Genomic DNA, 57,369 nt, shown 5'->3' with positions numbered 1-57,369 from the left:
ACCGGATAGGTGAAGGTCTCACCGTCGGCGACGATCCGCTGGAAGAAGGGCCAGATGGCGGGCCAGTCCTCGGCGGTGGCTTCTCTGATCAACATGGGCACAGGATGCCCTCGCACACTCCCCCGCCACCAGTGTTTTTCGCCCCTGGCGTGACACCACGACAGACCGTGCCGCGTCGCGGCCCGGTTTCACGGAGGTGCGCGCCCGGCCGGGTACTCTCCGGGAAATCGGGTAGCCGAGGACCGGCGGCATCGCCGCCCACCCGGTCGTACCACCCGGCGGATTTCAGCAGACAAAAGGCGGAAGCTCATGTTCGAGGCCGAAGACATCCGGGAGTGGCGGGGCCATGATGTGGTCGACTCCGAGAAGAAGAAGATCGGCTCGCTGGAGGCGGTGTACGTCGACACGGCGACCGACACTCCGTCGTTCGCGACCGTCACCATCGGTCTGCCCACCCAACGGCGGCTGATCTTCGTCCCGCTGGCCGACGCCACGGTGGGTCCCGGATATCTGAAGGTCGTCTGGGACAAGAAGCTCGCCAAGGAGGCCCCGTCGATCGACCTCGACGGCGAGTTGCTCGCGACGGACGAGCCTGCGGTCTTCGCGCACTACGGACTGCCCTACGCGACGGGCGCCAACGGCGAACGGCGCCTCGGCCGCCGCTGACCCGGAGCAGGTCCTAGAGGCCGAACGGACTGAACGAGCCGAACGCACCGAACGGGCCGAACGCACCGAACGGGCGGGCTCCGGACAGGACCGGCAGCCCGCACACCGTGCGCCGCACACGTTCCGCCGTTCACCGAGAACGCCCCGCGAACCGCGCGCCAACTGCCCTTTTCGTCCCATATCCCGACTTACCATGACGTCCACGGTGCAATCAGGTGGAATCCGGCCCGGCGCTGGATGTCGGCGCGGGAGGTCCGTTTGGGCTCGGTCACTGTCTTCCTCGTGCTCGTGGTCATCACGGCACTGGCTTTCGACTTCACCAACGGATTCCACGACACGGCCAACGCGATGGCGACGTCCATCGCCACGGGCGCGCTGTCACCACGGCTCGCCGTAGCGATCGCCGGTGCGCTGAACCTGGCCGGGGCCTTCCTCTCCGTGCGGGTGGCGGAGACCATTTCCGGCGGCATCGTCGACGACAGCAGGATCACTCTGTCGATGATCTTCGCGGGTCTCATCGGCGCGATCCTGTGGAATGTGGCCACATGGTTCCTGGGGCTGCCGTCGAGTTCCACGCACGCGCTTCTGGGCGGCCTGATCGGGGCGGTCTGGGCGGGCGCCGGGGGCTCCGCCCTCCGGGTCGGCGAGATCATGGGGAAGGTCGTGGTACCCGCGGTCGTCTCCCCCGTCATCGCCTGCGTGGTGGCGCTGTCGGCCGTCCGGGTCGCCTACGCCCTCGCCCGGGGAGCGAGCAGGACCGGCCTCGGGCGGGGGTTCCGCGTGGGGCAGATCGGGTCGGCGTCCCTGGTGGCGCTGGCCCACGGCACCAACGACGCGCAGAAGACCATGGGGGTCATCACTCTGGCGCTCATCTCCGCCGGAATCCTCGGCCACGGGGCCGGGCCGCCCTGGTGGGTGGTCCTCTGCGCGGGCGCCGCGATCTCCCTGGGCACCTACGCCGGCGGCTGGCGGATCATCCGGACCGTGGGCCGCGGGCTGACCGATATCGAAGCCCCTCAGGGCTTCGCCGCCGAGGCCGGTTCCGCGTCGGTGATCCTCGTCTCGTCGCACCTGGGCTTTCCCCTGTCCACCACGCAGGTGTGCACCGGCAGCATCCTCGGCGGGGGGCTCGGACGCGGGCGGGCACGGGTGCGGTGGAACGTCGCAGGACGCATCGCCCTGTCGTGGACCCTGACCCTGCCTGCGGCGGCGGTGCTGGGCGGGATCGCGGCGTGGACCATCGAATGCGGGGACTGGGGAGTGGCCCTGGTGGTGATCGTCACGCTGACGACCACCACGTGCCTCCGGGCGCTGTCGCGCCGCCGTCCCGTCACCCCGGACAACGTCAACGAGCCGTCTCCCCGGATCGACGGCCACGGCGAGGAGAAGATCGCGTGATCAGGAGGAGGGAGCGGTGAGCCGCTCCGTACCTCCCCCGAACGGCGGGAAGGTCGTCCGGGTCGCGAGGCGCCAACGGCTGTCCTCCACGCGGAAAGTGACCTGGTCATGGCCGACATAGGCCGACATAGGCCGGCTACCGGGTCGGCACCGTGCCGACCCGGTAGCCGTGCACCCGGTACGTCGCGAAGTACGTGGTGGCCGAGGCGGTCGTCGGGGGATCCACGGTGCCCAGGATGTTCGTGCACATCCGACGCGACAGTCAGAGAGGTACGACGCCGCGTGGGACGCCGCGTTCCGAGGGGGGCGGTTTCGCCGGTGCCCCGTCCCGTACGACCGCCGACGACAGGAGCCTGTCCGTACGGAACTGACAGGGCCCGCCCGACCCGGTCGACGGACCGCGGCGCCCGCGGCGGCACGCCCATCCGGGGGCCCGTCCCGGGACGCGGGGTCCCCGTGGGGTAGTAGACGAGACATGACCCGAAAGCGTTTCGGTACGCCGGGGAGCGGGCGCCGGTCGCGGAGCCTGTTCCACGAGGCCGTGGTCGCGCCCGCCGTACTCACCTGGAACCGCGGGCGCGACATGGAGCTGATGCACCGGGCCATGAGCTTCGCCGCGCTCGGCTTTCTGACGCTGGTGCCCCTGCTGATCCTGGTCGCGGCGGCGGACCCGGCGAGCGGCCACGGCTTCGCCCGCTGGCTGGGGCAGGGGCTGGGGGTCTCGGCGGCGTCGCAGGGCGAGATCCAGCAGCTGTTCGGCAGACCGGGGCAGGCGCTGCAGCGCACCACGGCGCTCGGGCTCGCCGCGCTCGCCGCGTTCGGTCTGACGTTCGGGGGCGCGGTGCAGACGGGGTACGAGCGGGTCTGGGAGCTGCCGACGGCCCGCTGGCACACCATGTGGCGCCATGTGCTGTGGCTCGCGGTCCTCGTCGTCTTCCTGCTCGTCTTCGTGAACACGCCAGTCACCTCCGACTCGGCGTTCACGCTGGTGCTCGCCACGATCGGCGACCTGGTCGGCACGTTCCTCTTCTTCTGGTGGTCCCAGCACGTCCTGCTCGCGGGCCGGGTCCGCTGGCGGGCCCTGCTGCCGGGCGCCGTGGCGATCGCGCTGGGCCTGCTCGGGCTGCGGTTCTTCTCCCGGGTCGTCTTCTCCCCGCTGATCGCCTCGAACGCCGTCACGTACGGGCCGTTCGGGACGGTGCTGGTGCTCCAGTCCTGGCTCGTCGGGGTGGGCTTCGTCGTGTACGGCGGCGCGCTCGTCGGGCGCCTCTACCACGATCACCGCACCCGGCTGCGGCTCGGGCGGCGGCCCCCGGAGGAGGCGGGGCCCGGTCCGGCCGGTGGCGCCGGGGGCCGCTGAGCGACGGCCCTTGAGGCACGTGGCTTCCCGCGCGGGACGTACGCGGGTACGGTGATCGCTTCCGCGCGAGCCGCCGCCGTCTCCGCAGCCCCGTGGCCCCTCGCACCCGATGGAGACCGTCCCCGATGTCGTCGCTCGCCGCCTCCTCCGTGTCCCTGCCCGTGCCGCGCCGGGCCTGGTCGACCGATCTGCCGGTCCTGCTGGTCGCGGTGGTCTGGGGCGCCAGCTATCTGACCGCGAAGGGCATCACCACGGGGCATACGGTGCTCGCCGTGCTGGTGCTGCGCTTCGCGGTGGTGCTGCCGGTACTGGTGGTGGCCGGGTGGCGTGGGCTGCGGACGCTGAGCGCGGCGCAGTGGCGCGGTGCCGGGGCGCTCGGGCTGGTGCTGAGCGGGATCTTCCTGCTGGAGACGTACGGCGTCGTGCACACGTCGGCGACCAACGCCGGGCTGATCATCAGCCTGACCATGATCTTCACGCCACTCGCGGAGGCCGCCGTCACCCGGACCAGGCCGCCCGCCTCGTTCGTCGCGGCGGCCGGTCTGTCGGTCGCGGGGGTGGTCCTGCTGACACAGAGCGGCGGGTTCACCGCGCCCTCGACGGGTGATCTGCTGATGCTGCTGGCCGCGCTGGCCCGTACCGCGCATGTGCTGGTGATGTCGCGGAGCCGGGCGGTGCGGGGCGCGGACTCGCTGTCGCTGACCACCGTTCAGCTCGGCGGCGCCGTCGCGGTGTTCGCCGTACTGGCCGCGCTGCCCGGCGGCGGCCCGGCGCCGTGGACGGTGGCCGCCGGGTTCGGGGTGCGGGAGTGGGCGGCGCTGCTCTTCCTGACGGTCTTCTGCACGCTGGTCGCGTTCGCCGTCCAGATGTGGGCGGTCCGCCGCACCTCGCCGTCCCGGGTCAGCCTGCTGCTCGGTACGGAACCGCTGTGGGCGGCGGCGGTCGGGATCGCCATCGGCGGCGAGCGGCTGGGCGCGGCCGGGCTGCTCGGCGGCGCCCTCGTCCTGGCGGGCACGTCGTGGGGCCGGCGCGCCGCCGACCGCTGAAAAGGCCGGAGCCGTACAGGTGGGCGCGGACTCGCTCGTCCAGGCACACCGGCACGTCCCCGGCCCGGTGGTCGGCGTCGGATCAGAGGTCGAACTCGGTCGGCGGAATGCCGACCGCGAAGCACGCCTCGCGCACCACCGCGCGCTCGCTCGCGTCGAAGTCGCCGTCCGCGCCTCCGATGACGATGCCGATCTGGATGACCGCGCGCGCCTCGGTGGGCTTCTTCGCGACCTTGCCGATGGTCTGGAGCACGGCGACCTTGCCGAAGTCGAAGTCGGCCGTCAGCTTCTGGCAGTAGTCGTTGAAGCGCGTCTGGAGATCTTCCGCGGGGAAGTTCTGGAGCACATCGTTGGTCATGATCAGTGCGGCGACACGCTGCCGCTCCGACGCGTCGATGGACCCGTCGGCGGCGGCGACCAGTGCGCACATGGCCATGCTCGCGTCCCGGAACGCGCCGCTCTTGAGGTCGTTCTTCTTCGCGTTCAGCTGCGTCTGCATCGACGAGGCCGAATCCTTGATGCGGTCCCACAGGGCCACGTGAAGTCTCCTGAATCTGGTGGGTCACCGGCCGCGACGGGCCGGTGGGTCGGTAACGACCTGTGCGCGACAGGGAGTGGATCAGAGGTGCGGGGTCACCGAGGGCATCAGATCCTGGAACGTACGGCCCTCGGCGGGCACGCCGATGGCCGTCATCTGCCAGCCGCCGCCGTCGCCGCGGAAGACCTTGGCCATGATCTGGGCGGTGTAGGCGCCGCCGCCGGTCAGGGTGTGCCGGGCCAGTTCCTCGCCGGTGGTCTCGTCGACCAGCCGGCAGAAGGCGTTCTCGATGTCCTCGAAGGTCTGGCCGGTGAACGAGTTCACCGTGAAGACGATCTGGTCGACGCGGGCGGGCACCCGGGTGAGGTCCACCACGATCGACTCGTCGTCGGCGCCCTCACCGGCGCCGCCGACCCGGTTGTCCCCGGTGTGCTGGACGGAACCGTCGTCGCTGTTCAGATGCTGGAAGAAGACGACGTCCACGGCCTCTTTGCCCGCGAAGAGCAGCGCCGAGGCGTCGAGGTCGATCTCCGCCGGTGCGGTGAGCCGGGCGAAGAACCCCTTGCGCACGGCCTGCTTCCAGCCCAGTCCCATCCGGACGACGGTGAGTTCACCCCCGCCGGTCTTGGTCAGGCTGATCCGCTGGCCCTTGGCAAGATTGACGCTCATCGTTCGCTCCTGGAGATGGTGACGGATCTCAGACGTTCACACCGTAGTCGGACGCGATCCCGGCGAGTCCGGACGCGTAACCCTGGCCGATGGCGCGGAACTTCCACTCCGCCCCGTTGCGGTACAGCTCGCCGAAGACCATCGCGGTCTCGGTGGAGGCGTCCTCGCTGAGGTCGTAACGGGCCAGCTCGGCGCCGCCCGACTGGTTGACCACCCGGATATAGGCGTTGCGGACCTGGCCGAAGCTCTGGCCGCGCGACTCCGCGTCGTGGATCGACACCGGGAAGACGATCTTGGAGATCTCGGCGGGGACGGCGGACAGGTCGACCTTGACGGTCTCGTCGTCGCCGTCGCCCTCGCCGGTCAGGTTGTCGCCGGTGTGCTCGACCGAACCGTCCGGGCTGCGGAGGTTGTTGTAGAAGACGAAGTGCTGGTCCGAGGCGACCTTGCCGGAGCCGTCGCACAGCAGGGCGCTGGCATCCAGGTCGTGGTCGGCCCCGGTGGTGGTCCGCACGTCCCAGCCGAGAGCCACCAGCACGGCGGTCAGGCCGGGGGCCTCCTTGCTCAGCGAGACGTTGCCGCCCTTGGCGAGGCTCACACCCATGTTGTTTCCTTCCGTCCGTCCCAGAACCGGGCACGCCGGACGCCCCGACGCGCCTCGTGCCGTGATGACACGATCTCAAATCTACAACACTGTAGAAATTGGCCGTCGTGAAGGTGCGCGGGAAAGGCTGGTTACGATGCCCCGGCGCCAGGGCGGCTGGGGCGGCAGCGTGGGAGGAGGCCACTTCGTGGTCGGGAACAGAGACGACAGGGACCGGACGTCCCCTGCCCGCAGACGCGGCCAGGGGCAGCTGGAGGCCCAGGTGCTGGCGGTTCTGGGGTCGGCGACCACACCCGTGGCCGCGACCTGGGTGCAGGAGCGGCTGGACGGGGAACTGGCGTACACCACCGTCATCACCATCCTCACGCGTCTCCTCGGCAAGCAGGCCGTGACCCGCAGCCGCTCGGGCCGCTCCTTCCTGTGGACGCCGGTCGCCGACGAGGCCGGGCTGACCGCGCTGCGGATGCGTCGGCTGCTCGACGAGCGGGACGACCGGGACGCGGTGCTCTCCAGCTTCGTGTCGGCGCTCTCCCCCCACGACGAGCAGGTGCTGCGCTCCCTGCTCCGGGAGGCCGACGCGGGCGCGGGCTCCGGCCGGCACGCGGGCGCGCGCGCCGGGTGTACGGCGGCGAACGAAGCGGAGGGTTGACCCATGGGCGTCTTCGTCTTCCTGCCGCTGGTCCTGCCGCTCACCGCGCTGCCCATCGCCCGGCTCGCCGAGCAGCATCTCCATCCGCGCAGCGCCGCGCTGCTGCTGACCTCCGTCACCGTCGTGCTGGCGGCGTGCAGCACGTTCTGCCTCGGTCTGCTCATGGTCGTCGGCACCGCCCAGCTGCCGGGCAATCCGCTGCCGGACAGCTGGTCCGACCCGGAGGTGCGGGGCGCGGTGCCGTACGACGAGGTGGCCGGGAAGACCGCCATCGTGGCGCTGACCGTCGTGGTCGTGGCGTGCGCGCTCACCGTACGGCGGCACATCCGCTTCCGCTCCCGCGCCCACGGCGCGCTGGCCGGGCTGCCGCCCGACGAGCCGGCGGTCCTGGACGACGAGCTGCCGTACGCGTACGCGCTGCCCGGCTCCCCTGGCCGCGTCGTGGTCTCGACCGGCATGCTGTCCTGCCTGAACGAGGGGGAACGCGAGGCGCTGCTCGCCCACGAGCGGGCCCATCTGACGGGCCGCCATCACCGGCTGCTGCTCGCGGTCCGGCTGGCCGGATGCGCGAATCCGTTTCTGCGCCCGCTGCGGGCGGCGGTGACGTTCTCCACCGAGCGCTGGGCCGACGAGGCGGCGGCGCAGGCCACCGGCGACCGGCGGACCACGGCGCGCGCGGTGGGCAAGGCCGCCCTGTTCTCCGGCCCCGGCGCGCCTCCGGGGCTGGCCTCGTTCGCCGCGGCGGGGCCGGTGCCGCGCCGGGTGGCCGCGCTGCTGGGGCCGGTGCCGCCGCGCAGGAGCTGGCCGCCCGCGCTGACCCGGGCCGGGATCGCCGCGTACTTCGCCGCCGCCGGCACGGCGGCGTCCACGGTGTCCGCGCTGAACGCGGCCTCCGCGCTGTTCCTGGTGCTCGAAGCGGCGGCGGCGCCGCTGTGACCACCCGGGGGAGGGAACCGCGCCGCACATCGCCTTCTACAGGGCTGTAGAGCCAGTAGAGTGCACGCGTCGCACACGGCGATGACCGGCATGTCCGACGCGCGGACCGGCCGGAACGGGGCACGGAGGATCAGCGTGGGCGGGCAATCCAAGGGGCGGGACCGCGGTGCCGGTACGGGGCACGGCGCGCGGCGGGCGGCGCCCCGTACCGGCAGGACCAGGCTGACCCGGCGCGGGCGAATAGCGGCCTGGTCGGGCGGCGCGCTGGCGGTGCTGCTCCTCGGCGCGACCGGCGCCGGCGGCTGGGTGTACCAGAGCCTGGACGGAAACATCCACGCGGCGGACATCGACGACAGGGTCGGCGGCGGCCGTCCCGTCAATCTGAGTCCGGGGTCCAAGAACATCCTCGTCGTCGGCTCCGACTCGCGCGACGGCGACAACGGCGCGTACGGCAAGGGTCTGACCACCATGCAGTCGGACACCCTGATGGTCATGCACCTGGCAGCCGACCGGAAGTGGGCCACGGTGGTCTCGCTCCCCCGCGACTCGTGGGTCACCATCCCGTCCTGCGACCGGGGCGACGGCAGCAGGTCGGATCCGCACCACTTCAAGATCAACGAGGCATTCGCGATCGGCGGCACCGGCGGGGAGGTGGCGGACGCCGCCGCGTGCACCATCCGGACGGTGGAGCGCAACACCGGGCTGCGCGTCGACCACTTCATGTCCGTCGACTTCCAGGGCTTCAAGGGCATGGTCAACGCGCTGGACGGCATCGAGGTCTGCCCCCGGACCCCGATCCACGACCAGAAGGCCCGGCTCGACCTGGCGGCGGGCTGCCAGACCGTCAGGGACGAGAAGGCGCTCGGCTACGTGCGTACCCGCTACAGCATTGGGGACGGCTCGGACCTGGGGCGCATCGGCCGCCAGCAGGAGTTCATGGAGGCGCTGGCCGCCAAGGCGCAGCAGAAGCTGACCAGCCCCCACGCGCTCTACGGCTTCCTCGACTCGGCGACCAAGTCGCTCACCACGGACAAGGAGCTGGCCGGGATCAAGCCGCTGACCGGTCTCGCCAACGAGATCAAGGACATCCCGGGCGACCGGCTGACGTTCCTGACGGTCCCGAACTACGCGCGCCAGGCCGACGTGCCGACGGACCGGGCCAACGTCGTGTGGCAGTACCCGCAGGCCGCGGCGTTGTTCGCGTCGCTCGGCAAGGACCGGGAGGTCGACAAGGAGGAGCTGGAGGCGGACGCCGGGGACCCGGTCTACGCGCACACCGTACGGGTGCGCGTGCTGAACGGGACCGGGGTGCCGGGGCGGGCGGCGGCGGTCGCGCGGGAGCTGCGGTCGGCCGGTTTCACGGTGACGGAGATCGGCAACGCGCCCGGGAGCGCGGAGCGGACCACGGTCGGCTATCCGCGGGACCAGGCGGAACCGGCGCGGGTGCTGGCCACCCGGGTGCCGGACAGCACGGCGCGGCAGGACGGGACCGCCGCGCCCGGTGTGGTCACCCTGACCGTGGGCAGGGACTTCGACGGGGTGCGCTGAGCCGGTCGGGGTGCGCTGAGCCCGTCGGGGTGCGCTGAGCCCGTCGGGGTGCGCTGAGCCCGTCGGGGCCCGGTGTGCGCCGGGCCCCGACACGGTGCGCCGGGGGGACACCCGCCACCACGTTGCACTGTTTTGCTATTCCTTTACTATTGATCCACGGGGTGCCCGCCCCGTCCAGAACGTCTGATCCGAGAAGGAGCTGCGGTCCCGCAATGGGTGAGCCTCCCAGTACGAGCCGTGCCATTCCCGTCCCGTCGAGTCCAGGGCCGGAGGTGGCACGGTGACCGAAGTGCTTCTGTTGCTGCTCGCCCTCGCGCTCACCCTCGCCTGTGCGGTGTTCGTCGCGGCCGAGTTCTCCCTGACCACCGTCGAGCGCGGCGAGCTGGAACGGGCCGCCGAGGCCGGTGAGCGCGGCGCCGCCGGTGCGCTGGAGGCGGCCAAGCGGCTGACCTTCCAGCTCTCCGGCGCCCAGCTGGGCATCACCGTGACCTCGCTGGTCATCGGCATGCTCGCCGAGCCGTCCCTCGCCGTGCTGCTGCGCGGCCCGCTGGAGGCCGTGGGGCTGCCCGGCGGCGTGGTCTCCACGGTGGCCACCCTGCTCGGCGTCGCGCTGTCGACCGTGGTGCTGATGGTGGTCGGCGAGCTGGTCCCCAAGAACTGGGCGATCTCCAGCCCGCTCGCCGTCGCCAAGGTCGTGGCGGGGCCGCAGCGCGGCTTCACCGCCGCCTTCGGCCCGCTGATCCGCCACCTCAACAACACCGCGAACCGTCTCGTACGGCGCATGGGCCTGGAGCCGGCCGAGGAGCTGGCCTCCGCCCGTACCCCCGAGGAGCTGGTCGCCCTGGCGCGCCACTCCGCGCGGGAGGGCGCCATAGAGCCGGACTCCGCCGAGCTGTTCGTCCGGACCCTGCATCTGGCCGAGCTGACCGCGGAGAACGTGATGACGCCCCGGGTCGACGTCCGGGCGCTGGAGGCCCACGCGACGGCGGCCGACGCGGCGCTGCTCTCGCTGGCCACCGGCCTGTCCCGGTTCCCCGTCTACCGGGACAGCCTGGACGAGGTCATCGGCACGGTCCACATCCGCGACGTGCTGGCCCTGGAGGAGTCCGCTCGCACGCACACGCGGGTCACCGAGCTGACCACCAGCCCGCTGCTGGTGCCCGACTCGCTGCCGGTGGACCGGCTGCTGCGCCGACTGCGGGAGTCGCGGACGATGGCCGTGGTGATCGACGAGTACGGCGGCACCGCGGGCGTCGCCACCGTGGAGGACATCGTCGAGGAGGTCGTCGGCGAGGTGCGCGACGAGCACGACCCGGACGAGATCCCGGGGCTGGCCGTCGGCGCCCCCTCCCCCGAGGGCCAGGGCGTCTGGGAGGCGGACGGTTCCCTCCGTCTCGACCAGCTGCGGGAGATCGGCTTCGACGCGCCGGAGGGCCCGTACGAGACGCTCGCGGGGCTGCTCGCGACCCGGCTGGAGCGGCTGCCCGTGCCGGACGACACCCTGGAGGTCGACGGCTGGCACTTTGCCGTGCTGCGCGTCGACCACCATCGCGCCGACCGGGTCGCCGTCACCGCGCCCGCCGAGGCCACGCAGCTTCCGGAGGATGCCCGATGACCGCCCTTCAGCTCGCCATCGGCGTGCTCACCCTGTTCACCAACGCGTTCTTCGTCGGTGCCGAGTTCGCCCTGATCTCGGTACGGCGCAGCCAGATCGAGCCGCTGGCGCTCAAGGGCAGCCGGCGGGCGGCCAGCACCCTGTGGGGGCTGCGGCACCTCTCGGCGGCCATGGCCACCGCGCAGCTCGGCATCACCATCTCCTCGCTGGTGCTGGGCGCCGTCGCCGAGCCGGCCATCGCCCATCTGCTGGAGCCGCCCTTCGAGGCGGTCGGGGTGCCCTCGCCGCTGATCCATCCGATCGCGTTCGTGATCGCGCTGACCCTGGCGACCTATCTGCACATGCTGATCGGTGAGATGGTCCCGAAGAACATCGCGCTGGCCGCGCCCGCCCCCACGGCGCTGGCGCTCGGTCCCGCGCTGGTGGCGCTGACCCGGACCCTGCGTCCGGTGATCTTCGGGATCAACGCGTTCGCCAACTCGATCCTGCGGCTGCTGAAGGTCGAGCCGAAGGACGAGGTCGCCTCGGTGTTCACCGACGACGAGCTGGTCCGGCTGGTCGCGGACTCCAGCGAGGCGGGGCTGCTGGACCCGGCGGACGGGGAGCGGCTGCGCGACGCCCTGGAGCTGGGCACCCGCCCGGCGGGCGAGGTGATGGTCCCGCTGGGCCGGACGATCACCGTCGACCACCGGACCACCCCGCAGCAGCTGGAGCGCGCCGCCGCCTCCTCCGGGTTCTCCCGGCTGCCGGTCACCGGGCCTGACGACACGATCCTCGGCTATCTGCACATCAAGGACGCCCTCGGCGTCACGGAGCGGACGCGGCCCTTCCCGCGCTCCGCGCTGCACACGGTGATCAGGGTCGAGATCGACACCCCGCTCGACGACACGATGACGGCCATGCGTGCCGCCGGTACGCACCTGGCCGCCGTCACCGGTGACAAGGGGACGGTCATCGGCTTCGTGACCATGGAGGACGTGCTGGAGGAGCTGGTCGGTCCCGCGACCGGATCACCCGCCACCGCCTGACGGGCGGCGCGCGCGTCCACCGGAGGGCGACCGGTGCCCCGTCCCCGGCACCGGTCGCTCCCGCCGCCCGGCACCTCCGTATCTTGGTGCGCACACGTTCCGCGTGCGCCCGCACGTCCGCAAGAAACAGGTTCAGCCCATGTCCAACGGGACGAGTCGATTACGGCCCCTCGTGCTCGCCGCTCGCAGCCGCCGTGTCGTGGAATCCGACGGCTTCCAGATCGTGGTGTTCTGTCTGATCGTCGGCAACGCCGCTCTGCTGGGCGTCGAGACGTACACCGGCGCCGTCCATCAGTGGCGCGACGAGCTGAAGACCGCAGAACACCTGTTCCTCGCCGCCTTCGCCGGGGAGATCCTGCTGCGCGCCGCCGCCTGCGCGGACCGCCCCAGGGACTTCTTCCGCGATCCGTGGAACGTGTTCGACCTGGTGGTCGTCCTGCTGGCGCTCGCGCCGTTCGCCCGCGACAACGCCACCGCGCTGCGGCTGCTGCGGCTGGCCCGGGTGCTGCGCGCGGCCCGGTTCCTGCCGCAGCTGCGCATCGTGATCGTGGCGGTCGGCAAGAGCCTTCCCGGCACGGTGAGTTTCGTCCTGGTCGGCGCGCTGCTGCTGTACGTGTACGCCATGGTCGGCTGGGTCTTCTTCGCCCGCTCGGATCCCGAGCACTACGGCTCCCTGGGGCGCGCCGCGCTCACGCTCTTCCTGCTGATCACCCTGGACGGTCTGGGCGACGCGGTGCGCGGGGGCCTTGAGGTGTCCCGGTGGACGATCCTCTACTTCGCCTCGTTCGTCCTGCTGGGCTCGTTCATTCTCGTCAATCTGCTGATCGGGGTGGTGATCAACTCCCTCGACGAGGCACGGGAGCTGGAACACGAGCGGGCCGCGGACGTGCCGGTCGCACCGGCCGGTCCGGGCGAGCCCGCTCCGCTCCTCCTGGCCCGGATAGCCGCCGCGCGGCGCGCGCTGGACGAGATCGAGGCGGGGCTGCGCACCCGTCGGGACGGCGGGGTGCTGGACGACGTGGTCCGCGTCCCCGACCGGGACGACGTGGTGGCGCGCCCCTGACACCGGGGCCGGTCGGGGTCAGGGCTTGCGGGCCACGCCCGCGTAGCAGGCCGCCTCCTTGTCGGTGACGCGCTCGCTCGACTCCTCGGGATCGGGCAGCCATTGGTGCGACGGTGTGATGCCGGGGCCGAGGAGCCGCCACCCGGCGAAGAAGCGGGCGATCTCCGCACGGGTGCGTGCCTGGCCGGGGGTGCCGGCGGCCCGGTACGCGGTGGTGAGGCGCGCCATGCCCGCCGGGTCGAACTCGGTGGTGGCATGGGCTATCGCGAGGGTGGAGCCGGAGGGCAGCGCGGCCTTGAGGCGTTCGACCACGGCGTACGCGTCGTGCTCGTCGGTGACGAAGTGCAGCAGCGCGTTGAGGCTCAGGGCGACCGGCCGGGTGAAGTCGAGCGTCTCGCGCAACCCCGGTGCCGCCAGCAGGACTTCGGGCTCGGTGACGTCCCCGTGGACGTAGGCGGTGCGTCCTTCGGGGGCGCTGCGCAGCAGCGCGCGGGCGTGGGCGAGCACGATGGGGTCGTTGTCGGTGTAGACGACGCGGGCTTCTGGGGCCTCGCGCTGGGCGACCTCGTGCAGGTTGGGCGAGGTGGGGATGCCCGTCCCGATGTCGAGGAACTGCCGCATGCCCTCCCGGGCCAGGAAGCGCACGGAGCGGTGCATGAAGCGCCGGTTGACCCGCGCGGTGGCCAGGATGGAGGGGAAGGCCGCCATGGCGCGCGTCGCTGCCTCGCGGTCGGCCGGGAAGTTGGTCGTGCCGCCGAGGTAGTAGTCGTACATGCGGGCCGAATGCGCCCGGTCCAGCTCCAGGTCCACCATGCCGCCGTCGCCCACGCCTGCCCCCGTCCCGTCCCCGGATCCGTGTCCGTGTCCGTATCCGTCCGCGCCCGTGTGCGCGTATGGCCCGCACGCGGCCTCGGGGTAACTGCCCAGCCGCGTATACGGACAACCGTACGAGGTACACCAACCCTCTTTACAGAAGCGGCCGATGGGGAGTGAGGTGGAGAGGGAAGCGGAACATACCTTCCTGACCCTAGGGTAATCGCATGATCACTATCGGCGAAACATTCCGGGCGCGCCGAGCGCATCGGCGGCGCGCATCCGGTTGGCTGACCGGGGGGAGACACCCTCCCGCACCGACGCCCTCCGCCGTGGAGCGGTGTGGTGCCCAGTGAACGGGGCCTCTGTGCACGTCGATCCGACCATCGTGGCCGGAAGCGGCTCGTGAGGGCGCGCGCCGACCGGGGCGTCCCGGGCACGGACACGCTCGGTGTCCCGCTCTCTCCCGGCGAACCACCCGAGCGGCGGCTGGCGTTGACCTTCGACGCGTTCGACGCCCACCACCACCGGCTGTGGCTGCGCTACGCCCACACCCAGGTCGGCGGCCGGGCCGCCGCCGAGTCCGTGGTGGACTCGGCCTGTGCCCGGCTGCTGGCACACTGGCCCCATGTCCTGCTCCAGGAATCGGTGGCGCGGTACGCGTGGGCCGTCCTCAAGGAGGAGGTGGCCCACTGGCTGGAGGCGCGCGGCCTGCGGCCCGCGCTGGTCGACACCGCCGCCTTCCACGCCGCGATCCGCAAGCTCCTGCGGTACGAGAGCCCTGACCGGTTCGCCGTGCTCCAGGACGAGATCGCGCTCTACTCGGCCATCTCCCGGCTCCCCGAGCGGCAGTACGACGTGATCGTGCTGCGCCATGTCCTGCGGATCCCGGACGAGGTCGTCGCCGAGTACCTGGGGGTGGAACTGGCCACCGTCCACTCCCACGTACGGCACGCGCGGCGCCGACTGGCCAAGGATCTCGGCTTACCGGCGCCCGTGACGGAGACGGAGACGGAAGCGGCAGACGACACGGAAGCGGGAGGGTAGCCACCGTGCACCCCGCGAACGACACCGGCCCCGGCGCCCCGAGGACACCCGGCGCCGCCGTCGACCTGCTGCTGGAGGACGCGGAAGTCCTCGAAGACGCCTACGCCGACTACGGCGTGTACGACGCGGCGGCCACCCGCGCACGGCTGACTGCACGGCGCACGGACGACACGTCCGGCACGCGGCCCGCGGGTCCGGCGGCGCCTCCCGCGCGTTTTCCCTCCGCCCATGAGCAGGCCGCGCACGATCTGGGGCTCGCCGTCTCCCTCGTCCTCAACGCGCCCGAGGCTGCCGCCGCGCTGACCCGGCTGGTGGAGCACGACCGTATCGACCCGCAGGGCGCCGTCGTCTTCGCCGCGCTCCTGCATCTGACCGGGCACCGGGACGCGGCGCAGTTCTGGTGGCAGTTCGCGGCCGGGGGCGGCAACCGGACGGCCGCCTTCTGTCTGTTCCTCGCGCACCGGCAGCGAGCCGAGTTCCGGGACGCCGCCCACTGGCGCGACCAGTCCCGGCGGCTGCCGGGATCCGGCCGCACCGTCTCACCGGCCGTGCTCTGCGCGCTGCTGCCGGAGACGGTCGGGCACGACCTGCTGAGCCAGTGTCACGAGGGCCGCAGGCCCACCCTGCCCGCCTCGCTGGAGGCGGTGATCAACCGGCTGCGGGTGGACGGCGCCGACGAGGACTTCGGCGAGGTTCCCCGGCCGGACCCCGCGCTGCCGCGCGAGCTGTCCGCCGGACCCGCGGCCGGACCCGCGGGGCGGCGCGCGGGCGACTCCTAGACGCTCGGGGCCGTGCCGCAGGCGGCTCGGGGGCCGTCCCTCTTACGCCCGTGCCGGATGGTGCGCGGGAGCGATGTGCGGGTTGATGGAGGCAGGCGTGCGCCCTCGGGGCGCGCGCCGACCCGATCGGCGCGGGGCCCGCCCGACCCGCGTGCAGCTCTGCCGAGGGGACGTGTTCCCGATGCACCGCCAGATGGACCACGGCCACGGCCACCGGCGCCCGGGATATCCGATGGCCGCGGCGGTCTTCGCCGTCGGCATGGCCGGTACGACCCTGCCCACCCCGCTCTACGGGCTCTACCGCGCGCAACTCGGCTTCTCCGAGCTGATGGTGACGATCGTGTTCGCCGTCTACGCCCTGGGCGTGATCGCGACGCTGCTGCTGGTGGGCAACGTCTCCGACGAGGTGGGCCGACGGCCGGTGCTGCTGTGCGCGCTCGGTCTTTCGGCGGCCAGCGCGCTGTGCTTCGTGTTCGAGGGCGGGCTCCCTGCGCTGTTCGCGGGCCGGCTGCTGTCGGGCTTCGCCGCCGGGCTGCTGAGCGGCGCCGCGACCGTCACCGTCATGGAGCTGGCACCGCCGGGCCGCGAGGCGCGCGCGGGGCTCGCGGCCACCGCGGCGAACATGGGCGGTCTGGGGTGCGGCCCGCTGCTGGCCGGGGTACTGGCGCAGTACGCGCCCTGGCCGCTGCGGCTGCCGTTCCTGGTGCATCTGGCGCTGGTGGCGGCGGCAGGCGTAGTGACCTGGTTCCTGCCGGAGACCGTCGCGGTGACGAAGCGGGCCCGGCCTGGGTGGGGTACGCCGCGCCCGCGGGGGCTGACGGTGCCGCCGCGGGTGCGCGGGGTGTTCGTGCCGTCGGCCCTCGCCGCGTTCGCCGGGTTCGCGCTGCTGGGGCTGTTCACGGCGGTGGCGCCGTCCTTCATGGCCCAGACGCTGGGGGTGCGCGATCTCGCGGTCTCGGGCGCGGTCGTCTTCTCCGTCTTCCTGGCCTCCACGGTCGGCCAGTCGCTCCTGGGCCGCGTGGGCGTACGCGCGGCGCTGCCGGGCGGCTGTTTCGTCCTGGTCGCCGGGCTGGCGCTGGTGGGCGCCTCGCTGGCCGTACGGTCGCTGCCGCTGCTCGTGGCGGGCGCGCTGTGCGGCGGACTCGGCCAGGGGCTCGCCTTCCGCGCCGGTATGACGGCCGTCAGCGGCGCGGCGCCGCCCGAGCACCGGGGCGGCACGGTCTCCGCGTTCTTCGTCGTCGCCTATCTGGGCATCTCGCTGCCGGTCGTCGGCGTCGGGGCGCTGACCCTGTGGCTGGGGCTGCGGGGCGCGGGGATGGTCTTCACCGTCGTGGTGCTGGTGCTGGCGGCGGGGGTGGGGCTGTATCTGCTGCGTCGGCCCCCGGCGCCGCGCTGACCGCGGCGCCCGGCCGGGAGGCGGGCGCCGCCCGCGCCGTTCAGGGCCGTCCGGCGGGCGGGATCCGCTCGTCCGGCTCCACCGGGCCGGGCGGGGTGCCGTCCCCGAACGGCCGGCCGCCCAGCCGCTCGCGGTGGTGCGCGGTGAGCCATCCGGCCGGATCGGGGCCCAGCGGTACGACGCCGGTCGGGTTGATGCCGGTGTGGACCTGGTAGTAGTGGCGCTTGATGTGGTCGAAGTCCACCGTGTCGCCGAAGCCGGGTGTCTGGTAGAGGTCCCTGGCGTACGCCCAGAGCACCGGGTTCTCCGTCAGCTTGTCGCGGTTGCACTTGAAGTGTCCGTGGTAGACGGCGTCGAAGCGCACCAGCGTGGTGAACAGCCTGATGTCCGCCTCCGTGAGGGTGTCGCCCACCAGGTAACGGCGGTCCGCCAGCCGCTCGGAGAGCAGGTCGAACCGGTGGAACACGGCCCGGTAGGCGTCCTCGTAGTCGCTCTGTCCCGTGGCGAATCCGGCCCGGTACACGCCGTTGTTGAGATCGCGGAAGACGCCCTCCATGACCTCGTCGATCTCCGCGCGCAGCGGCTCGGGGTAGAGGTCGGGGGCGCCCGGCCGGTGCAGCGCCGTCCACTCGGTGGCGAGGTCGAGGGTGATGCGCTGGTAGTCGTTGGTGACGAGTTTCCCGCTGGGGACGTCCACGATCGCGGGCACGCTGACCCCGCCGGGGTAGCCGGTCTCGCGCGCGTCGTACGCCTCGGCGAGGAAGCGGATGCCGAGGACGGGGTCACGGCCGTCCGGGGCGAGGGTGAAGCGCCAGCTGCGGTCGTCCTGGATCGGGTCCACGACGGCGAGCGGGAGGGCGCTCTCCAGCCCGAGGAGGCGCCGGGCGACGAGGGCGCGGCTCGCCCAGGGGCAGGCGCGGCTGACCACCAGCCGGTAGCGGCCGGCCTCGACGGGCCAGCCGTCCCGGCCGTCGGCCGTGATCCGGTCCGCGAAGTGGCTCGTCGAACGCTTGAAGGGCTTCTTCCCGTACGCCTGGTTGCCTTCGGCGGGCGCGCTCATCGCCGGTCTCCTTCGCGGGTGGGGCGGGGACGCTTCGGACATCGCACCCTACTTCCCCGGCCCGGCCCCGGCGGGCCGCACACGCGCACGGGCCCGCGCGTGGTGAACGCGCGGGCCCGTGCCCAGCAGGGGTCCGCCGACGCCGGCCGGCGGACCCGCCGGATCAGCTGACGTTGATCGCGGTCCAGGTGGCGGCGACCGCCTTGTACTCGGTGCTGGTCGTGCCGTACAGGGCGCCCGCCGCGCTCAGCGTCGCGGTGCGCGCGCCGGCGTACTTGGTGGTGGACGTCATGTACGTGGTGAGGGCCTTGTACCAGATCTGGATGGCCTTGTCCCGGCCGATACCGGCGAGCGTCGAGCCGTCGTACGTGGGGCTGTTGTAGCTCACGCCGTTGACGGTCTTCGCGCCGCTGCCCTCGGACAGCAGGTAGAAGAAGTGGTTGGCGGGGCCGGAGGAGTAGTGGACGTCCACGTTGCCGAGGGTGGAGGACCAGTAGTCCTTGGACGCGCCGTCCTTGCTCGGCTTGTCCATGTAGCGAAGCGGGGTGCCGTTGCCGTTGATGTTGATCTGCTCGCCGACCAGGTAGTTGCCCGGCGCGCTCGGGTTGTTGGCGTAGAACTCGACGGCGGCGGCGAAGATGTCGGAGGTGGCCTCGTTGAGGCCGCCGGACTCACCGCTGTAGTTGAGATTGGCCGTGGCGGCGGTGACGCCGTGGGTCATCTCGTGCGCGGCAACGTCGAGCGAGGTGAGCGGGTTGCTGTTGCCCGAGCCGTCGCCGTACGTCATGCAGAAGCAGCTGTCGCTCCAGAACGCGTTGACGTAGCTGTTGCCGTAGTGGGCGCGGGAGTAGGACGCGACACCGTTGTTCTTGATGCCGTTGCGGCCCACCACGTTCTTGTAGAAGTCCCAGGTGGTGGCGGCGCCGTAGTGGACGTCGACCCCGGCGGTGAGCCGGCCGCCCGCCCACGTGTCGGTGGAGTTGGTGAAGAGGGTGCCGGTGCCGGAGGTGCCCTGGTTGAGGTCGTACGTCTTGTGGTTCCCGCGGCCGCTGTCGGTCAGGTTGTACGTGGTGCCGCTCTTGGTGGTGCCGATGGTCACCGTGCCGTTGTACTTGCCGGTTCCGGTGCCGGTCTCGATGGCCTCGTCCTTGAACAGCTCCTTGCCGGTGGCCGCGTCGGTGACGACGTGCAGCTCGCTCGGCGTGCCGTCGGGCTGGAAGCCCTCGACGACGGTCTCCCAGGCGAGCACGGGGGCGCCGTCGGCCGCCCAGATCACCTTGCGGGGGGCGTTCTCGGCCGCCGCCTTCGCGGTCTTCTCCGCCTTGGCGGTCTTGAGCGCGGTCGACTTCGCGGCCGAGGCGGCGACCTCGGCGGTGGTGGAGTCGACGGCTATCCGGGCCGAGACCGCCTTGGTGACGCTGGTCTTCCCTGCGGCGGGCTCGTGGACGACGAGGTCGCCGCCGAGTACGGGCAGACCGGCGTAGGTCCGCTCGTAACGCGTGTGGACCGTACCGTCGGCGTCCTTGATCACATCCCGTACGACCAGCTTCTCCTGGGCGCCGAGGCCCAGGGACTTCGCCTGGCCGACGGAGTCCGCCTGCGCGTCCTTGATGGCCTCGACGCGCTGGCCGGGCGTGAGCGCGAGGGCCGTGGCGCCGCTCTCGCGGGCGGCGTCGGGCTGGGCGCTCGCGGTGCCCGACTGCACGCCGACGACGACCATGGCCGCGGAGGCGGCGAGGGCGGCGACGCGCAGAGAGGTCTTGCGGGAGGTGGTGGTGCGGGGGGAGGAAGCTACGAGTCTCACTCAGTCTCCAAGAGTGTCGGGCCGCCGGTGAGCGGACCCTCTGTGGGGAAAGCGGGGGCCGTAGGGGTGCGGCCACCGCCCAGGGTGCTGAGCTGTGCATGTCATAAGCCCGCCAAGCGATCTACGCGCGGTGAGCCGTCCAGAGAGTGACATCGAATCGACCCGTTCGGACAGGTCAGATACCAGAATTTGACCTTGCGTTGTCAATTTCGTGTGCCAAAAGCGCATCAAACGGCCGTAATGACTGGGGTGTTCGGGCGCGGAACATGAGGACGGAGGGTCCCGGCGGGCGACAGCCGGGACCCTCCGCGTCAGGGACGGGGAAGCGCGCCCACGCGCTACTCGAAGAGATCCCCGTACGAGCCGAGCGCCAGCGCGATGTCCGCCTGCGCCCAGAACCGGTGGTACGTGAAGGTCGGCGCGGCGCCGCCCTTCAGATACGCCTCGACCTTGGACCAGGCCGGGTCGCTCTTGTAGAAGGAGCGGATCGAGGCGAAGGTGGCGGCCGAGTCGATCGCGTCGCCGTTCGGCATGGTGCCGGTCCAGCCGCTCGGTACGTACACCGGCTCGTCGAAGCGGCTGTAGTCGGCGCGGGTCTCGGGCACCGCGATGCCCAGGGCGTCCCGGTGGTGGTCCCACATGCCGTCGAGCAGCGCCTTGGCCGTGGTCTTCGCCGCCGCGTCGCCCGACTTCGCCGCGTAGTAGGAGAGGGTCTTGGCGTACGCGGCGGCCACACCGACGTCGTTCGTGTAGTCCGCGACGGTGACGTGCAGCCCGGTGTTGGCGCCGGGCGTCGTGGCGTTCCAGGTGTCCGGCTTGCCGGACCACTGGAGCGTCGACGGGATCTGGTACGTACCGTCCGGATGGACGGTGGTCTTGGACAGCGCCCAGCTCACCCACTTGTCCAGCACGGCCTTGGCGGCGCTGTCACCGGTCTGGTGGTAGTACTCGGCGACCCGTTCCATGGACCACGCCTGGAAGCCGAACCACTGGTTGGACGGCGGGTCGTGGTAGACCGGCGCCTCGTCGTAGTACATGCCGTAGAAGGTCGGGGTACCGGTCGGCGGCTGGGCGTAGCGGCCCTGCCAGCTGTTGGTGGCGCCGCCCGCGATGCCGCCCTCGGTGGACTGGAGCCAGCGGTAGAACTCCACCTGGCGCTTGAGGCTGGTGGTCCAGTCCTGCTGGCCGGTGGCCGACTTGGGTTTGAGATCGGCGTACGAGCTGAGCGCCCAGGCCGCCATGGGGTTCTGGTAGCCGCTGTGGCTGAAGCTGGATCCGATGCGCCAGGCCCAGCCGGCCGAGGTGTCGGTGGCGCCGCCCCAGGCGTAGTACCAGGAGAGCAGGTCGTGGGAGCTGTTCTTGCCGCTGCCCGCCGCGCAGGCGGTCTCCCCCACACAGTCACCGATCTTCTTGAAGTACTTGTCGTACATCGCATAGCGGAGGTAGTCGCCCATCTTGGCGGCCTTGGCGACGTTCGCCGCGATCTGACCGCCCTTACCCTGTTCCTTCGCCCACTCCGAGGCCCAGTACGCGGCCTGGACGACGCGGGCGTCGGCGTCGGGGGCGTTGGTGAACTTCCACTGCTTGGCGTAGGAGGCGTCTCCGGTGAACAGGTCCAGATAGCCGTTCCTGCCACCGTACTTGAAGGAGTCACAGGTCGGCTGGGGCACGGTCTCCCAGACCGACTCCTGGGGTCCGCGCTGGAAGGTGTTGATGTACGAGGGGCCCTTGTCGGCGGGTCCCGCCTCGCACTTGCCGGGCGAGTTGCCGAAGCCGTAGACGTTGTCGACGTCCTGGATCCAGTGCATGCCGTAGATGTCGTCGGTGCCGTAGGCGCTCTTCAGCTCGGCCGCGATCGGGTCGTTGCCGACCGGGACGTTGCTGTTCAGCTGGGAGGGGTACTGGGAGGGCTGGTCCCACTCGGGCGCGTAGGTGGCCGGTTTCGACGCGGTGTAGAAGCTGTTGGTCGGCTGGTCGGCGTGGGTGGGGATCATGTACTTCTCCATGATGTCCCAGGCGCCGTTGAACTTCGTCCAGTCGCCGGTGACCTTGCCGTACATGGCCTGGAGCCAGATCAGATAGCTGTACGCCTCGGAGGTCGTCTCGTGGCCCTGGTCGGGCGCCTCGACGATCAGGGTCTCCACCGAGTGGTACGGGATGCCGTCGGGCGAGAAGTATCCGGCGGCCGGGTCGGTGATCTTGCCGTACAGCTCCAGGAACCGGGCGTCGTAGGTGCTCGCCGCGGCCAGCTGGGTGACGGTGACGTCCGCCTTGGCCTGTCCCGGCGCGGTCGCGGTGAAGGTGGCGGCGCCGGTGCCGGTGGCCGCCGCGGTGATGGTCACCTGCTGGGCGGTGTTCCAGTCGGCGGTGGTGAAGGTGAGGGTGGCGCCGCCGGTGACACTGAGGCCGGTGTTGCCCGCGGTACGGGCGACGCTCACGTTCACCGCGGCGGACGGCTGGGCGGAGAGCTTCACCCCGAAGGTGCCCGTCTTCCCCTGCTGGACGGCCAGTTGGGCCGGGGTGGCGACCAGTGAGGGGCCCGCGACGACACGGACGCCGACCGGAGTCGACTCGGCCGAGGCGCCCTGGCCGTCGTACGCCTTGGCGTACAGGGAGTGATCGCCCGCGGGGGCGTTCGGGTAGTCGAAGGTGTACGGCGAGGTGGTGTCGGTGCCCAGCAGCGTGGTGTCGCTGTAGAACTCGACCTTGGTGATGCCCGCGCCGTCCGCGGCGGCGGCCGTGGCCGCCATCGGGATGGTGCCGCCCGCCGTGAAGACCGCGCCGGGGGCCGGAGCGCTCAGTACGGTGATGGGCGGCTGGTGGGCACCTGCGCAGGTGACGCCGTTGACAGCGAAGACGGTGGGTGCGGCGTTGCTGCCGCTGTAGGTGAAGTTGGCGCCGGTGGTCGCCGCGGCGCCGGGCGCGATCGACCCGTTGTGCGCGGCGTTCTTGACCGTGACGGTCCTGCCGGACTGTGTCCAGGTGCCGTTCCAGCCGCTCGTGAGGGTCTGGTTGCCCGCGTAGCCGTAGGTCAGCGTCCAGCCGTCGAGGGGGTCCGTGCCGCGGTTGGTGATCGTGAGGTCGGCGGTGAAGCCGGAGCCCCAGTCGTTCGTCTTGTAGTCGACGCCGCACTGGACCGCCGCGGCCCGCGCGGGGGTGGAACCGATCGCGGTCATGGCCAGCGGGAGGGACAGGGCGGCCACCAGGGCGGTGAGCAGCCGCCGGGTACCCCGCCCGCGATGTCCGCCGAGGGGTGGGGGTGTGCCTGGTGCGGAGCCTCGTAAACCGAGCATGGAGGGGTCCTCCTCGCGGTCCGGTGCGGGTGGGGGTGGGGAGCGAACCAGTGGGAGCGCTCCCAAGCGTTGAGCGGGTACGTGCACCTGTCAAGACTTTGAACAAGACGCACGTCCAGCCGAGTCCGGAGATAAAAGAATTCAACTGGGCTGTTGACTCAGGCCACTTCGGCGCTACCGTCGAACACAACCAGTGGGAGCGCTTCCATCAGTCATACGCCGCGTCAGGTGGCGTATCGGCCCCGAGGAGTCGCTCCATGCGAGCACCACCGCGCCTCTGTGCGCTGCTGGCCGCCGCGGCCCTGGCCGTGGCGGGCACCGCCTTGGTTCCGCAGGCGGCCGCGTCGGGAACCGCGGCGACCTGCACGGTCGAGTACAGCACCACCGGTCAGTGGGACGGCGGCTTCCAGGGCGGAGTCACCCTGACCAACAGCGGATCGCCGGTCGAGAACTGGAGCCTGACCTTCGACTTCACCGGAGGCCAGCAGGTGACCCAGGGCTGGAACGGCAAGTGGTCACAGTCCGGCAGGACGGTGACCGTCGTCAACGAGAGCTGGAACGGCAGAATTCCGACCGGCGGCTCGCTCAGCGCCGGGTTCACCGCCTCGTGGTCGGGGTCGAACCCCGCTCCGACCGCCTTCAAGCTCAACGGCGCGACGTGCGACGGGCAGCCGGACCCCGGCGGCCCGACCGATCCCCCTACCGACCCCCCGACCGACCCGGCCGGCGCTCCACCGAAGCTCCATGTCTCGGGCAACAAGCTGGTCGACCAGAACGGCGCCACCCGCCGCATGCTCGGAGTCAACCGCTCCGGCGGCGAGTTCATGTGCGTCCAGGGCTACGGCTTCTTCGACGGTCCGGTCGACGACGCGTCCGTGAAAGCCATCGCGGACTGGAAGGTGAACACCGTACGGGTACCCCTCAACGAGGAGTGCTGGCTCGGGCTCTCCCATGTCAAACCGGAGTACGCAGGGGCGCGTTACATCAGCGCCGTGAAGGAGTACGTGGCCAGGCTGGAGGCGCACGGCATCACCCCCGTGGTCGAACTGCACTGGACCAACGGGAAGTACACGGGCGGTGACAGCCACTGCCCCGACACCGAGTACGCGACCTGCCAGAAGCCGATGCCCGACGCGAAGTACACCCCGGCGTTCTGGAGTTCGGTCGCCGAGACGTTCAAGAGCGATCCGGCGGTGGTCTTCGACCTGTTCAACGAGCCCTTCCCGGACCGGGCCACCACCGACCTGACCGCGGCCTGGACCTGCTGGCGCGACGGAGGCAGCTGCCCCGGCATCGACTTCCAGGTGGCCGGAATGCAGTCCCTGGTGACCGCGGTACGGGCCACCGGCGCCCAGAACCTGGTGCTGGTGCCCGGTCTGGCGTACGCGAACGACATGCGCCAGTGGCTCCAGTACCGGCCGAGCGATCCGGCGGGCAACCTCGCCGCCGCCTGGCACACGTACAACTTCAACACCTGCTCCAGCGAGAGCTGCTGGAACGAACAACTCGCCCCGGTGCTGGCACAGGTGCCGCTGGTGGCGGGCGAGATCGGCGAGAACACCTGCGCGCACGGCTATATCGACCGGGTCATGGCCTGGCTGGACGGCCGCGGCGCCTCGTACCTCGGGTGGACCTGGAACACGTGGGACTGTTCCTCGGGGCCCTCCCTGATCAGCGACTACAACGGCACGCCGACCAACTTCGGCGTGGGACTCCGTGACCATCTGAAGGGACTCTCATGAGCCGCACCACCTCTCCCCCACGCCGCACCAGAACGGCGGTCCTGGCCGCGTTCGCCCTGGTCGCCGGGGTCGCCGGCACGACGACCGCGCTGGGCGGTCCCGCCAGCGCGGCGGCGGCGGGCTGCACCGTCGACTACAAGATCCAGAGTTCCTGGTCCGGGGGGTTCTCCGCCGATGTCGCGGTGACCAACACCGGTGACGCGGTGAGCAGTTGGAAGCTGGAGTGGAGCTTCGCGGGGAACCAGCAGGTGACCCAGGGCTGGAACTCCACGCTCACCCAGAGCGGTACGGCGGTCTCCGCCACCAACGTCGCCTGGAACGGCACCCTGGCCACCGGCGGGTCGGCGAGCTTCGGCTTCAACGGCAACGTCACCGGCGCCAACGCGATACCCACCACGTTCAAGCTCAACGGGGTGACCTGCAACGTCCCGGGCGGCGGTGGAGGAGACGGCGGCGGGGACGGCGGAAGCGGGCCGAGCGCCAAGGTCGACAACCCGTACGCCGGCGCCAAGGTGTACGTCAACCCGGACTGGTCCGCGAAGGCGGCGGCGGAGCCGGGCGGCAGCAAGATCTCCAACCAGCCGACGGGCGTCTGGCTGGACCGCATCGCGGCCATCCAGGGCACGAGCGGCGCCCGCGGGCTGCGCGCCCACCTCGACACGGCCCTGACCCAGGCGGCCGGCAGCCCGCTGGTCGTCCAGCTCGTCATCTACAACCTGCCGGGCCGTGACTGCTCGGCGCTCGCCTCCAACGGGGAGCTGGGCCCGACGGAGATCGGCCGCTACCAGACCGAGTACATCGACCCGATCGCGGCCATCCTCGCCGACACCAAGTACGCGAGCCTGCGCATCGTGACGACGGTCGAGATCGACTCGCTGCCCAACCTGGTCACCAACGTCTCGCCGCGGCCCACCGCCACCCCCGACTGCGACGTGATGAAGGCCAACGGCAACTACGTCAAGGGCGTCGGCTACGCGCTGCGGAAGCTCGGAGCCATCCCCAACGTCTACAACTACGTGGACGCGGGACACCACGGCTGGCTCGGCTGGGACGACAACTTCAACGCGTCCGCGCAGATCCTCAAGCAGGCCGCGACCACGGAGGGCGGCACGGTCGACAACGTGACCGGCTTCATCGTCAACACCGCCAACTACGGTGCGACGAAGGAGAACAACTTCACCATCAACGACAGCGTGGCAGGCAAGTCGGTCCGTGAGTCGACGTGGGTGGACTGGAACCGGTACGTCGACGAGCAGTCCTTCGCCCAGGCGTTCCGGCAGGAACTCGTCGGCGTCGGCTTCAGGTCGGACATCGGCATGCTGATCGACACCTCCCGCAACGGCTGGGGCGGCACGGCCCGGCCCACCGGACCGGGCGCCCAGACCAGTGTGGACACCTACGTGGACGGTGGACGCTACGACCGCCGGATCCACCTGGGCAACTGGTGCAACCAGTCCGGAGCCGGGCTCGGCGAGCGGCCGACCGCGGCGCCCGCCACCGGAATCGACGCGTACGTCTGGGTGAAGCCCCCGGGCGAGTCCGACGGTGCGAGCAAGGCCATCCCGAACGACCAGGGCAAGGGCTTCGACCGGATGTGCGACCCGACGTACACCGGCAACCCGCGCAACAACAACCACCTGTCCGGGGCGCTGGCCAACGCACCGCTCTCGGGTGACTGGTTCTCCGCGCAGTTCCAGGAGCTGCTGAAGAACGCCTACCCGGCGCTGTAGAACCGCGCGTTCCGCCGCTCCACCGTCCCACCGGCACCAGGACCGGCGGGCCCCTGCCAGGGGTCCGCCGGTCCGTCGTGTCCGGGTTACCTGTGCGTAGTCCACGTACGGGAGGTGACATCGGCGACTGTCTGACGTTTCCGGAGGATGACACGGTTGGCCCTGTCATCAGCCGAAGGAGCGCCTGTGAACAAGGGCTACGCCGTATTCTGCGACGCGGACCGGCACTTCTACGACGCACCCCACCGGACGGCGTCCACCGACGCCACCGGACAGGGCGCGCTGTACGAAGCCGCCGAGCGGCCGGCGCCCGTCGGCTGGCAGCGCCACCGCGCCGGGGACTGGCTGGCCTGGCGTCCGCTGGACGGTCAACTGCCCTCCCAGGGCTGGAAGATCCACGTCTCGGCCTGTCTGGACAACGCCGAGTCGGTGCTCGCCCGGGTCATGGCGTACTGCGTACCGCGCCGGGTGGCCTTCAAGTTCGTACCGAGCCGCTATCTGCTGCACAACCGCAACGCCAAGTACGCGGACCGCGCCGCCAGCGGGAAGTTCATCACCGTCTATCCGGCGGACGACGAGCAGTGCGGTGTGACGGCGGCAGCCCTGGACGCGCTGCTGACCGGCGAGGACGGGCCGTACATCCTGAGCGATCTGCGTTGGGGCGCGGGTCCTGTCCATCTGCGCTACGGCAGCTTCACCGAGCGGAACTGCTACGACGCGGAGGGGCAGTTGCGTCCCGCCGTGGAGAACGCCGAGGGCAGACTCGTCCCCGATCCGCGCGGCCCGGTCTTCCGGATACCCGAGTGGGTCACACCGCCCGCCTTCCTCGGTCCGCATCTCGCGGCGAGGGACGCGATGAGTGTGGCCGGACTGCCGTACCGCGTCGAGCGGGCGCTGCACTTCTCCAACGGCGGCGGGGTGTACGTCGGCCGGCACCTGGAGACCGGCGAGCAGGTGGTGCTCAAGGAGGCGAGACCGCACGCGGGGCTCGCGGCGGACGGCGCCGACGCCGTGACGCGCCTGGGGCGCGAACGGGCCGCGCTGGAGCGGCTGTCGGGACTGGGGTGCACCCCCGAGGTGCGGGACAGCCTCGAAGTCGGCGGCCACCACTTCCTGGTGCTCGAATTCATCGAGGGCAAGCCGCTCAACTCCTTCTTCGCCCGCCGCCATCCGCTGATCGACGCGGAGCCGGGCGCCGAGCGGCTCGCCGAGTACACCGCGTGGGCGCTGCGGATCCACCGGCTGGTGGAGGAGGCCGTGGCCGCCGTGCACGAGCGCGGGGTGGTCTTCAACGATCTGCATCTGTTCAACATCATGGTCTCCGAGGACGAGTCCTCGGTGGTCCTGCTCGACTTCGAGGCGGCGGCGCCCGTCACGGACAACGGGCGTCAGACGGTGGCCAATCCGGGGTTCGTGGCACCGGGCGACCGGCGCGGATTCGATGTCGACCGCTATGCGCTCGCCTGTCTGCGTCTCGCCCTGTTCCTGCCGCTGACCAGCCTGTTGGCCATCGACCGCGCGAAGGCGGCCCATCTGGCCGAGGTGGTGGCCGAGCAGTTCCCGGTGGAGCGCGCGTTCCTCGACGCGGCGGTGGCGGAGATCCTGCGCGAGCCCGGGGCGGAGGTGGGGCGGGCCCCCGGGGCGGCCGGGGCGCCCGGCGGTACGGGTGGCACCGGTCGCACGGGCGGCACCGGTGGCATGGGTCGTACGGGTGGCACGGGTCGTACGGGTGGCGCCGACGGCACCACCGATACGGCGCGCGGGCGGCCCGCGCCCCGGCCCGGCGGGTATCTGCCGGTGGCGCCGGGCGACTGGCCGCGCAGCCGAGACTCCCTGGTGCGGGCCATCCTGTCCACGGCCTCCCCGGACCGGGAGGATCGTTTCTTCCCCGGTGACATCGCCCAGTTCGCCACGCCGGGCGGCGGCCTGTCGTTCGGGTACGGGGCCGCCGGGGTGCTCTACGCGCTGGAGATGAGCGCGGACGTGCGCAGTGAGCAGGCCGAGGAGTGGCTGCTGCCGCGGTCCAAGGAGCCCGCGCCGGGCACCCCATTGGGCTTCTACGACGGCCTGGCGGGCGTCGCCTGGAGCCTGGACCGGCTCGGCCACCGCCAATCGGCCCTGCAACTGGCTGATCTGATGCTCCATCAGTCTTGGCGGGACATGCCGCCCGATCTGCACAGCGGCTCCGCCGGGCTCGGTCTGGCGCTCGACTCGCTCGCCGCGGCCACCGGCGAGACGGCGCTGCGCGAGGGGTCCCTGCGCTGTGCGGAACTGGCCGCCGCGTCACTGCCGTCCGCGCCGTCGACGGGCGGTGGTCTGCCCCGCGCCGGTCTGCTGTACGGCGCGAGCGGCGTCGCGCTGCTGTTCATCCGGCTGTACGAACGGACCGGGGACGGCGCCCTTCTGGACCTGGCTGCCGACGCGCTCCGCCTCGATCTGGCCCGCTGCAAACCGGGCGTCGGCGGCGCGCTCCAGGTCGACGAGGGATGGCGCACCATGCCGTACCTGGGCGCGGGCAGCGTGGGCATCGGCATGGTCCTGGACGACTATCTCGCCCACCGCGCCGACGACGCGTTCGAGCGGGCGCGCGGCGAGATCGTACGGGCGGCGCAGGCGATGTTCTACGCGCAGCCGGGTCTCTTCCGCGGCGCCGCCGGGATGGTGCTGCACCTCAGCCGCACCACGGCGGCGGGGCCGGGCACCGGCCCGGCCGACCTGCGGCGCCAGGTCGACGCGCTCGGCTGGCACGCCATGACGTACCGGGGCCAACTGGCCTTCCCCGGCGAGCAGATGATGCGGCTGTCCATGGATCTGTCGACCGGCACCGCCGGCGCGCTCCTGGCACTGGCCGCGGCCTCCTCGCCCGAACGGCGGGCCTGCCTGCCGTTCCTCCCGCCTCTCCGGCGGGCCCATGAGCCGGCTCGTCCCACGAGCCGTGGCAAGACAACGTCCCCATGAATGAGAGGAACGACCATGAACCTTCTCGACCTGCAGTCGCTGGAGACCCCGAAGGAAGAGGCCATCGGCGACGTGGAGACCGGGAGCCGCGCGAGCCTGCTCCTCTGCGGCAACAGCAGCCTGAGCATCACCACGTGTAACTGACGTACGGCAGGGCCCCGGGCGCGTGAACGCGCCCGGGGCCTTCCCCGCGTCCTGGCTCCGCCGGTTCGGCGCACGAGCCGCTCGCCCTCCGCACACCCCGTCGCGTTCCCGCTCCGGAGGAGGACTTCTCCCCGATGGTGTTTCCACGCCGCGGCGCCCGCGCACCGCGCACCACGGCGCACACCGGTACCGGCCTGCTGCTCGGCGCCGCCCGGCACAGCGCGGGCCGTACGACGGCCGTGTTCGTCTGCTCCGCCGCTTCGGCGGGCGCGTCCCTCGCGCTGCCCGCGGTGCTCGGCCGGACGCTGGACCTCTCGCTCGGCGGGGCCGACGGGGCCGGGTTCTGGCCGGTCCTGTGTATCGGGCTGATCGGCGCCGAGGTGCTTCTCGACGCGTTGGAGGCCCTGTTGAGCGGGGTGGCGAGCGCCAGGGCCACCGCCTGGCTGCGGCTGCGCGCGCTGACCGGGCTGCTGGGCGCCCCGCCGGACCGCGCCGCGCGGCTGACGCCCGGTGACCTCGCGACCCGGCTGTCCGCGAACGCCACGGAGGCAGGTACGGCGCCGGTGAGCGCGGCGGCGCTGGCGGCCTCGCTGCTCGCTCCGGCCGGTGCGGTCGTCGCGCTGTTCCTGATCGACCTGTGGACGGCCGTCGCGTTCCTGGCCGGGGTGCCGCTCCTGGCGCTGGTGGTGCGCGCCTTCGCCCGGGGCACCTCCGACAGCGTCGCGCGCTACCAGGCGGTCCAGTCCGTCATCGCCTCCCGGCTGGTCGAGGTGATGGACGGCGCGCGGACGGTGGCGGCCGCCGGTACGGCGGAGCGCGAACGCGACCGGATCCTCGCCCCGCTGCCCGAACTCGCCGTCCAGGGGCGGCGGATGTGGCAGGTGCACGGCCGGGCCGTCGCTCGCGGCGGAGTCCTCATGCCGCTGCTGACGACCGGTGTGCTCGCGGTCGGCGGGGTGGCGCTCGCGGCGGGCCGGATCAGCGTCGGCGAGCTGCTGGCCGCCTCCCGCTACGCGACGCTGGCCGCCGGGATCGGCGCGGGGGCCGGACTGGTCGGCTCGCTCGTACGGAGCCGTTCCGCCGCCCGCAGGACCGCCGCTCTCGCCGGGCTTGCGCCCATGGCGTACGGCACCGCCCGCCTCCCGGCCGACGGTCCTGGCAGGCTCGAACTGCGGGGCGTACGGGTGGTTCGGGACGGTCGGCCGCTGCTCACCGGGGTGGACCTGACGATACCGGGAGGCGTCTCGGCGGCCGTGGTGGGCCGCTCGGGCGCCGGCAAGTCGACGCTCGCTGCCGTCGCGGGCCGGCTGACCGACCCGGACGCGGGCCGGGTGCTCCTCGACGGCGTACCGCTGGAGTCCGTGGCGTACGGACCGTTACGGCGCGAGGTCGGGTACGCGTTCGAGCGGCCGGTGCTGTTCGGCGACACGATCGGTGAGGCGCTCGCGGCGGGACCCGACCGGGCCTCCCCCGGCCGTATACGGTCGGCGGCCAGGGCGGCGAGCGCGGACGCGTTCGTACGGCTCCTGCCGCGCGGGTACGACACCCCGCCGGGCGAGGCGCCGCTGTCCGGCGGGGAGCTGCAACGGCTGGGGCTGGCACGCGCGTTCGCGCACGCGGGACGGCTGCTGATCCTGGACGACGCGACGTCCAGTCTGGACACCGTCACCGAGCGCCAGGTGGAGCGGGCGCTCGCCCGGGACGTCCGGGCCGGTACCCGGCTGGTCATCGCCCACCGGCTCTCCTCCGCGGTCAGGGCCGATCTGGTGGTCTGGCTGGAGGAGGGGCGGGTACGGGCGGTGGGAACGCACGCGGAACTGTGGCGGCTGCCCGCCTACCGCGCCGTCTTCGCCGCGCGGGAGGCGGAGACACCGGCGTCGGAGACGGCGACGCCCACGGCGGAGGCGGCGGCGCCCACGGCGGCCGGGCTCCCCGGCCGCCTGGCGCACGGGGAGCCCGGCCGGTGACGGGCCGGGCCCGCGCGGGCGTCGCCGAGGAGCCCCGGGACGGCCGGGGGACGCTGCGCCGTCTGCTGCCCGAGGGCCGTCGTTTCCTGCTGCGCAGGAAGGGGGCGCTCGTGCGGCTGGGCGGCTGGTCGCTGCTGGAGTCCGCGCAGACCTTCCTGGGCGGCTACTGCCTGGCGCGGGCGCTGGACCGGGGTTTTCTGGCCGGGGACACCCGCACGGGCCTGCTGTGGCTGGCCGTCGCGGCGGCGGCGATCCTGGCCGGAGGACCGCTGGTGCGCGGGGTCTTCGCCCAACTGGCCGCGCTGGTGGAGCCGTTGCGCGACGCGCTGGTGCGCAGGGCGGTGCACCAGTATCTGCGCGGGGCGCTGGCCGATCCGGCGCGAACCGACAGCGGAGCGGTCTCGCGGCTCACCCATCAGACGGAGATCGTCCGGGACAGCTTCGCCGGGCTGGTGCTCACCGCGCGGTCCTTCGTCTTCACCGCCCTGGGCGCGCTGGCCGGGCTGCTGGCGCTGGCGCCCCAGCTCCTGCTGGTGGTCGTGGGGCCGCTGGTGCTGGGGCTGGCGCTGTTCCTCGCCACGCTGGCCCCGATGGCCGCCGCGCAGCGCGCCTTCCTGGACGCGGACGAGGCCGTCGCCGACCGGGCGGGCGCGCTGGGCGCGGGGCTGCGCTCCATCGCGGCCTGCGGTACGCGGGCGGAGGCGGCCGACCGTACGGAGAGGCTGATCGCGGCCGGTGAACGGACGTCGCGCGTCCTGGCCCGCTGGGCCGCGGTGCGCGCCCTGGCGCTGGGGGTGGCCGGTCAGCTGCCGGTCGTCGCACTGCTGGTCGCGACGCCCTGGCTGCTGCGGCAGGGGGTCACGGCCGGGGCGCTGATAGGGGCGCTCACCTATCTCGTACAGGCCCTGCTGCCCGCGCTGCACACACTGATGACCGCCCTGGGGGCGGCCGGTACGCGGCTGCTGGTGGTGCTGGAGCGGTTCGAGGACGGGGCGGCGGACGCGCCGCTGATGACGCCGGTCACGCCGGTCGCGCCGGACGCAGCGGCCACACGCACACCACCCGTACCGCCGGTGCCGCCCGCACCCGGGCCGGGCGGAACGCGGCCGGGCCCCCTCCCGCGTCGCGCGCCCGTGCCTCCGGCGGCGGAGATCCGCGCGGTCACCCTCGCGTACGGGCCGGGCGCGCCGCCGGTCCTGGCGGGGCTCGACCTCGGCGTCGGGCCGGGCGAGCACCTGGCGGTGGTGGGGCCGAGCGGCATCGGCAAGTCGACCCTCACGGGGGTCCTCGCGGGGCTGCTCGCGCCCGACCGGGGCACTGTCCTCCTGGCGGGAGAGCCGGTGGCCGGCCGGACGCCGTCCGAGCTGGCGGCGCTGCGGGTGCTGATCCCGCAGCAGGCGTACGTGTTCACGGGCACGGTGCGGGAGAACCTGCTCCATCTGGCGCCCGGTACGTCGCCGTCCGCTCTGGTCCGGGCGGTCGAGGCGCTGGGCGTCGACGAGCTGATCGGGCGGCTCGGCGGGCTGGACGCCCTGGTCGAGCCCGCCACGCTCTCCCAGGGAGAGCGTCAGTCACTGGCGCTGTGCCGCGCTCATCTCTCCCCCGCCCCCCTGATGATCCTGGACGAGGCGACCTGTCATCTGGATCCGGTCGCCGAGGCCCGCGCGGAGCTTGCCCTCGCCGAGCGGCCGGGGACGCTGATCGTCGTCGCACACCGGCTGTCGTCGGCGCGCCGGGCGGACCGCGTCCTCGTCCTGGACGGGACCAGGCCCGCGTACGGGACGCACGAGGAGCTGCTCGTCCGGTCGGCTCTCTACCGCGATCTGGTGGGGCACTGGCTGAGCGCCGAGGACGGGAACGGCGCGGACGGGAGCGGCACGGACCGGAGCGGCACGAACCGGAGCGCCGAGGAACGGAACACCGCGGACCGCGGCGCCACGGGCCCGGTCGGCTGAACCGCCGACGGCCGCGTGCGCGGGCCGCGCGTACCCGACGGAGGGCTCAGAGCCAGCCCGCGCCCTGCGAAATACGTATCGCGTCCAAACGGTTCCGGCCGCCCACCTTCCGTATCGCGGCGGCCAGATAGTTGCGTATCGTCCCGTTGGACAGATGCAGTGATCTCGCGATTTCATCGATCGGGGCCCCCTCGGCGGCCAGCGCGAGGACGCTGAGTTCTCTCGGGGTCAGCGGCATCTTCGCGGCCTGCAGAAAATCGAAAGCGAGCGTTTCATCGACGAATCGCTCGCCTCGTGCGACTTTGTGGATGCCCTCCACTAATCTCCCCGGCTCTCCGTCCTTGCTGACGTATCCGAGCGCGCCCGCGTCAAAAGCTTTGCGCAAAGCTCCTGGTTTCCGTGAGCTTGCGAGGACCAGCAGGGCCGGATCGTAGCCCAGGTCATCGCGGGTGAAGCCGGTCTCCTCCCGGTAACCAGGAGAATCGAGACAGTCGATGTCCGCCACATAGACATGCGGAGGAACACCGTACGCTCCACGAAATGCCGTCCGCCCCGACGCCGACGACACATCGAGAGTCGCCTCGGGACGGAGTAACGCCACCAGGGCCGAACGAAACAGACCCAGTTTGTGCACCACAAGAACTCTGATCATGCGGCACCTCCTTATCGCCTTCGTCTACCCACACGACATGGTGGTCATTTACCTACATCGCGCCTACCTCAATGCCCGGCTCATAAGGTGAGGAACACAACAACGGCAGCACGGGAGGCACTTCTCGCCATCGCGCGAGCCCCCGCGTACAGCAATGCGCCACCGTGCGCCCCTGGCCGCGGGCCGGTTCCGGCCCCTACGGGCCGACGCTCGCCGTACGGGCGGGCGGGTGCGGCTGATCTTCCATATCCGCTGTTTACGCCGTTTCGCCGGAAAGAGAGGAAAATGGCAGCAGTGAGAGCTAACAGGAGGCGGAAGATGACGACGAAGAACCGCTACACGCCGGACCGCGGTCTGACCACGCGCATGGTCACCACCATGTTCCTGATCGGCCTGCTCTACGTGGTCCTGGTCGGGGTGCTGCTGGCGGTGCTGAACCACGCGTGGCCGATCATCCTGATCTTCGCGGGAGGTCTGTTCATCGCGCAGTTCTGGTTCAGCGACAAGATCGCGGCCTTCAGCATGGGAGCGCGGGAGGTCACCCCCGAGGAGGCCCCCGAGCTGCACGGCGCCGTGGACCGCATCTGCGCCCTGGCCGACATGCCCAAGCCCCGGGTGGCCATCGCGCAGAGCGACATACCCAACGCGTTCGCCACGGGCAGGAGCGAGCGCAGCTCCCTCGTCTGCGCCACCACAGGACTGCTGCGCCGGCTGGAGCCCGAGGAGCTGGAAGGTGTCCTCGCGCACGAGATGTCCCACGTCGCGCACCGTGACGTCGCGGTGATGACCATCGCCTCGTTCCTGGGCGTGCTGGCGGGGCTGATCACCCGGGTGGCGCTGTACAGCGGACTGGCGCGCAACGCCAGGAACGCCGGACCCGCAGGTATCGCGATCATGCTGATCCCCCTGGTCAGCGCGGTGGTGTACGCGGTCGGCTTCCTGCTGACCCGGCTGCTCTCGCGCTATCGCGAGCTGTCCGCCGACCGGGCCGCCGCCCTGCTGACCGGCCGCCCCTCGGCGCTGGCCTCGGCCCTGACGAAGGTGAGCGGGCAGATGGCCAGGATCCCGACGGAGGACCTGCGCAAGGCGGAGCCGTACAACGCCTTCTTCTTCGTCCCGGCGTTCTCCTCGAAGGAGAGCCTGGGCCGGCTGCTCTCCTCGCACCCGACGCTCGAACAGCGGCTGGACCAGCTGGCCCGGATCTCCGCCGACCTGGCTCGCCCGTAAGCGGCTGCCGGGGACCCGCGATCCGGGACCCGCGCGCCGTACGACACGACATGAGCCCCCCGTCCCCCGCACAGTGAGGAGCCGGCCCTGTGGGCCTTCTCGACACCATCCTCGGCCGGAGCAAGCCCGTCCGTCCCGATCTCGACCAGCTGTTCTCCGTGCCGTCAGCGGCTCTCACCCTCCAGGCAGGCGCCGGGTACCGGCCCACCGGCCTGGGATCCGTCTGTTTCGCGGGCGTCGAGGGCGGCGGATTCGCGCGGATCACCCAGGAGGTACGGGAGCTGCTCGACGCGGACAAGGACCGCTCCGGGCCGCCCGTGGCGTTCAGCCAGGACGCGTACGGCTACACCTGGCTGCTCGCCCAGCGGGCGCCGGACGACACGGCGGCCCTGGTCAACGATCTGCACGCGGTCAACACGCTGCTCCAGGACGGCGGCTTCGGGCCGCATCTGCTCTGCTCCCTGCTCGGCTTCGAGGACGCGGAGCAGCGGCCGTTGGCCCTCGTCTATCTCTACAAGCGCGGCAGCTTCTACCCGTTCGCGCCGGTGCCCGGTGGCGCCGAGAAGCGCGACAGTCCACGGGAGCTGCAGGTCAGGGCGGTGCTCGGGGACGATCTGCGGATCGAGCCCGACCTCTCGCGCTGGTTCCCCGTGTGGGGCGCCCCTGGGCTGTGACGGCCGGGCCGGGGCGGATCGGCGTGCCCCTCCCGAGCGGGCGGTCGCGTCCTGACGGCCTCAGTCCGCCGCTCCGGCGCACAGTCCGTCGACGACGATGGCGAGCATGTGCGCGCCACGCTCCTGCCAGTCGGGCCCGCCGTCGGCCTTCCACAGGAAGGACACGAGCAGCAGGACCTCCTCGGCCTCGACATCGGGCCGCAGCCGCTTCGCGGCCTTGCCCGCGCCGAGCAGCCGGTCCAGTGCGGCGATCACCGGCGGGTAGTACTGGCTGCCGAGGTCGGCGCGGGTGGCGGCCTCGATGGCCAGGGACGCTCCGTGCTTGATCCGGCCGTAGGCGGCGAGCCGGGCGAACCAGAGGCGGAGGGCCTCCAGCGGCTCGTGCTCTTCGAGGAGCCGGGGGGCGGCGTCGATGAGCGCCTCGACGTCGTGCCGGTAGACGGCCAGGAGCAGGGCTTCGCGGTGGGGGAAGTGCCGGTACATGGTCCCCTGGCCGACTCCGGCCGTCTTCGCGATCGACTGAAGGCTCGCACCGGGGCTCTCGGTGAACGTGGTGCGCGCGACGTCGATGATGCGCGCGCGGTTGCCCTCGGCGTCCGAACGCGTCGCGCGTCGACGGGGCTGCTCCATCTGGTGCTCCGATCCGGGCCGGGGCGGGCCCCGCTTGCCCATCCGGACACATGTCCGTTACTGTCGAAAGCGTAACGGACAGGCGTCCGTTTCAACTGTATCCAGAACGGTGGTACCGCATGTCGGGCATCAAGGGCAAGGTCGTGGCGATCACCGGGGCGAGCAGTGGAATCGGCGCCGCGACCGCCCGCTCGCTGGCACAGGACGGAGCGAGGCTCGTCCTGGGGGCGCGCCGCGAGGAGCGGCTCGCCCACCTGGCCGGTGAACTGCGGGCCCAGGGACACGACGTCGAGTTCACCTCGGTCGACGTCCGCCACCGCGAGGATCAGGCCCGCCTGGTGGCGCTCGCCCAGGAGACGTTCGGCCGGCTGGACGTCCTGGTCGGCAACGCCGGAGTCGGGCCGGTCTCGCTCCTCGACGAGCTGCGGGTGGACGACTGGGACTCGATGATCGACGTCAACGTGAAGGGGCTGTTGTACGGCATCGCCGCGGCCCTCCCCGTGTTCCGGGCCCAGGGGTACGGACAGTTCGTGCACACCGTGTCGACCGCCGCCTACAAGACGGTCCCGGGACAGGCGGTCTACTCCGCCTCCAAGGCCGCCGCCCGTGCGCTCACCGAAGGGCTGCGGCAGGAGGTGGGCCCTTCGATCCGGGTCTCCATGGTCTCGCCGGGCTATGTGGCCACCGAATTCGTCGAATCGGTGCCGGATCCGGAGCTGCGCGCGCGGATGACCGCGATGAAGGAGGAGTTCGCCATCCCGCCCGAGGCCATCGCGCGGGCGATCCGGTTCGCGATCGAACAGCCCGACGACGTCGGCGTCAACGAAATGATCATCCGCCCCGCCGCCCAGCCCTGACCCCGAGGCGCCAGAGAAGGCGGGCACACGGACACACGGACACACGGACACACGAGCACACGAGCACACAGGCACACGGGCCCGGCACGATCCAGACGGAAGAACCTAGGCCGTGTCTGACAAATAGCGCCGTCCGCCCGTAGGGCGGGGCTCGCGGCGTCTGGTGCGTGCGATCGCAAGGCGGAGGATCGCCCGTGTACTGGACGTACTCGGGCGACTCCGACAACGCAGCGAGCGTGCGTGCCAGGCGTCTCGAGCCAGGCGGGATTTGTCAGACACGGCCTAGCCCGCGAACATCAGCGGCGCGACCCCGCCGATCCCCGGTTCGACGGTGAAGACCGAACCGGCCGCCGGATCCTCGCCGTCCGGCACGTCCTGGCGGGAGGTCGTGATGAACAGCCGCCGGTAGTCATCGCCGCCGAACGCGCAGGCGCTGACCTGGTGGGCGTCGACCTCGACCACCTCGTCCAGGGTGCCGTCCTCGGCGTACCGGCGTACCGCGGAGCCGCCCCACAGCGCGACCCAGACCCCGCCCTGCGCGTCGAGCGTGATGCCGTCGGGGGCGCCGTCCGCCGGGTCGATGGTGACCCAGGGCTCGGGGGTGGCGAACCGGCCGGTGGCGGGGTCGACGGCGACGCGGGCGACACACTGCGTGGGGGTGTCGACGTAGTACGCGAAGGTGCCGTCCGGGGCCCAGGCGAGACCGTTGGAGATGGTCACGCCGGTGTGGACGACGGACACGTCGCCGCCGGGGGTGAGCCGGTACACCGTGCCGGCTCCGGGGCGGGTGTCGTAGGCCATCGTGCCGCAGTAGAAGTTGCCGGCCGGGTCGCAGCCGCCCTCGTTCATCCGGATCGAGCCGTCGCTCCACAGCTCCGGTCCGGCGTCGACCGTGCCGTCCGCCGCGATCAGCGCGAAGCCCCGCTCGACGGCCACCACGAGACCGCCGGACGCGCGCGGGCGCCAGGCCGCCGCGACATCGCCGAGGTGCTGCCGTACATACGCGCCCTGGTCGTCGAAGGCGAGGAGATCCCCGGCCAGCATGTCGACGATCCTCAGCCGCCCCGTACCGGGATCCCACCCGGGGCCCTCGCCGTGATGGGTGACGATCCCGGTCCAGTTCTCCGCGCGCATGCCCGCCCCTTCCGCAGAACACCTCGACGATCACCGCATGTTAAGCGCAGCCGCGCACTTGACACGAGGGTATCGATCATCGATATTATCGATGATCGATAACAACGACTTTCGATATGAGGCTGCCATGAACGCGTCCCCCTGGTACCGGGTCGAGTGGGATCGCGGCGACCACCTCGCACTGCGCCTGGCCCTCGGTGTGGGCGCCGCCCTGGTGGCCGGATTCGCCGTGCTGATCCCGCTCCTGGAGGTGCTGGGGGTGACGAGCGGCGACGGCGCCGGGCGGACCGTACCGCTGCGCGCGACCGCGACGGTCGCGGACGCGGGCGGCGCGCAGGGCATCGCGCTCAGCGGCACCAGCCAGGGCGAAGTGACCTTCGCCCAGCCGGACTTGACCCAGCGCGCACTGCTCGCACTGCCCGAGGTCTTCAGCGGGGCGCTGCTGCTGGTCGTCGCGTACCTGCTGTACCGGATCGTGCGCACGCTCGCGGTGGGCGACCCGTTCGTGCCGGACAACGCGCGGCGGGCGAGGGGGATCGCGGTGGCCGTCCTGAGCCTCGCCGTCCTGCGTCCGCTGCTCGACATGGTCACCACGGGGCAGTTGGTGCTGGGCACGGCGGTCGAGGACCAGGTGTCGGTCGAGGCGACGTTCAGCTCGGGCCCCGTACTGCTCGGGCTGCTGATCGCCGCGCTCGCCGAGGTCTTCCGGCGGGGCACCCGGCTGCGCGCCGACACCGAGGGGCTGGTCTGATGCCCCCCGAGGACGAGCACCGCGTCGTGGTCCATCTGGACCGGCTGCTCGCCGAGCGCGGCATGACCCTGACCGAGCTGGCCGGGCGGGTCGGCGTCACCGTGGTCAACCTGTCGATCCTGAAGAACGGGCGCGCCAGAGCGATCCGGTTCTCCACACTCACCGCGATCTGCGAGGCACTCCAGTGCGGTCCGGGCGATCTGCTGAGCTGCGAGCGGCCGGACGCCGCGGACCGCCGGGACCATCGGGCCGCTCCATGAAACGATCTTTACGGGCACGTCCGGCCGGTGCACAATCGCACCCATGATCCACGATGCGACGAGCGACTATCTGGCCGGACTGGAGAGCCGGCTGGCGGCCGACGGATGCGCGCCGCGCCAGGACAACTGGGGAGGCGCGCCCGTCCTGGTCGGGCGGCGCTCGGACTTCCGGCTCCGCTGGCTGGCCACGAACCTCCATCTGTTCACCATCGCGGCGGCGGTCCCCTATGTCGCCACGGAGACCATCGCCGTCTTCACCGGTCAGTGCCTCCAGTACGCCAGGGAGAACAAGGGCGGTCTGCCCGTCGGGTTGCAGACGGGGGTGGCGGTCTTCCCGGTACTGGTCAGCGAGCGGGTCGACCCGGCGGCGCTCGCCTGGGCACGGGAGCGGCAGCGCAACGAATTCGCCTGCTTCGCCCGGCCCGTGGTCGTGGACTCGTCGAAGGGGGAGGTCGCGGTCTTCCGGGGCAAGCCGTTGATCGGCAGGGGGTACGCCGGCCACCTGACCAGGAAGGGCGACGCGTACCTGGGGCAGCGGGGCTGAGCCTCCCCCCGTCCCCCCGTCAGCCCCTGAGCCCGTCACCCCGTCAGCCCGTCAGCCCGCCGGGCCCGGTGGCGGCGCCGTGCTCTCGCGGACCACGATCCGGGTGGGTACGAGCGTGGTGCCGGGCTCCTCGGTGTGTTCCCGGATCTGGCGCAGCGCGCCCTCGACGCACCGCCGCCCGACCTCGGCGAAGTCCTGGCGGACCGTGGTCAGCGGCGGCAGGTACGAGCCCGCGTCCGGGATGTCGTCGAAGCCCACCACGCTGACCTGGCCGGGGACCGTACGGCCCGACTCGTGCAGCGCCCGCAGCAGCCCGAGCGCCATCTGGTCGTTGGCCGCGAAGACCGCCGTACACCCCGGTTCGCGGGCCAGCCGCAGCCCGGCGCGGTATCCGGACTCGGCCGACCAGTCGCCGCGCAGCAGCGGCGGCACCTCGCGGCCCGCCTCGCGCAGCGTGGCCCGCCAGGCGTCGGCGCGGTGCTGTGAGGCGTACGACTCCTCGGGCCCGGCCAGGTGCCAGACCGTACGGTGTCCCAGCCCCAGCAGATGCCGCACCGCCTCCCGGGCGCCGCCCGCCTGGTCGGTGTCGACCACGCTGTAGCGGTCGCCCGCGTTGGAGTCGACGACCACGACGCCCACGTCGGGCGGGAGCGAGACCGTGGCGGCGTCCAGCAGATGGACCTCCATGATCACGATGATGGCGTCGACCGCCAGCTCGCCCAACCGCGTGAAGGCGCCGCGTACTTGGTCCTGGGTGGGGATGGCGACGGGCAGCAGTGTGGTGGCGTATCCCTGCTCCGCGGCCGAGGTGGCGATCGCCTCCAGGGTGCGGACGTTGCCGGTGGTCGAGAGGGTGAACAGGATGATGCCGATGGTGCGGAACTCGCCGCGCTTGAGCGCGCGGGCCGCGCTGTTGGGCCGGTAGCCCAACTCCTTCATCGCGGCCAGAACCTGCTCCCGGGTCTTCTCCACCACCCCCTGGTGGCCGTTGGCCACCCGGGAGACCGTCTGCGAGGAGACACCCGCGCGCCGGGCGACGTCCGCCATGGACACTCTGCGACGGCGCGGCGATCCGACTGTCCCGCGGCCCGCCCCGGCTGTCCCGGGGCCCGCCGCTCCGGCCTGCGACGACCATGCGTCCGGCTCCGCGCTGTCCACGATGTCCTCCACCCGTACCCTCACGCTCCGCGGTCGGCGCCGCCTCGGGGCAAAACTGACCCCGCCATGAATCTTGACGCCCTCCGGGCCCCAATGTAAGCATCCCATCAACAGATGTTTACGTAAACATGTCGCCCGCGGCGGTATCGGGGCATGGCCTGTTCACGTACGTTTCCATCCGGCTGCCGGGTGCCGGGTGCGCCAGGACGACCAGCGAGGAACAAAGTCATGACGGCATTGTCACCGCCCTCCACAGCGGGACACCCCGCCCCGCCACGGGGCCCTCGACGCAGGCGGGCCCTGATCGGCTGGGGCTTCATCGGACCGTTCATGGCGGTCTTCGCCCTCGTCTTCCTGGCCCCGATCTGCTACTCGATCTATCTGAGCCTCTTCCGGACCCAACTCGTGGGCGGCACCTCGTTCGTCGGGTTCGACAACTACCAGCGGGCGCTGGAGGACCCGAACTTCTGGTCCGCGCTGGGCCGGGTGACCCTCTTCCTCGCGGTGCAGGTACCGGTGATGCTCGGGATCGCGCTGCTGGTCGCGCTGGCCATCGACAGCGGCCGGCTCTACGGCAGGAACTTCTTCCGGATCGCGATCTTCCTGCCGTACGCCGTCCCCGCCGTGGTGGCCGCCCTGATGTGGGGCTTCATGTACGGCACCCGCTTCGGCCTCGTCGGCAACATCAACGACGCCTTCGGGGTGTCACTGCCCGACCCGCTCTCCTCCGGTCTGGTGCTCGCCTCCATCGGCAATATCGTGACCTGGGAGTTCGTCGGCTACAACATGCTGATCTTCTACGCGGCGCTGCGGGTGATCCCGCACTCGCTCTACGAGGCGGCGGAGATCGACGGCGCCGGGCAGCTGCGCGTCATCACGGCCATCAAACTCCCCGCCATCCGGGGCGCGCTGGTCATCGCCACCATCTTCTCGATCATCGGCAGCTTCCAGCTCTTCAACGAGCCGAGCATCCTGAAGAATCTGGCGCCCAACACGATCACCACGGACTTCACGCCGAACTTCTACACCTACTCGCTGGCCTTCTCCGGCCAGCAGCACAACTACGCGGCCACGGTCGCGATCATCATGGGCATCTTCACCATGATCATCGCCTATGCCGTCCAGCTCCGCGGCATGCGAAAGGAAGCGTGACGATGGGAGCCACCGCCCCGGCCACCGCCACCCCGGGCGAGGACCGCGCACCCCGGCCCGTCACCGGGCTGCGCACCCCCGGCCCCGGACAACGGCACAGTGTCAACCGCCCGCGCCGCAGTGTGCTGCTCACCGTGCTGACCGGTCTGGTGCTGGTCTACGCCCTGGTGCCGCTGGTCTGGCTCGTCATCAACTCGACCAAGACGCAGAGCGGGCTGCTCTCCTCCTCCGGGCTCTGGTTCGACAGCGACTTCGCGTTCTTCCGCAATATCGCGGACACGCTCACCTACAACGACGGTGTGTTCGTCCGCTGGCTGCTCAACACCCTGCTCTACGTGGTGGTGGGAGCCGGCGGCGCGACCTTCCTCGCGGTGCTCGGCGGCTACGCGCTCGCCAAGTTCCAGTTCCCCGGCAAGCGCGGCATCTTCGCGGTGGTGATCGGCGCCGTCGCCGTCCCCGGTACGGCGCTGGCGGTCCCCACCTTCCTCATGTTCAGCAAGATGGGGCTGACCGACACCCCCTGGGCGGTGATCATCCCGTCGCTGATCTCACCGTTCGGCCTCTATCTCATGTGGGTATTCGCCGCCGAGGCGATCCCCGCCGAGCTGCTGGAGGCCGCCAGGATCGACGGCGCGAGCGAGATCCGTACCTTCTTCACGGTGAGCCTGCCGCTGCTGGCCCCCGGCATCGTGACGGTGCTGCTGTTCACCATGGTCGCGACCTGGAACAACTACTTCCTGCCGCTGATCATGCTGAAGAACCCGGACTGGTACCCGCTCACGCTCGGACTCAACTCCTGGAACGCGCAGGCGCAGACCAACGGCGGCGAGGCCATCTTCAACCTGGTGATCACCGGCTCGCTGCTCACCATCGTGCCCCTCATCGCCGCGTTCCTGCTGCTCCAGCGGTACTGGCAGTCCGGGCTCGCCGCGGGCAGCGTCAAGGAGTGAGCCGCTCGCTTCCCGCCCGCTCCTGGTGATCCCTCCCCTTTTCCTCAGCTGTTCGGCAGTTCTCTGACAACGAAGTGAGATGACTCTGATGTACAACACAGCGCGCCGGCGCGGCGTGCGCGGTGCCGGTCTGGCCTCCGTGCTCGCCCTCGCCCTCACCCTGACGGCCTGCGGCGGATCCTCCGACGACAGCGGCGGCTCGGACTCGGGGAGCGCCGACGACGTCAAGGCGGCTCTCGAAAAGGGCGGCGACCTCACGGTCTGGACCTGGGACTCCACCATCCCCAAGGTCGCGAAGGACTTCGAGGCCGCGCACCCCAAGGTGAAGGTCAAGGTGGTCAACGCCGGGACGTCCAAGGACGAGTACACCGCCCTCCAGAACGCCATCTCGGCGGGCAAGGGCGTCCCCGACGTCGCGCAGATCGAGTACTTCGCACTGGGCCAGTTCTCGCTGGCCAAGTCCGTCGCCGACCTCGCCCCGTACGGTGCCGACAAGCTGGCCGACTCCTACTCCCCCGGCCCGTGGAACGCGGTCACCTCCGACGACGCCGTCTACGGGCTGCCGGTCGACTCGGGCCCGATGGCCCTGTACTACAACAAGAAGGTCTTCGACAAGTACAAGATCGCGGTGCCGACCACCTGGGACGCGTACGTGACGGCGGCCGAGAAGCTGCACAAGGCCGACCCGAAGGTCTACATCACCGCCGACACCGGCGAGGCGGGCTTCGCCACCAGCCTGATGTGGCAGGCCGGCGGTCGCCCGTACAAGGTCGACGGCACCGATGTGAGCATCGACTTCGGCGACGCCGGAAGCACCACCTTCGCCAAGACCTGGCAGAAGCTGCTCGACGGCAAGCTGCTCGCGCCCGTCACCTCGTGGACCGACGAGTGGTTCAAGGGTCTGGGTGACGGCACCATCGCCACCCTGGCCACCGGCGCCTGGATGCCCACCAACCTGCAGACGGGCGCGCCCGCCGCGGCCGGTGACTGGCGGGTGGCCCCGCTGCCGCAGTGGAAGGCGGGCGAGAAGTCCAGCGCGGAGAGCGGCGGCAGCTCGCTGGCCGTCCCCGCCGCGGGCAAGAACAAGGCGCTCGCCTACGCGTTCACCGAGTACGTCGCCGCCGGGGCGGGCGTCAAGTCCCGGGTGAAGGACGGCGCGTACCCCGCGACCACCGCCGACATGACGTCCAAGGAGTTCCTGGACACGAAGTTCGACTACTTCGGCGGTCAGGAGATCAACAAGGTCTTCGCCCAGTCCGCGTCCGAGGTCGCGTCCGACTGGTCGTACCTGCCCTTCCAGGTCTACGCGAACTCGATCTTCAACGACACCGTCGGCAAGGCGTACGTCTCCGGCACCACGCTGAGCGAGGGCCTCGCCGCCTGGCAGAAGCAGTCCCGCGCCTACGGCTCGGAGCAGGGCTTCACCGTCAAGTAACTCCGGCCGGGCAGGTGGTGGCGGAGGGCGGCGACTCCGTCAGCCGTCACCACCCGGCGCCCGCGGCCCACCCGCGCCGCGTATCCACCGGCTCGATTCTCATCCGAGGAGCAAGATGACCCGCGTCCCGTCGCCCCGCTGGCTGCGCCGGCCCCACGACGACCGCACACCGCGGTTCGCGTACGGCGCCGACTACAACCCGGAGCAGTGGCCGCGCGAGGTGTGGCCCGAGGACATCCGGCTGATGCGCGAAGCCGGTGTGAACATCGTGTCCCTCGCCATCTTCTCCTGGGCCCGGATCCAGCCCGCCCCCGACACCTGGGAGTTCGGCTGGCTGGACGAGATCATGGATCTGCTGCACGAGGGCGGCATCGCGGTGGATCTGGCGACCGCGACCGCCTCCCCGCCGCCGTGGCTGACCACGCTGCACCCGGAGATCCTGCCGGTCACCGCCGCCGGCGAGACGGTGTGGCCCGGCGCCCGCCAGCACTGGCGGCCCACCTCGCCGGTCTTCCGCAGCTACGCGCTCAAGCTCGCGCGGAAGATGGCCGAGCGGTACGGGGACCACCCCGCGCTCACCGCCTGGCACATCTCCAACGAGCTGGGCTGCCACAACATCTACGACTACTCCGACGACGCCGCGCACGCCTTCCGCGGCTGGCTGACCGACCGCTACGGCTCGATCGAGGCTCTCAACCACGCCTGGGGAACGGCCTTCTGGGCCCAGCGCTACACGGAGTGGGACCAGATCCTGCCGCCCCGGCTGGCCGCCTCGCACCCCAACCCGACCCAGCAGCTCGACTTCAAGCGGTTCTCCTCGGACGCCCTGAAGGACTATCTGCGGGCCGAGCGCGACCTGCTGTACCGGCTGACCCCCGACACCCCGGTGACCACCAACTTCATGGTGATGGGCGAGACGAAGGGGATGCACTACGCCGACTGGGCCCGGGAGGTGGACTTCGTCTCCAACGACCACTACACCCTGCCAGGACCGCAGCGGCTCGACGAGCTGTCGTTCTCCGCGAACCTGACCGGTTCGATCGCCGGCGGACACCCCTGGTTCCTGATGGAGCACTCCACCAGCGCCGTGAACTGGCAGCCCGTCAACGTGGCCAAGCGACCTGACGAGTTGGCGCGGGACTCGCTGCTGCACGTGGCGCACGGCGCGGACGCCGTCTGCTTCTTCCAGTGGCGGCAGTCGGCGGCGGGCGCCGAGAAGTACCACTCGGCGATGGTGCCGCACGCCGGTCCCGACAGCGAGGTGTTCCGCTCGGTGGCCGCGCTCGGCGCTCTGCTGGGCGAGCTGTCCGAGGTCGTGGGCTCCCACGGGCGGCCCGCCCGCGCGGCCGTCCTCTTCGACTGGGAGTCGTGGTGGGCCAGCGAGCAGGACTCCCACCCGACCTCCCTGCTGCGCTACCGCCAGGAGGCGCTGGACTGGTACTCGGCCTTCCTCGACCTGGGGGTACGGGCCGATGTCGTCCACCGGGGCGCGTCGCTGGACGGCTACGACCTGGTGGTGGCGCCGGTACTGCACGTGGTGCCGCGCGATCTCGCCAAGGAGCTGACCGGCTACGTCGAGGGCGGGGGCCATCTGGTCACCACGTACTTCTCCGGTGTGGTGGACGAGAACGACCACGCCTGGCTGGGCGGCTACCCGGGCGCGCTGCGGGAGCTGCTCGGCATCCGGATCGAGGAGTTCGGGCCGCTGCTCGACGGGCAGCACGTCACCCTCGACGACGGCTCCACGGGCACGCTGTGGACCGACCGGATCACCGTGACGGACGACGCCGTCGAGGTACTCGCCTCGTACCGTACGGGCGACCAGTCGGGGCGGCCCGCGATCACCCGCCGCGCGGTGGGCGGCGGCTCCGCCGCGTACGTCTCCACCCGGCTCGGTGCCGAGGGGCTGCGAGGGGTGCTCGCGCCGCTGCTCGCGCGGGCCGGGGTGGCCGGTGAACTGCCCGAGGCCGCGCGCGGCCGGGTGGAGCTGGTGGTCAGGGGCGACGGCGACACCGCGTACTGGTTCCTCGTCAACCGCACCGACGAGCCGGTCGAACTGGCCCGGCTCAGCGGCACGTTGCTCGCCGGGACGGCGGGCAGCACACGACACGGCGCGGAAGGGCCGCTCGTGCTCGGGCCGCGCGGGGTGGCGGTGGTACGCCGCTGAGGTCCGCGCCGGCCCCGGCGCGGGAGGGCACCGGGAGGGGGGTCTTCACCAGGCACGTCTGCGGTTCTGTCCCGATGACGCGACACGGACAAGGGAATTCCTCACGATGAAGAGACCACGTACCTTCCGGTATCCGGCGGCGGCCCTGGCCGTCGCCCTCGCGACCGGCGGTGTGCTGGCCGGCGGTCCACAGGCCGGGGCCGCCGCCCCGGCCGCCACCACCACCGTCACCGTACGGCCCGACCCCTCCTACCAGGGGCAGGAGTTCGAGGGCTGGGGCACCAGCCTCGTCTGGTTCGCCCATGCGACCGGCGGCTATCCGGCGGAGATCCGCGAGAGGCTGGCGAAGCTGGTCTTCGGCGACGACGGGCTCGCCCTCAACATCGCCCGCTACAACATTGGCGGCGGCAACGCGCCCGACGTCAAGGACTATCTGCGGGCGGGCGGCGCGGTCGAGGGCTGGTGGCGGGCGCCCGAGGGGACCACGCGTGACGACCGCGACTGGTGGTCGGCGGGCAACCCCGCCCACTGGAACGCGAACGCCGATGCCACTCAGCGCTGGTGGGTGAACCGGATCAAGAAGGACGTCACGCACTGGGAGGCGTTCTCCAACTCGCCGCCCTGGTTCATGACCGAGAGCGGCTATGTCTCGGGCAACTTCCAGGCCGGGCAGGACCAGTTGCGTCCCGACAAGGTGGCCGACTTCGCCGCCTATCTGACCGGCGCGGTGGAGCGGCTGGAGAAGGCGAGCCGGATCAAGGTCGACACCGTCGACCCGTTCAACGAGCCCAACACGTCCTACTGGGGCACCACGCTCGGCCCGGACGGCGAGCCGGTGGGGGGCAGGCAGGAGGGCGCCCATGTCGGCCCCGAGCGCCAGCAGCAGGTCATCAGGGCGCTGGCCGAGAAGCTCGGCAAGTCGAAGACCGACGCGGTGATCTCCGCGATGGACGAGACGAACCCGACGACGTTCGCCCGCAACTGGGAGTCCTACCCGCGGGACGTACGGGATCTGGTCGCCCAGCTCAACGTCCACACCTACGGCACCGGCGGCCGGACCACCGCGCGCGACATCGCCAAGGGCGCCGACAAGCCGCTGTGGATGAGCGAGGTCGACGGCGACTGGGGCGACGGCCAGGACTTCACCAGCATGAGGCCGGGGCTGGGTCTGGCCCGGCACATCGTGGACGATCTGCGCGAACTGGAGCCCACCGCCTGGCTGTTCTGGCAGCCGGTGGAGGACTACGACAACATGCGGCCGGGCGGCGAGTCCGCGAAGGGCGGCAACTGGGGCTCGATCCAGGTGCCGTTCAGCTGCACGGCGAAGGACACCCTGAAGACCTGCCCGGTGCTGACCAACACCAAGTTCGACACCGCGCGGAACTTCACCCACTTCATCCGCCCCGGCGACCGGCTGGTCCGGGTGGACGACACCGCGAGCGCGGCGGCGGTGTCCGCCTCCGGGCGCGAGGCCACCGTCGTCCACGTCAACGACACCGACAGCGCCCATGAGATCGCTCTCGACCTGTCCGGCTTCGCCGAGGTGGCCAAGGGCGCGAAGGTCACCCCCGTCGTCACGGACGCCTCGGGCGCCCTGGTCAAGAAGCGCGCGGTCGCCGTGTCGAAGGGCCGCGCGAGCGTCACCGTACCGGCCGGTTCGGTGACCACCCTGCGGATCACGGGCGTGTCCGGGGTGGCCAAGGACACCGCGCCGATCCGGCCGGGGCACACCTACGGCCTGACCGGCGTGGGCAGCGGCAAGTCGCTCGGCGTCTCGGACGACGCGACCGGAGCCGTGATCCGCACCACCGACGCGGGCGACGCCGGCCAGCGGTGGCGGATCGAGAAGGTGACGAAGGGCGTCGGCGACCGGGAGCGCTACGTACTGCGCAACCCGGCGGACGGCAGCCGACTCGCGGTCGACGGCGGCACGGCGGTGCTGGAGAGGGACCAGGCGAAGCCGGGCCGCGGCGCCCAGTGGATCCTGTCCACCACGGGCGACGGCAGCTACACCTTCGTCAGCGCCGTGAGCGGCGAACTGCTGGAGGTCGCCGGGCAGTCGTCCGCGGAGGGCGCCCGGGTCTCGGTCTGGAAGCCCAACTCCGGTACGAATCAACGCTGGCAGGTCACCGGCCTGACGTAGCGCGTCCCTGGTGAGCGAGGACCGAGGACCGGCCAGGGAGCGGGCCGGTCCTCGGTGTGCCGGGCGGGGTGATCGGGGCCGGATCAGCCGCGTACCGGGGCCAGTTCGACGCGGTCGATGTTCGGTGCCCAGGCGGACGCGTTGGACAGGGTGAGGGTGTTGGCGCCCTGCTGGAGGGTGACCGGGACGCCGAGGGTCCAGAAGTCCTCCCAGCTCCAGGTGTTCTTGAAGGTCACCTTCCGGGTGTTGGCGCCGACCGTGACGTCGGCGGTGCGCGAGACGATGTCGGTGTTGTACGCGTGGCCGTTGTCGCGCCGGTCGTTCTGGCCGTACGTGAGGACGAGCAGGTACTTTCCGGCGCGCGGCGCGTCGACGGTGAAGGTGGCGGTGGAGGCGGCGCTGTTGCCCAGCCAGCCGATGTAGCTGCCCTCGGTGGCGTGGGCGCTGTCCACCAGCCGGGCACCGCCCGCCAGGCGGGCCTGGGCGCCGTCGTAGGCGAGGGTGCCGGTGGTGGAGCCGGTGCCGGACACGTCGAGCGAGCGCAGGGAGGCGCTGCCGGTGGCGGTGACGCGGTTGTTGCCCGCCACGAGGTACAGCCGCAGGGCCTGGCCGGGGGCGGCGGTCACCGTCTCCTCGTGCAGGGCGAGTTGTACGGCGGCGGAGGCGCGCGAGGTCACCGTGTAGTAGCCGTCGCGGGGTGCGTACACGTCGTAGACGGCCTTGGCGCCCGACCCGAGCACGAGCGCTCCGGTGCCGGTGCCGGAGGCGTCGGTGTAGTCGTAGGACACACTGCCGGAGATGTCGGCGAGGGTGGCCTCGTAGGAGGCGGCCGGGGTGGTGTTCGCGGTCAGGTCGATCCGGTCGAGGGTGACCTCACCGGTGCCCTTGGCCAGGGTGAGGGTGTGGGTGCCCGCGGTGAGGGCGACGGTGAGATCGGCCTTCGCCCGGTAGGTCCAGTTCTCGGTGGAGGGGTAGCGGACGCCGGTCGTGGCGCCGCCGTCCACGGAGAGCAGCTGGGTGGCGGGGGCGCCGGACTGGTTGCCGTACAGCACCGACAGGTCGTAGCCGCCCGTGGTGGGCACGGTGACGGTGAAGTCCACCTTGCTGCCGGAGGTGTTGAGCGAGCCGACGTCCTTGGTGCCCGAGGTGGCGTAGCCGTTGGCGTTGGAGACCGTGCCCTGGGTGTAGACCTGCCCGCCGGTGATGCGGGCGTCCTCGGCCTCGTAGGAGGCGGACCACGGGACGGTGGCGGCGGCGGGGGTGCCGGAGCCGGCCGGGGTGAGCACGATCCGGTAGGCGGACATCTGCTTCATGCCGGTGAGGGGGACGGTCACGGAGCCGTCGGCGGCGACGGTCAGCTTCGTACGGGACAGGACGCGCGGAGCGGCGTGCTGTCCCTCGTAGCCGGACCAGGCGGCCTCGGCCACGGTCGCGGTGACCGAGGTGCCGAAGACGGCCGGGTCGACGTGCTGGACGGCCACGTCAGCGTCACCGGCCGCACCGCCGAGCAGTACCTGCGCCTGCTTGCGGGTGGTGTCGAGGGAGGCCAGGCCCTGGAGTGTGTCGACGGTGTTGAGCGAGGGCGGGGTCACCTTGACGGTCCGGCCGGTCAGCCCGGCGTACCAGCGGAAGAACCACCAGCCGCCGTTGGGGATGTTGGTGCGCACGACGTTGCCGTCGAGGTTGCCTGCGGCGTCCCAGTACGCCTGGTCCGCGTACACCTTGTTGCGTTCGAACATCGAGACCCACTGCACCAGTTGGCCCGGTACGGAGAGGTCGCGGCGGTTGGCGTACTCGTTGATGTTGACCGTTCGGGGCGTGATCCCGACGCTCTTCTCGATGGCCCGGTAGGTGTCGAAGTGGCTCTGGAAGTCGCGCAGGGAGGAGGGGCTCAGCTCGTGCCAGGTGGTGACCTCCGGCAGGACGTTCTCCTTCTTCGCGAAGGTGAGGAAGTCGGTCAGCAGCCTTGTGTGGTACGAGGCTTCGTTGGGGCCGGCGATCCTGGCGTCCGGGTCGATGGCGCGGATGCGCTGGTAGACGGTCTTCCAGTCCTTGAGGAAGCGGTCCCGGTTGGTCTGGTACGTCGCCTGGTCGGAGACGCCCAGGTGGTACCAGATCTGGTCGGGCTCGTTGAACGGGACGTAGACGAAGTGTTCGCTGTTGGGCGCGTTCGCCACATCGCGGGCGATCTTGTCGACCTTGGTGAGGTAGTCGTCGATGCCGAGGTCCTCGTACGGCCACTGGGCGTAGATGTCCTGCATCATCACCAGGACGTCGCCGCCGCCGTTGCGGAAGAACGACTTCGAGACGGTGACGGCGTCGCCGTTGGGATGCTGGGCGCCGCCCTCGGCCTTCTGGGAGACGGTGGTGAGCTTGAGCGGGGCGAGCGCGGCGTCGCTCGGCACCCCGTCGTCGCTCAGTCCGTACAGCGCGCCGTTCGCACCGCGCAGCACCTCGCCCTCGGGCGCGGCGAGGTCGACGGTGACGCGCTGGGCGGCAGCGGCCCGGGTCCCGGCCGCGGCGGACGTCTGGTCGGCGTGTGCGGTGGGCAGGAATCCGGCGGTCAAGGCTGCTCCGAGCAGGGTCGCGCCGAGGATGGTCGACGCCCGGTGTCTGGTCCTTCCGGCGCCACGCGCCGGTCGGAAGGTGCGGGGGGATGTGCTCATTTGGACCTCCAGTTGCTACTTCACGGCTCCACTGGTGATTCCGGACACGATCTTGCGCTGGGCCACCAGGAACACGGCGACCATGGGCAGGCTCATCACCACGACGTACGCGAAGATGAGGTGCCAGTTGTTGAGGTACAGCTGGGCGCCGGCGACCTGGTAGAGATTGATCGGCAGGGTCGCCCCGTCTCCGCCGCCGAGGACGAAGAAGGCGTAGAAGATGTCGCTCCAGGCATAGAGCATCACCATGATCGTCGCGGTGGCGATCACCGGCCGCAGCAGCGGCAGGATGATCCGCAGGAAGATCCGCGTGGGCCCGGCGCCGTCGATGCGGGCCGCTTCCTCCAGCTCGGTGGGGATGGTTCTGATGAAGCCGGTCATGAAGAAGACCGAGGTGGACAGATACATCCCGGTGTAGACGGCGATCATGCCGGGCCGGGTGCCGGCCAGGCCGAGCTGGCGCAGCTCCATGACGATGGTGATCACGGCGGGCGGCAGCAGCAGCCCGCTGATGGTCAGGGCGTACGCGGCCGAGACGAGCTTCGAGGAGCGGCGGGCGAAGACCCAGGCCGCCCCGGCGCCGAGGATCAGGACCAGCGCCACCGAAGGCACCACGACGAGCAGGGAGTTGACGAAGCCGCGGAGCATCTCGCCCTGCCCGACGGCGTCCGCGTAGTTGTCGGCGGGCTGCCAGTGGCGCGGCGGATCGAGGTTGGGCCGTACCGCCTCGCCCTGCGGCTTGGCGGAGGTGACGAGCACCAGCCACAGGGGTACGCCGATGGCGAGCGCGGCGAGCAGGACGACCAGGGCCGGGCGTCCGTACCGCCACAGCCGCGGGCCGGCCGCGCCGGTTCCGCTGATTCCGGCGGTTCCGGGGCGTGGGAGTGTGCCGGGCGTGCTGGTCACAGTGTCTGTTCCCTTCGGCGCAGCCCGACGACGAGCGGGATCGCGATGACCACGACGATCAGGAAGAGGACCAGGCTCATCGCGGACGCCTGCGCGTACAGCCCCTGTCCGAAGATCCGGAACATGTAGATGTTGAAGACCTCGGTGGAGGCGGCCGGTCCGCCGCCCGTGGTGGCCTGCACGATGTCGAAGGTGTTCATCGAGCCGATGAGCGCGGTGGTGACATTGAAGGTGAGGGCGGGCGCGAGCATCGGCCAGCGCACGGACCGGAAGGTGCGCCAGGGCCCGGCGCCGTCGACTTTGGCGGCCTCCAGCATGTCGCCGGGGATGCCCTTGAGCCCGGCGAGATAGATCAGCATGGCCAGGCCCATCCACTTCCAGCCGTGGATGACGGAGACCAGGACGACGGTCCAGGTGGTGGAGCCCAGCCAGGGGATGTCCGTGCCGAGGGCGGCGTTGACCGCGCCGTCCTGGTCCAGGAGCGCCTGGAAGACGTAGCCGACGGCGAGCGCCGAGATGAGCACCGGCAGGAAGAAGACGGCGCGGAAGAAGCGGTTGAAGCGGGAGTCCTCTTCGAGGAGGAGCGCGAGTCCGAGGCCGAAGCCGTTCTGGAAGAGGGCGGCGAGCGCCGCGTACAGGAGGGTGGTCCTGATGGACCTCAGCAGGGAGCCGTCGTCGGCGATCGTCCGGAAGTTGTCGAGGCCGGTGAAGGCGACGTCCGGATGGTAGGAGGACCAATTGGTGAACGGGTAGTAGAAGTTGAGCAGGTTGGGCACCAGGAAGAAGGCCGCGAAGACCGCCACGGCCGGCAGTGCGAACCACCAGGGGTGGTGGACGGCGGCACGGGGCAGCCGTCCCGGCTTCTTCCCTCCGCGGGTGGGCGGCGCGGCCCCGCGGGTGCGTATGGCTGTGTCCGCCACGGCTGACATCCCTCGTACGGAAGCGTTCGGAGGCGTTCGGAGGCGTTCGGGAAACATGCGGGAGCGTGCGGGGCCAAGGTGGTCGGGGCGGGCGCCGCGGTGGTCGGGCAGGCGCCGCCGTCAGAAGCCGGGCGCGCCCTGAGCCTTGGCCACCTGCGCGAACTGGTCCTGGATCGCCTGCGCCACCTGCGCGGGGGTCTTCTTGTCGTAGATCATGTCGGCGAGATAGAGGTGGGTGTCGGGCGCGACGATGGCCTTGGCCTGGAAGACACCGTTCGCGGTGGGCAGCGCCTTGATCTGGTCGAGAGAGGTCTGCGGGAGCCCGTCGGGGCTGGGTACGGCGGGCTGGACGGACGGGATCTTCATCGCCTCGATGTAGTCCGCGTAGTCGGTGTCGAGCCAGAACGCGAGGAACTGGCGGGCGGCGTCCTGCCGCTTCTGGTCACCGGTCCTGAAGGCGACGACGCCGTTGGTCTGGTCCGGCGAGTACATGCCGGTGGCGTCGGAGTTCGAGACGGGGAACCAGCCGATCTTCTTGTCGATCTCCGCCGTGCTGTACTTCGCCTGCAACTGCGTCTGGAAGGAGGTGACGTTGAGGACCATGCCCGCCTCGCCCTTCCACAGCGCGTCGGCCGAGCCGGTGAAGGTGCCGGTGCGGTAGTTCTTCTGCGCGAGCCCGGCACCGAGGAGCTGGTCCTTGTAGGTGGTGACGGCCTTGACGACGACCGGGTCGGTCCACTTCTCCTCGTTCTTGTTGAGGCCCGCCCACCACCGCTGGTCGAGGTCGGTGAGCTGCACCTGCATCTGCCACTGCATGGGCCACTTGTCGCCGCCCGACTCGTAGAAGGCGGCGGCGTCCGTCGTGTCCTTGATCTTGTGGCCGAGCTTCAGCAACTCGTCGTAGCTCCGGGGGAATTGGGCCTCGGCGATGCCCGCCTTCCGGAAGACGTCCTTGTTGTAGTAGACGCCGAGCATGGCGGGGCTGGTGACGATCGCGGCGTACCGCTTGCCGTCCAGCACACCGAGGGACTTCTCCGTGTCACCGAGCTTGCTCACCCAGGGCTCGCTGTCCAGGGTGAGCAGATTCTGCCGGGGCTGGATGAACGGCAGTGTGGAGAGGGACGGCTGCCAGAACATCAGGTCCGGCTTGTCGCCCGAGGCGAGCTTGGTCGGGACGTTCTGCTCGTACAGATCGGGGATGGCCTGGGTGTCGACCTTCGCGCCGGTGGCCTTCTCGAAGGCGTCGATGACCTGCCGGGGCGCGTTGACCGTGTTCTGGGCGGTCCACATGGTCAGTTTCACACCGTCGAGCCTCGCCGTGGGATCGGCCTTCGCCGCGTTTCCGGACTCCGCGCCGTCGTCCGTCACCGTCGGATCGCTGCACGCGGTGGCGGTCAGCGCGGTGGCGCATATCAGCACCAGGACCGGTAGAACTCTCTTCATCGTGAGATCCGCCTCGCTGCGTAGAGGGTGGTGTGAGGAAGTGCGCCTACCGCCGGGCCGGGCGGGCCGACGGGGGGCCTGAGCTTTCCCTGACGATCAGTTCGGGTACGGACACGGGATGCGGGGCCACCCGCGCCGACTCCTCCACGACGTCGTGGAGCAGTCCGAAGGCGGCCCGCCCCAGGCCCGCGAAGTCCAGCCGTACGGTGGTGAGCGACGGGGTGAGGTACGCGGAGGACGGCGCGTCGTCGAAACCGGCCACGCTCACCTCGCCCGGGATGTCCCGGCCCGCCTCGCGCAACGCCCGGAGCACTCCGAGCGCGAGGTCGTCGTTGCCGCACAGGATCGCGGTGACGGCCGGATCCCCGGCCAGCCTCCGGCCCGCCGCGTGACCGCCGGCCGGGCCCCAGCCGCCCTGCAGGGGGCGCGGCTCGGGCGCCCCCGCCTCGCGCAGCGCGGCACGCCAGCCGGCGGTACGCGGGGCGGTGCGGCGGGTGCTGGACGGTATGGCCACGTAGTGCACGGTCTCGTGGCCGAGCGAGAGCAGATGCCGGGTGGCCTCCTCGGCCGCCACCCGGTCGTCGGTCCACACCCAGGGCCGGTCGCCGCCGGGCGGGCTCGCCGGGGTCTCGACCACCCCCACGACCGGCAGCCCGGCGGGGACGGCCCGCAGGGCGGCGACTCCGGCCGGGTCGTACGCGATCACCACGAGCCCGCCGCCGGTGTCCGCCGCGCGGCGCACGACCGCGCGCACGGCGCTCTCGTCGGCCGACTCCAGCACCGCGATGCCCAGGGAGTAGGCGGCGCGCCTGGCCTCCTCCTCGATGCCCTGGAGGATGGCCGCGTACCCGTAGTGCGTGGTGTTCGCGGTGAGTACGGTGACCGACCGGGACCGGCCGCTGGCCAGCGCGTGCGCGGTGGCGCTGCGCCGGAACCCCAGCTCCTCGATGGCGGCGAGGACCCGCTCGCGGGTCGACGGCTTCACGCTGGGATGGCCGTTGATCACGCGGGAGACGGTCTGGTACGACACCTCGGCCGCCGCGGCGACGTCCCTGATGCTGGGTGCCGTCCCCGACAGCTTCCTTGTGTGACCGGTCACATTCATGCCAGGATTGTGACCGGTCACACAGAGCGCGTCAAGAGACCGTAACGATGGATTCATGGGCCGGACGCAATCCGCTGGTAAGCGCGGCATCAGGAGGGCACGTTGACCGGACAGGCAGCGAACCACACCCCGGTGAGGTTCACTTGGGGCCATTCGGCACTCGAAACGGAGTTCGCCACCGACCCCGACGGCGTGCTCGGCATGGTCCGGCTGGCCCGTCCGGGCGACCCGGCGACCGACCCCGCGCACGCCGGTACCCCCCTTCCCCTGGTGGAGATATCCGCCCTCGGCCACGGCAGCGGCTGGTCGGGGCAGCGCTTCCTCGACGGTGCGCTCGGCTCCCGGCTGCGGCACCGCGCGCACCGCGGCGTCCGGGACGGCGACTGGCACCGGCTGACCGTCGAACTCCACGATGCGCTCACGGGGTTGACGGTCGAGGTACGCTACTCCTCCCCCGACGGCGTGTCCGTGCTGCGTGGTGAGGTGCTGCTGCGCAACGAGGGCGACCGGCCGCTGGTCGTGCAGTCCGTCAGCAGCCTGCTCGTCGGCGCCCTCCCCTCCCCCGACGTTCTCGACGTCCACCGGGCCCGCAACGACTGGCTGGCGGAGTGCCGTTGGTATGTGGAGCCGTTGCGCTCCACCGTCGCCCGCCTCAACCACGAGGCCCACGAGCACGACAGCCGGGCCGCCCTCTCCCTCGCCGGCCGCGGCAGCTGGCCCAGCGACGGGCACCTGCCGATGGGCGGACTCACCGAACGGACGGAGGACGGCGCGGATCCGCGCCGTC

General features: G+C 71.4%; 47 protein-coding genes and 1 pseudogene (1 of these 48 only partly in view). 31 read left to right on the top strand and 17 right to left on the bottom strand.

All coding sequences use genetic code 11. The features are described 5' to 3' along the window. Positions 1-95, bottom strand: partial view of a GNAT family N-acetyltransferase gene (locus tag DVH02_RS05610; RefSeq protein WP_114622559.1) — the 5' portion only. It extends 394 nt beyond the left edge of the window; 95 of the gene's 489 nt are visible here — the first part of the coding sequence; the start codon lies at positions 93-95; its stop codon lies off the left edge, out of view. Between the two features lie 214 nt (positions 96-309). On the opposite strand from DVH02_RS05610, the gene DVH02_RS05605 reads away from it, so the two are divergent. The 4 genes from DVH02_RS05605 to DVH02_RS05590 all read left to right on the top strand — a co-directional run bounded on the left by DVH02_RS05605 (position 310) and on the right by DVH02_RS05590 (position 4,470). Next, complete coding sequence (locus DVH02_RS05605) at positions 310-666, top strand: PRC-barrel domain-containing protein (RefSeq protein ID WP_114622558.1); 357 nt, start codon at positions 310-312, stop codon at positions 664-666. A 258-nt stretch (positions 667-924) separates the two neighbouring features. Continuing rightward, on the top strand, positions 925-2,064 hold the full coding sequence (locus DVH02_RS05600) for an inorganic phosphate transporter (RefSeq protein WP_233518047.1): 1,140 nt from the start codon (positions 925-927) through the stop codon (positions 2,062-2,064). 475 nt (positions 2,065-2,539) lie between these two features. Continuing rightward, positions 2,540-3,424 carry a YhjD/YihY/BrkB family envelope integrity protein gene (locus tag DVH02_RS05595; protein WP_114622556.1) on the top strand — a complete coding sequence of 295 codons (885 nt, stop codon included), beginning with the start codon at positions 2,540-2,542 and terminating at the stop codon, positions 3,422-3,424. Positions 3,425-3,549: 125 nt separating this feature from the next. Further along, positions 3,550-4,470: a DMT family transporter gene (locus DVH02_RS05590; protein WP_114622555.1), complete on the top strand. Its 921-nt coding sequence runs from the start codon at positions 3,550-3,552 to the stop codon at positions 4,468-4,470. A gap of 82 nt (positions 4,471-4,552) precedes the next feature. Here DVH02_RS05590 and DVH02_RS05585 read toward each other — a convergent pair whose 3' ends face one another. The 3 genes from DVH02_RS05585 to DVH02_RS05575 all read right to left on the bottom strand — a co-directional run bounded on the left by DVH02_RS05585 (position 4,553) and on the right by DVH02_RS05575 (position 6,281). Next, entirely contained in the window at positions 4,553-5,008 is a 456-nt protein-coding gene (locus DVH02_RS05585) for a tellurite resistance TerB family protein (RefSeq protein WP_114622554.1), read from the bottom strand. Positions 5,009-5,089: 81 nt separating this feature from the next. Then, positions 5,090-5,677 carry a TerD family protein gene (locus DVH02_RS05580; RefSeq protein WP_114622553.1) on the bottom strand — a complete coding sequence of 196 codons (588 nt, stop codon included), beginning with the start codon at positions 5,675-5,677 and terminating at the stop codon, positions 5,090-5,092. A gap of 28 nt (positions 5,678-5,705) precedes the next feature. Beyond that, positions 5,706-6,281 carry a TerD family protein gene (locus tag DVH02_RS05575; RefSeq protein WP_114622552.1) on the bottom strand — a complete coding sequence of 192 codons (576 nt, stop codon included), beginning with the start codon at positions 6,279-6,281 and terminating at the stop codon, positions 5,706-5,708. A gap of 187 nt (positions 6,282-6,468) precedes the next feature. Between DVH02_RS05575 and DVH02_RS05570 the strand changes: the two genes are divergently transcribed. From DVH02_RS05570 to DVH02_RS05545, 6 genes are all read left to right on the top strand, one after another. Further along, positions 6,469-6,930 carry a BlaI/MecI/CopY family transcriptional regulator gene (locus DVH02_RS05570; protein WP_233518046.1) on the top strand — a complete coding sequence of 154 codons (462 nt, stop codon included), beginning with the start codon at positions 6,469-6,471 and terminating at the stop codon, positions 6,928-6,930. Positions 6,931-6,933: 3 nt separating this feature from the next. Further along, positions 6,934-7,866, top strand: coding sequence for a M56 family metallopeptidase (locus DVH02_RS05565; protein ID WP_114622550.1), 933 nt, complete (start codon positions 6,934-6,936; stop codon positions 7,864-7,866). 135 nt (positions 7,867-8,001) lie between these two features. Further along, a complete protein-coding gene (locus tag DVH02_RS05560) occupies positions 8,002-9,414 on the top strand; it encodes an LCP family protein (protein WP_456113486.1) in 1,413 nt (470 codons plus the stop codon). 280 nt (positions 9,415-9,694) lie between these two features. Then, positions 9,695-11,029: a hemolysin family protein gene (locus tag DVH02_RS05555; RefSeq protein ID WP_114622549.1), complete on the top strand. Its 1,335-nt coding sequence runs from the start codon at positions 9,695-9,697 to the stop codon at positions 11,027-11,029. Continuing rightward, the gene (locus DVH02_RS05550) at positions 11,026-12,057 is read left to right on the top strand and encodes a hemolysin family protein (protein ID WP_114622548.1); all 1,032 of its coding nucleotides are present in this window, start codon (positions 11,026-11,028) and stop codon (positions 12,055-12,057) included. Before DVH02_RS05555 ends, DVH02_RS05550 begins: the two co-directional genes overlap by 4 nt. Positions 12,058-12,196: 139 nt before the next feature. Beyond that, on the top strand, positions 12,197-13,120 hold the full coding sequence (locus DVH02_RS05545) for an ion transporter (RefSeq protein ID WP_114622547.1): 924 nt from the start codon (positions 12,197-12,199) through the stop codon (positions 13,118-13,120). Positions 13,121-13,138: 18 nt separating this feature from the next. Here DVH02_RS05545 and DVH02_RS05540 read toward each other — a convergent pair whose 3' ends face one another. Continuing rightward, positions 13,139-13,933, bottom strand: a complete 795-nt coding sequence (locus DVH02_RS05540; protein ID WP_114622588.1) for an SAM-dependent methyltransferase — start codon at positions 13,931-13,933, stop codon at positions 13,139-13,141. A 405-nt stretch (positions 13,934-14,338) separates the two neighbouring features. On the opposite strand from DVH02_RS05540, the gene DVH02_RS05535 reads away from it, so the two are divergent. The 3 genes from DVH02_RS05535 to DVH02_RS05525 all read left to right on the top strand — a co-directional run bounded on the left by DVH02_RS05535 (position 14,339) and on the right by DVH02_RS05525 (position 17,155). Then, positions 14,339-14,980 carry a sigma-70 family RNA polymerase sigma factor gene (locus tag DVH02_RS05535; RefSeq protein WP_114622546.1) on the top strand — a complete coding sequence of 214 codons (642 nt, stop codon included), beginning with the start codon at positions 14,339-14,341 and terminating at the stop codon, positions 14,978-14,980. 5 nt (positions 14,981-14,985) lie between these two features. Next, on the top strand, positions 14,986-15,759 hold the full coding sequence (locus tag DVH02_RS05530) for a hypothetical protein (RefSeq protein ID WP_233518045.1): 774 nt from the start codon (positions 14,986-14,988) through the stop codon (positions 15,757-15,759). A 181-nt stretch (positions 15,760-15,940) separates the two neighbouring features. Then, on the top strand, positions 15,941-17,155 hold the full coding sequence (locus DVH02_RS05525; RefSeq protein WP_114622545.1) for an MFS transporter: 1,215 nt from the start codon (positions 15,941-15,943) through the stop codon (positions 17,153-17,155). Positions 17,156-17,195: 40 nt separating this feature from the next. Here DVH02_RS05525 and DVH02_RS05520 read toward each other — a convergent pair whose 3' ends face one another. The 3 genes from DVH02_RS05520 to DVH02_RS05510 all read right to left on the bottom strand — a co-directional run bounded on the left by DVH02_RS05520 (position 17,196) and on the right by DVH02_RS05510 (position 23,312). Then, positions 17,196-18,215, bottom strand: coding sequence for a glutathione S-transferase family protein (locus tag DVH02_RS05520; RefSeq protein WP_114622544.1), 1,020 nt, complete (start codon positions 18,213-18,215; stop codon positions 17,196-17,198). A 163-nt stretch (positions 18,216-18,378) separates the two neighbouring features. Then, positions 18,379-19,935, bottom strand: coding sequence for a M4 family metallopeptidase (locus tag DVH02_RS05515; protein WP_114622586.1), 1,557 nt, complete (start codon positions 19,933-19,935; stop codon positions 18,379-18,381). Between the two features lie 422 nt (positions 19,936-20,357). Further along, a complete protein-coding gene (locus DVH02_RS05510) occupies positions 20,358-23,312 on the bottom strand; it encodes a glycoside hydrolase family 48 protein (protein ID WP_114622543.1) in 2,955 nt (984 codons plus the stop codon). Between the two features lie 257 nt (positions 23,313-23,569). Between DVH02_RS05510 and DVH02_RS05505 the strand changes: the two genes are divergently transcribed. From DVH02_RS05505 to DVH02_RS05480, 6 genes are all read left to right on the top strand, one after another. Continuing rightward, on the top strand, positions 23,570-25,054 hold the full coding sequence (locus DVH02_RS05505) for a cellulose binding domain-containing protein (RefSeq protein ID WP_114622542.1): 1,485 nt from the start codon (positions 23,570-23,572) through the stop codon (positions 25,052-25,054). Continuing rightward, entirely contained in the window at positions 25,051-26,784 is a 1,734-nt protein-coding gene (locus DVH02_RS05500; RefSeq protein WP_114622541.1) for a glycoside hydrolase family 6 protein, read from the top strand. The genes DVH02_RS05505 and DVH02_RS05500 overlap by 4 nt, the downstream gene beginning before the upstream one ends. 186 nt (positions 26,785-26,970) lie before the next feature. Next, on the top strand, positions 26,971-29,742 hold the full coding sequence (gene lanKC, locus DVH02_RS05495; RefSeq protein WP_114622540.1) for a class III lanthionine synthetase LanKC: 2,772 nt from the start codon (positions 26,971-26,973) through the stop codon (positions 29,740-29,742). Between the two features lie 15 nt (positions 29,743-29,757). Next, entirely contained in the window at positions 29,758-29,886 is a 129-nt protein-coding gene (gene ramS, locus DVH02_RS05490) for a mycelium formation morphogenetic lantipeptide SapB (RefSeq protein WP_114622539.1), read from the top strand. A gap of 134 nt (positions 29,887-30,020) precedes the next feature. Then, positions 30,021-31,853 (top strand): ABC transporter ATP-binding protein, encoded by a 1,833-nt coding sequence (locus DVH02_RS05485; protein ID WP_114622538.1) that lies wholly within the window; start codon positions 30,021-30,023, stop codon positions 31,851-31,853. After that, the gene (locus tag DVH02_RS05480; protein WP_199566175.1) at positions 31,850-33,808 is read left to right on the top strand and encodes an ATP-binding cassette domain-containing protein; all 1,959 of its coding nucleotides are present in this window, start codon (positions 31,850-31,852) and stop codon (positions 33,806-33,808) included. The genes DVH02_RS05485 and DVH02_RS05480 overlap by 4 nt, the downstream gene beginning before the upstream one ends. Positions 33,809-33,854: 46 nt before the next feature. On the opposite strand, the gene DVH02_RS05475 is transcribed toward DVH02_RS05480, so the two are convergent. Then, positions 33,855-34,460 carry a response regulator transcription factor gene (locus DVH02_RS05475; RefSeq protein WP_114622537.1) on the bottom strand — a complete coding sequence of 202 codons (606 nt, stop codon included), beginning with the start codon at positions 34,458-34,460 and terminating at the stop codon, positions 33,855-33,857. A 318-nt stretch (positions 34,461-34,778) separates the two neighbouring features. On the opposite strand from DVH02_RS05475, the gene htpX reads away from it, so the two are divergent. After that, positions 34,779-35,687 carry a zinc metalloprotease HtpX gene (gene htpX / locus DVH02_RS05470; protein WP_114622536.1) on the top strand — a complete coding sequence of 303 codons (909 nt, stop codon included), beginning with the start codon at positions 34,779-34,781 and terminating at the stop codon, positions 35,685-35,687. A gap of 89 nt (positions 35,688-35,776) precedes the next feature. Continuing rightward, a complete protein-coding gene (gene pspAB, locus DVH02_RS05465) occupies positions 35,777-36,361 on the top strand; it encodes a PspA-associated protein PspAB (protein ID WP_114622535.1) in 585 nt (194 codons plus the stop codon). Positions 36,362-36,421: 60 nt separating this feature from the next. Here the strand turns inward: pspAB and DVH02_RS05460 are convergent, their stop codons facing one another. Further along, entirely contained in the window at positions 36,422-36,991 is a 570-nt protein-coding gene (locus tag DVH02_RS05460) for a TetR/AcrR family transcriptional regulator (RefSeq protein WP_114622584.1), read from the bottom strand. A gap of 119 nt (positions 36,992-37,110) precedes the next feature. On the opposite strand from DVH02_RS05460, the gene DVH02_RS05455 reads away from it, so the two are divergent. Continuing rightward, positions 37,111-37,848: an SDR family oxidoreductase gene (locus DVH02_RS05455; protein WP_114622534.1), complete on the top strand. Its 738-nt coding sequence runs from the start codon at positions 37,111-37,113 to the stop codon at positions 37,846-37,848. Positions 37,849-38,130: 282 nt separating this feature from the next. Here the strand turns inward: DVH02_RS05455 and DVH02_RS05450 are convergent, their stop codons facing one another. After that, positions 38,131-38,982, bottom strand: a complete 852-nt coding sequence (locus DVH02_RS05450) for an SMP-30/gluconolactonase/LRE family protein (RefSeq protein ID WP_114622533.1) — start codon at positions 38,980-38,982, stop codon at positions 38,131-38,133. 127 nt (positions 38,983-39,109) lie between these two features. Between DVH02_RS05450 and DVH02_RS05445 the strand changes: the two genes are divergently transcribed. The 3 genes from DVH02_RS05445 to DVH02_RS05435 are packed head-to-tail and all read left to right on the top strand — an operon-like array spanning position 39,110 to position 40,537. Beyond that, entirely contained in the window at positions 39,110-39,733 is a 624-nt protein-coding gene (locus DVH02_RS05445) for a DUF2975 domain-containing protein (RefSeq protein WP_114622532.1), read from the top strand. Beyond that, a complete protein-coding gene (locus DVH02_RS05440) occupies positions 39,733-39,993 on the top strand; it encodes a helix-turn-helix domain-containing protein (protein ID WP_114622531.1) in 261 nt (86 codons plus the stop codon). The genes DVH02_RS05445 and DVH02_RS05440 overlap by 1 nt, the downstream gene beginning before the upstream one ends. A gap of 43 nt (positions 39,994-40,036) precedes the next feature. Beyond that, the gene (locus tag DVH02_RS05435; RefSeq protein WP_114622530.1) at positions 40,037-40,537 is read left to right on the top strand and encodes a levansucrase; all 501 of its coding nucleotides are present in this window, start codon (positions 40,037-40,039) and stop codon (positions 40,535-40,537) included. 51 nt (positions 40,538-40,588) lie between these two features. On the opposite strand, the gene DVH02_RS05430 is transcribed toward DVH02_RS05435, so the two are convergent. Further along, positions 40,589-41,584, bottom strand: a complete 996-nt coding sequence (locus DVH02_RS05430; RefSeq protein WP_114622529.1) for a LacI family DNA-binding transcriptional regulator — start codon at positions 41,582-41,584, stop codon at positions 40,589-40,591. Between the two features lie 339 nt (positions 41,585-41,923). Here DVH02_RS05430 and DVH02_RS05425 point away from each other — a divergent pair, with 339 nt between their 5' ends. The 5 genes from DVH02_RS05425 to DVH02_RS05405 all read left to right on the top strand — a co-directional run bounded on the left by DVH02_RS05425 (position 41,924) and on the right by DVH02_RS05405 (position 49,542). Then, positions 41,924-42,847: a carbohydrate ABC transporter permease gene (locus tag DVH02_RS05425; RefSeq protein ID WP_114622528.1), complete on the top strand. Its 924-nt coding sequence runs from the start codon at positions 41,924-41,926 to the stop codon at positions 42,845-42,847. Between the two features lie 2 nt (positions 42,848-42,849). Next, a complete protein-coding gene (locus tag DVH02_RS05420; RefSeq protein WP_114622527.1) occupies positions 42,850-43,797 on the top strand; it encodes a carbohydrate ABC transporter permease in 948 nt (315 codons plus the stop codon). A gap of 88 nt (positions 43,798-43,885) precedes the next feature. Further along, a complete protein-coding gene (locus DVH02_RS05415; RefSeq protein ID WP_114622583.1) occupies positions 43,886-45,232 on the top strand; it encodes an ABC transporter substrate-binding protein in 1,347 nt (448 codons plus the stop codon). A gap of 115 nt (positions 45,233-45,347) precedes the next feature. After that, positions 45,348-47,399, top strand: a complete 2,052-nt coding sequence (locus DVH02_RS05410) for a beta-galactosidase (RefSeq protein WP_114622526.1) — start codon at positions 45,348-45,350, stop codon at positions 47,397-47,399. Positions 47,400-47,505: 106 nt separating this feature from the next. Further along, positions 47,506-49,542 (top strand): RICIN domain-containing protein, encoded by a 2,037-nt coding sequence (locus DVH02_RS05405; RefSeq protein WP_114622525.1) that lies wholly within the window; start codon positions 47,506-47,508, stop codon positions 49,540-49,542. 83 nt (positions 49,543-49,625) lie between these two features. Here the strand turns inward: DVH02_RS05405 and DVH02_RS05400 are convergent, their stop codons facing one another. From DVH02_RS05400 to DVH02_RS05380, 5 genes are all read right to left on the bottom strand, one after another. Beyond that, a complete protein-coding gene (locus DVH02_RS05400; RefSeq protein WP_114622524.1) occupies positions 49,626-52,208 on the bottom strand; it encodes a CBM35 domain-containing protein in 2,583 nt (860 codons plus the stop codon). 15 nt (positions 52,209-52,223) lie between these two features. Further along, positions 52,224-53,039 (bottom strand): carbohydrate ABC transporter permease, encoded by an 816-nt coding sequence (locus tag DVH02_RS05395; protein ID WP_407697592.1) that lies wholly within the window; start codon positions 53,037-53,039, stop codon positions 52,224-52,226. Between the two features lie 71 nt (positions 53,040-53,110). Next, a complete protein-coding gene (locus DVH02_RS05390; RefSeq protein WP_114622523.1) occupies positions 53,111-54,034 on the bottom strand; it encodes a carbohydrate ABC transporter permease in 924 nt (307 codons plus the stop codon). Positions 54,035-54,154: 120 nt separating this feature from the next. Further along, positions 54,155-55,477 (bottom strand): ABC transporter substrate-binding protein, encoded by a 1,323-nt coding sequence (locus DVH02_RS05385; RefSeq protein ID WP_114622522.1) that lies wholly within the window; start codon positions 55,475-55,477, stop codon positions 54,155-54,157. A 46-nt stretch (positions 55,478-55,523) separates the two neighbouring features. After that, entirely contained in the window at positions 55,524-56,582 is a 1,059-nt protein-coding gene (locus DVH02_RS05380) for a LacI family DNA-binding transcriptional regulator (protein ID WP_114622521.1), read from the bottom strand. 102 nt (positions 56,583-56,684) lie between these two features. Here DVH02_RS05380 and DVH02_RS05375 point away from each other — a divergent pair. Then, positions 56,685-57,369 (top strand): annotated as a pseudogene (locus tag DVH02_RS05375) (glycoside hydrolase family 36 N-terminal domain-containing protein); the annotation flags it as partial.

This window comes from Streptomyces corynorhini, assembly GCF_003346515.1.
Taxonomy (GTDB): domain Bacteria; phylum Actinomycetota; class Actinomycetes; order Streptomycetales; family Streptomycetaceae; genus Streptomyces; species Streptomyces corynorhini.
The sequence above is the reverse complement of the archived record's forward strand: the minus strand, read 5'-3'. Positions and strand labels throughout refer to the sequence as shown.

Coding starts and splice junctions, on each gene's coding strand:
- DVH02_RS05605 (WP_114622558.1), top strand. CDS start 310: ATGTTCGAGGCCGAAGACATCCGGGAGTGGCGGGGCCATGATGTGGTC.
- DVH02_RS05595 (WP_114622556.1), top strand. CDS start 2,540: ATGACCCGAAAGCGTTTCGGTACGCCGGGGAGCGGGCGCCGGTCGCGG.
- DVH02_RS05590 (WP_114622555.1), top strand. CDS start 3,550: ATGTCGTCGCTCGCCGCCTCCTCCGTGTCCCTGCCCGTGCCGCGCCGG.
- DVH02_RS05580 (WP_114622553.1), bottom strand. CDS start 5,677: ATGAGCGTCAATCTTGCCAAGGGCCAGCGGATCAGCCTGACCAAGACC.
- DVH02_RS05575 (WP_114622552.1), bottom strand. CDS start 6,281: ATGGGTGTGAGCCTCGCCAAGGGCGGCAACGTCTCGCTGAGCAAGGAG.
- DVH02_RS05565 (WP_114622550.1), top strand. CDS start 6,934: ATGGGCGTCTTCGTCTTCCTGCCGCTGGTCCTGCCGCTCACCGCGCTG.
- DVH02_RS05550 (WP_114622548.1), top strand. CDS start 11,026: ATGACCGCCCTTCAGCTCGCCATCGGCGTGCTCACCCTGTTCACCAAC.
- DVH02_RS05545 (WP_114622547.1), top strand. CDS start 12,197: ATGTCCAACGGGACGAGTCGATTACGGCCCCTCGTGCTCGCCGCTCGC.
- DVH02_RS05540 (WP_114622588.1), bottom strand. CDS start 13,933: ATGGTGGACCTGGAGCTGGACCGGGCGCATTCGGCCCGCATGTACGAC.
- DVH02_RS05525 (WP_114622545.1), top strand. CDS start 15,941: ATGCACCGCCAGATGGACCACGGCCACGGCCACCGGCGCCCGGGATAT.
- DVH02_RS05520 (WP_114622544.1), bottom strand. CDS start 18,215: ATGAGCGCGCCCGCCGAAGGCAACCAGGCGTACGGGAAGAAGCCCTTC.
- DVH02_RS05515 (WP_114622586.1), bottom strand. CDS start 19,935: ATGGTCGTCGTCGGCGTGCAGTCGGGCACCGCGAGCGCCCAGCCCGAC.
- DVH02_RS05510 (WP_114622543.1), bottom strand. CDS start 23,312: ATGCTCGGTTTACGAGGCTCCGCACCAGGCACACCCCCACCCCTCGGC.
- DVH02_RS05505 (WP_114622542.1), top strand. CDS start 23,570: ATGCGAGCACCACCGCGCCTCTGTGCGCTGCTGGCCGCCGCGGCCCTG.
- DVH02_RS05500 (WP_114622541.1), top strand. CDS start 25,051: ATGAGCCGCACCACCTCTCCCCCACGCCGCACCAGAACGGCGGTCCTG.
- ramS (WP_114622539.1), top strand. CDS start 29,758: ATGAACCTTCTCGACCTGCAGTCGCTGGAGACCCCGAAGGAAGAGGCC.
- DVH02_RS05485 (WP_114622538.1), top strand. CDS start 30,021: ATGGTGTTTCCACGCCGCGGCGCCCGCGCACCGCGCACCACGGCGCAC.
- DVH02_RS05475 (WP_114622537.1), bottom strand. CDS start 34,460: ATGATCAGAGTTCTTGTGGTGCACAAACTGGGTCTGTTTCGTTCGGCC.
- htpX (WP_114622536.1), top strand. CDS start 34,779: ATGACGACGAAGAACCGCTACACGCCGGACCGCGGTCTGACCACGCGC.
- DVH02_RS05460 (WP_114622584.1), bottom strand. CDS start 36,991: ATGGAGCAGCCCCGTCGACGCGCGACGCGTTCGGACGCCGAGGGCAAC.
- DVH02_RS05455 (WP_114622534.1), top strand. CDS start 37,111: ATGTCGGGCATCAAGGGCAAGGTCGTGGCGATCACCGGGGCGAGCAGT.
- DVH02_RS05450 (WP_114622533.1), bottom strand. CDS start 38,982: ATGCGCGCGGAGAACTGGACCGGGATCGTCACCCATCACGGCGAGGGC.
- DVH02_RS05445 (WP_114622532.1), top strand. CDS start 39,110: ATGAACGCGTCCCCCTGGTACCGGGTCGAGTGGGATCGCGGCGACCAC.
- DVH02_RS05440 (WP_114622531.1), top strand. CDS start 39,733: ATGCCCCCCGAGGACGAGCACCGCGTCGTGGTCCATCTGGACCGGCTG.
- DVH02_RS05435 (WP_114622530.1), top strand. CDS start 40,037: ATGATCCACGATGCGACGAGCGACTATCTGGCCGGACTGGAGAGCCGG.
- DVH02_RS05430 (WP_114622529.1), bottom strand. CDS start 41,584: ATGGCGGACGTCGCCCGGCGCGCGGGTGTCTCCTCGCAGACGGTCTCC.
- DVH02_RS05425 (WP_114622528.1), top strand. CDS start 41,924: ATGACGGCATTGTCACCGCCCTCCACAGCGGGACACCCCGCCCCGCCA.
- DVH02_RS05420 (WP_114622527.1), top strand. CDS start 42,850: ATGGGAGCCACCGCCCCGGCCACCGCCACCCCGGGCGAGGACCGCGCA.
- DVH02_RS05415 (WP_114622583.1), top strand. CDS start 43,886: ATGTACAACACAGCGCGCCGGCGCGGCGTGCGCGGTGCCGGTCTGGCC.
- DVH02_RS05410 (WP_114622526.1), top strand. CDS start 45,348: ATGACCCGCGTCCCGTCGCCCCGCTGGCTGCGCCGGCCCCACGACGAC.
- DVH02_RS05405 (WP_114622525.1), top strand. CDS start 47,506: ATGAAGAGACCACGTACCTTCCGGTATCCGGCGGCGGCCCTGGCCGTC.
- DVH02_RS05400 (WP_114622524.1), bottom strand. CDS start 52,208: ATGAGCACATCCCCCCGCACCTTCCGACCGGCGCGTGGCGCCGGAAGG.
- DVH02_RS05385 (WP_114622522.1), bottom strand. CDS start 55,477: ATGAAGAGAGTTCTACCGGTCCTGGTGCTGATATGCGCCACCGCGCTG.
- DVH02_RS05380 (WP_114622521.1), bottom strand. CDS start 56,582: ATGAATGTGACCGGTCACACAAGGAAGCTGTCGGGGACGGCACCCAGC.